The following is a 51438-nucleotide window of genomic DNA, read 5'->3' as shown; positions in this document are numbered from 1 at the left end:
CCCCCCCCCCCCCCCCCCCCCCCCCCCCCCCCCCCCCCCCCCCCCCCCCCCCCCCCCCCCCCCCCCCCCCCCCCCCCCCCCCCCACCGTGGTGGTCCTCCGGGCGTCAGGGACGCCCGGTGTCGCGGGTCAGCGCTGCGGGCCGATGCCGTTCGCGTTGAGCCCCTCGATGATCCGCGAGGACTCGTCGAACCCGATGACCGCGATGGCGTCGGGGTTGAAGTCGACCATCTGCTGCACCTCGGAGTCGAAGTTGGCAGCCTGCGGGTCGTAGATGATCGTCTGGATGTCGCCCTCGGCGAGACCGGCGGCCACCAGGTTGTTCTTCACGTTCTCCGCGAGCCCGGTCCCGTAGGGGTCGTTGAGCGCGAGGATCCCGACGGTGTTGTTGCCGTCCTCGATGATGAGGTCGGCCAGCGCCTCGGCCTGCAGGGTGTCCGGCGGCGCGGTGCGGAAGTACAGCCCGTTGTCGTTGTACGTCGTGAACTGGTCCGACGTGTTCGCCGGGGAGAACTGCAGGACGCCGGCACCGGTGATGGTGTCGATGACCGTCAGGCTCACACCGGAGGACGCCGCACCGATGATCGCGTTGGCGCCCGCCTGCAGGAGGGCGTCGACCGACTGGGTGGCGATGTCGGTGGTGGTGTCACCGGAGTCGCGCTGGATGAGCTGCACCTGCTGGCCGAGGACACCGCCGGCGGCGTTGATGTCGTTGACGGCCAGCTGCGCGGCGGCGATCTCGGGCGGGCCGAGGAAGGCCAGGTTGCCGGTCTCGGGCAGCAGGGTGCCGATGATCAGCGGCTCCGGGCTGGTGGTGCCGGCCGGCGCCGGGGCCGGGCTCTCCGCGGTGCTGGCGTTGGCCTCGTCGCCGGGGATGACGTACCGGGTCGCGCTGTCGTCGATCCGGTTGTCGTCACCGAACTGCTGGATGCCGATGCTCGCCTGGGCCGGCTCGCCGGCGTCGGTGAAGCTCAGCGGCCCGGACTGGCCGTCGTAGTCGACGTCGCCACCGTTGTTGACGATCTCCAGGCACGAGGTGAAGTCCTCGCACTTGTCGCCGCCGGCGGTGACCCCGTTGACGAAGTTCTTGAAGACGTTGGCGTCGTTGGTGCCGGCCAGCTGCGCGGCCAGCGCCGTGATCACCACGGCGTCGTAGGTCTCACCGGCGTAGTTGAAGTCGACCAGGTTGGGGTCGACGCCCAGCAGCCGGTCCCGGAAGTCGCCGGACAGCTCGGTGAGGGGCAGGGTGCCCTTCATGCCGGCGAGCGCGCCCTGCTCGGTGAAGTCCTCACCGAGGGCGTTGCCCATGTTGCCGTCGGACCCGTAGACGTTGACCTGCTTCTCGCCGCTGTCGCCGCCGCCGCCGCTCGCGCTGCCGCCCTCGTCGTCCCCGCCGCCACAGGCGGTCAGGACGAGCAGGGCTGCAGCGGACACGGCCGCGCTCCGGGCGAGGATGCCAGTGCGCATCAAGCCACTCCCACTGTGCTGTCGGTGGTGCACTCGGTCAGCCCGGCCCGGGCTGACCCCATCAGTGGGGGGAAGGTAACCGCTGCCCAGAGGCCCCGACGGAGGGTCGCCCGGACCGTGATGAGGTCGTGACCTCCCGGATCCGGCCCCGACACACAGCGGCGCGGCGCGCCTACGAGCGGAGACGCAGCTCACTCGGCCGACGGGGCCTCGGCCTCCTGCGGGTCGAGGATCCGCTGCGCGAGCGCCTTCATCGAGGTGCGCTCGTTCATCGCCGTCCGCTGGATCCAGCGGAACGCCTCGGCCTCGGTCATGCCCTGCTCGGCCATCAGCTTGCCCTTGGCCTTCTCGACGACCTTGCGGGCCTCCAGGCGGTCCTCCAGCGTCCGGACCTCGCCGTCCAGGGCCGAGATCTCGGCGAACCGGGCCCGGGCCACCTCGATCGCCGGCACCAGGTCGTTCTTGGAGAACGGCTTCACCAGGTAGGCCATGGCCCCGGCGTCGCGTGCCCGCTCGACCAGCTCGCGCTGGCTGAAGGCGGTGAGCACGATGACCGGCGCGACGCGGGCCGTGGCTATCTGCTCGGCCGCCGAGAGGCCGTCGAGGACCGGCATCTGGATGTCGAGGATGACCAGGTCGGGCCGCAGTTCGGTGGCGCGGTCCACGGCCTGCTGCCCGTCGCCCACCTCCGCGACGACGCTGTACCCCTCCTCCTCCAGCATCTCCTTCAGGTCGAGGCGGATGAGCGCCTCGTCCTCGGCGATGAGGACCCGGATTGTCTCGCTGCTCACGCGCGGGAGCCTATCGATGCCGCTGTGTCCGTGACGCCCAAGTAGGCTGCTCGGGCAACCCGGGACTGACCGTCCCGGCACGCCCCCGTACCCCAATCGGCAGAGGGAGCGGATTCAAAACCCGCGCAGTGTGCGTTCGAGTCGCACCGGGGGCACTGTGACATCGTCGGCCTACCGGCCGACACCGCGGCCAGGTGCCGTTCCCCACCCACGTGGAGCGCCAGACTCCCGTCCCTGCTCGGGGGAGCCTCCGGCCCCCCACTCCCAGGGACCGACACCGCGGCCAGGTGCCGTTCCCCACCCACGTGGAGCACCGGACACCCGTCCCCGCTCGGGGGAGCCTCCGGCCCCCCGCTCCCAGGGACCGCACCGCCTCACGTGCCGTTCCCGGCTCACGTGGAGCACCAGACACCCGTCCCCGCTCGGGGGAGCCTCCGGCCCCCGCTCCCAGGGACCGCACGGGGCGCCTGACACGAGCGGGCGGCGGCCGCCATACGGTGGCACCGTGAGCGAGCCGACGCCCCCGCACATGACCCCCGAGCAGTTCCGCCGGCACGGGCACGAGGTCGTCGACTGGATCGCCGACTACTGGACCCGGATCGGCTCGTTCCCGGTCCGCTCCCCCGTCGGGCCGGGCGACGTCCGCGAGTCCCTGCCCGCGTCGCCGCCGGAGCAGGGCGAGCCGTTCTCCGCCGTCCTGGCCGACCTCGACCGCGTCGTCCTGCCCGGGGTCACGCACTGGCAGCACCCCGGCTTCTTCGGCTACTTCCCGGCCAACACCTCCGGCCCGTCGGTGCTGGGTGACCTCGTCTCCGCGGGCCTCGGCGTCCAGGGCATGTCCTGGGTGACCAGCCCGGCGGCCACCGAGCTGGAGCAGCACGTCCTCGACTGGTTCGCCGAACTGCTCGGCGTGCCGGAGAGCTTCCGCTCGACCGGCACCGGCGGCGGCGTCGTCCAGGACTCCAGCTCCGGCGCCAACCTGGTCGCGCTGCTCGCCGCCCTCCACCGGGCCAGCGGCGGGGAGACCGTGCGCGGCGGCGTCCGCCCCGACGAGTACACCGTCTACGTCTCGGCCGAGACGCACTCGTCGATGGAGAAGGCCGTGCGCATCGCCGGCCTCGGCAGCGACGCCGTCCGCGTCGTCGAGGTGGACGGCGACCTCGCGATGCGCCCCTCGGCGCTCGCGGCCCGCCTCGAGCGCGACACCGCCCGCGGCTTCCGGCCGGTGCTGGTCTGCGCCACGGTCGGGACGACCTCCACCACCGCCGTCGACCCGCTCGCCGAGCTCGGCCCCATCTGCCGCGACCACGGCGTCTGGCTGCACGTGGACGCCGCCTACGCGGGCGTGAGCGCCGTGGCACCGGAGCTGCGCTCCCTCCAGGCCGGGGTGGAGTGGGCCGACAGCTACACCACCGACGCGCACAAGTGGCTGCTCACCGGCTTCGACGCGACCCTGTTCTGGGTCGCCGACCGGGCGGCCCTGACCGGCGCGCTGGCCATCCTGCCGGAGTACCTGCGCAACGCCGCGACCGACGCCGGCGCCGTCGTCGACTACCGCGACTGGCAGATCGAGCTCGGCCGCCGGTTCCGCGCCCTCAAGCTGTGGTTCGTGCTGCGCTGGTACGGCGCGGAGGGGCTGCGGGCCCACGTCCGCTCGGGGGTGGCGCTCGCGCAGGAGCTCGCCGCCTGGGCCGAGGCCGACGACCGGTTCGACGTGGTGACCAGGCACCCGCTGTCGCTGGTGTGCCTGCGGCCCCGCTGGGCCGAGGACGTCGACGCCGACGTCGCCACCATGACGCTGCTGGAGCGGCTCAACGACGGCGGCGAGGTGTTCCTGACCCACACCACGGTGCGCGGGCAGGCGGTGCTGCGCGTGGCGATCGGCGCCCCGTCGACCACCCGGGCCCACGTGGCGCGCGCCTGGGAGCTGCTCTGCGAGGGCCACGACTGGTTGGCCGCCGACTTCGCCGAGTCGGCCGCCGAACGGGCTCGCGCGGAGGCCGAGCGTCGGGCCGCGGCGCCGGAGGTCCCGGCCGCCCAGGACGAGACCACGACGCAGGCGGCGGCGCAGGAGGGCCTGGCGGACGGCCGGCAGCCGGCTCCGGCGGACGAGGTGCCCGACGAGCCAGCTGCCGCCGCCGACACCCCGTCGTCGCCGGAGCAGGCCGCCGCGGCCGTCCCGGGGGACGGCGGGGGCACCGGCTCCTGAGTCAGCGCTGCACGGGCCGCAGCAGGCCCTCCTGGGCGGTCGTGGCCACGTGCGTGCCGTCGGCCGCCCAGATGCGGCCGAAGCACAGCGCACGGCCGCCGCTGGCCGCCGGGCTGTCGGTCTCGTAGAGGAACCAGTCGTCGGCCCGCACCGGCGCGTGGAACCACACCGCGTGGTCCAGGCTGGCGCCGGCGTAGCGGTTCTGCCATCCGCCGACGCGGGCTAGACCGGCGCCCAGCAGCGTCAGGTCACTGACGAAGGTCAGCGCCGCCGCGTGCACCGCGGGCCGGTCGGGCAGCCGGCCGGCGACCCGCATCCAGACCCGGGTCGAGGTGTCCGGTGGCTGCTTGGCGACGCCGGCGAAGGGGTCCTCGAGCAGCCGCTGCTCGACCGCCCGGCTGATCTCCAGGGCGCCCGAGGACTCCTGGCCGTGCGCGGCGGCGACGTCGGCCAGCGAGGGCAGCTCCTCCGGCCGGGGGACGTCGGGCATCGGCAGCGAGTGCTCGACCACCGGCGGCTCCCCCGCGGTGAAGTCCGCCGTGAGCGCGAAGATCGCCACGTCCTGGCCCTTGCGCCACTGGCACCCGATGACCCGGCGGGTGGTGAACGACCGGCCGTCGCGGATGCGGTCGACGCTGTAGCGGATCTCCTCGTGCGGGTCGCCCGGCCGCAGGAAGTAGGCGTGCAGGGAGTGCACCCCGCGCTCGGCCGGCACGGTCAGCCCGGCCGCCATCAGCGCCTGCCCGGCCACCTGGCCGCCGAAGATCCGCTGCAGCCGGGTGGTCGGCGTCCGGCCGACGAAGACGTCGGGCTCGCGCTCCTCGAGGTCGAGCACGTGCAGCAGCGAGGCGGCCTGACTGTCGCCGTCCCCCGCCGGGCCGGTCACGAGTCGGTCCCCACCTCGTGCACGCGGATGAGGTTGGTCGATCCCGGGGTGTTGGGCGGGCTGCCGGCCACGACGACCACCCGGTCGCCCTCCTTGAGCCGGCCGATGGCCAGCAGCGAGAAGTCGACCTGCCGGACCATGTCGTCGGTGTGCTGCACCTCGGGGACGAGGAAGGTCTCCACGCCCCACGAGAGCGCCAGCTGGCTGCGCACGCGGGGGTCGACGGTGAAGGCCAGCAGCGGCTGGCGGGGGTGCAGCGCGGCCAGCCGGCGGGCGCTGTCCCCGGTCTGCGTGAAGGTGGCCAGTGCGTTGACCTGCAGGCTCTCGCTCACGTCGCGGGCCGCGCGGACGATCGCGCCCGACCGCGACCGGGAGCGGCGGACGAGCTCCGGGGCGGCGACGCTGTCGCTCTCGACCGCGTCGATGATCCGCTCCATCGTGCGGACGGCGGCGATCGGGTAGCGGCCGACCGAGGTCTCCCCCGACAGCATGACCGCGTCGGCCCCGTCGAGGACGGCGTTGGCGACGTCGGAGGCCTCGGCGCGGGTGGGCCGCGACGAGCTGATCATGGACTCGAGCATCTGGGTGGCGACGATGACCGGCTTGTTGCGCTCCCGGGCGGCCTGCACGGCGCGCTTCTGCACCAGCGGGACCCTCTCCAGCGGCAGCTCCACGCCGAGGTCGCCGCGGGCCACCATGATCCCGTCGAAGGCCTCGACGATCGCCTCGAGGTTCTCCACCGCCTCGGGCTTCTCGAGCTTGGCGATGACCGGGACGAAGACGTCCTCCTGCCGCATGATGTCGCGCACCAGCTCGACGTCGGCCGGGGACCGGACGAACGACAGCGCCACGAAGTCCACCGACAGGTGCAGCGCGAAGCGCAGGTCCTCGGCGTCCTTCTCCGACAGCGCGGGCACGCTCACCGCCACGCCGGGCAACGACAGGCCCTTGTTGTTGGACACCTCGCCGCCCTCGACGACCAGGCACCACACGTCGGGGCCCTCCACGGCGACCACCGAGAGCGCCAGCTTGCCGTCGTCCACCAGGAGGCGGTCGCCGACCCGGGCGTCGGCCGCCAGGCCCTTGTACGTCGTCGACACCCGCTCGGCGGTGCCCTCGACGTCGTCGACGGTGATGCACACGCGGCTGCCGGTCTGCCACTGGACCGGGCCGTCGGCGAAGGTGCCGAGGCGGATCTTGGGGCCCTGCAGGTCGGCGAGGACGGCGACGGCGTGGCCGGTGCGGTCCGACGCCTCGCGGACCAGCTTGTAGGCGCGCTCGTGGTCGGCGTGCGCCCCGTGGCTGAAGTTCAGCCGGGCGACGTCCATCCCGGACTCGACGAGGGCGGTGACCTGCTCCTGCGAGGAGGTCGCCGGCCCCAGCGTGCAGACGATCTTGGCGCGACGCGACATGGCTCAAACGCTATCGGCCCCGCCCCGCTCCCGTGCAGTGGACCCGTGTGAGCGCTCACACCAGCCCCAGCAAGCACGAGGGCCGGGCCCCGCGTGGAGCGGGACCCGGCCCGGAGCCGGTGTTGTGCGGGTGCGCTACCGCAGTGCCACCGCGGTGGGGGTGATCGGCCGCGGCAGCATCGAGGCCCCGGTCAGCCAGCTGTCGACGGCGCCGGCGGCGGCGCGCCCCTCGGCGATCGCCCACACGATCAGCGACTGGCCGCGGCCCATGTCACCGGCGACGAACACGCCTGGGACGGTGGACATGAACTCGCCGTCGCGGGCGACGTTGCCGCGCCCGTCGATCTCCACGCCCAGGGCGTCGAGCAGGCCCTCGCGCTGCGCGCCGGTGAAGCCCATGGCGAGGAACACCAGGTCGGCCGGGAGCTCCCGCTCGGTGCCCTCGACCTTCTGGAACCGCCCGTCGACCCGCTCCACCTCGTGGATCAGCAGCGCGCGCAGGTTGCCCTCGTCGTCGCCGACGAAGCGCTCGGTGTTGACGCTGTAGAGCCGCTCCCCGCCCTCCTCGTGGGCGCTGGAGACCCGCATGACCATCGGGTAGGTCGGCCACGGGTTGCCCGCCGCCCGCCGGTCCGGCGGCGCCGGCATGATCTCCAGCTGGGTCACCGAGAGCGCGCCCTGCCGGTGCGCGGTGCCCAGGCAGTCCGCGCCGGTGTCGCCACCGCCGATGATCACGACGTGCTTGCCGTGGGCGTTGATCGGCGGCTCGTCGAGCTCGCCGAGCGCCTGCCGGTTGCCGAAGGGCAGGTACTCCATCGCCAGGTGGATGCCGCGCAGCTCGCGGCCCGGCGCCGGCAGGTCGCGGCCGATGGTGGCGCCACCGGAGAGGACGACGGCGTCGTACTCGGCCCGCAGCTGGTCGGCCGACAGGTCGTTCTCCCCGCTGCCGCCGACCTCGACCCCGGTGACGAACCGGGTGCCCTCGGCGCGCATCTGGTCCAGCCGCCGGTCGAGGACGGCCTTCTCCATCTTGAACTCGGGGATGCCGTAGCGGAGCAGCCCGCCGACGCGGTCGGCCCGCTCGTAGACGGTCACCTCGTGCCCGGCGCGGGTCAGCTGCTGGGCGGCGGCCAGCCCGGCCGGCCCCGAGCCGATCACGGCGACCTTCTTGCCGGTCTGCTCCTGCGGCGGGACGGGCTTGACCAGGTCGCGCTGGAACGCCTGGTCGATGATCTCCCACTCGATCTGCTTGATCGTGACCGGGGACTCCTGCAGGTTGAGGACGCAGGAGCCCTCGCACGGCGCCGGGCACAGCTTCCCGGTGAACTCCGGGAAGTTGTTGGTGGCGTGCAGCCGCTCGATCGCCTCGGTCCAGTCGTCGCGGCGGGCGAGGTCGTTCCACTCCGGGATCAGGTTGCCCAGCGGGCAGCCGTGGTGGCAGAACGGGATGCCGCAGTCCATGCACCGGGCGGCCTGCTGGCGCACCGCGGCCACGGGGAAGACGGCGTCCTCACCGCTGGTCCGGGAGAGGTAGACGTCCTTCCAGTCCAGGATCCGGACGTCGACCGGACGGCGCGGCGGCAGCGCCCGGTCGTGCTTGAGGAAACCGGTCGAGTCAGCCACGTGCGGCCTCCATCAGTGCCTTGTCCACATCCGTGCCGGCGGCCTCCGCGGCCCGCCGGGCCTCGAGCGCGCGACGGTAGTCGCGCGGCATGATCACGCTGAACCGCTCCGACCAGCGGCCCCAGTCGGCCAGCAGCGCGACGGCGACCGGCGACTCGGTGTCCGCGGCGTAGCGGACCAGGACGTCGCGCAGCCACTGCGCGGACTCGCCGTCCAGCGGCTCGACGTCGACCATCTCGCTGTTGACCCGGTGGCGGGCCAGGTCGAGGACGTACGCGATGCCCCCGGACATGCCGGCCGCGATGTTGCGGCCGGTCGAACCGAGGATCACCGCGCGCCCGCCGGTCATGTACTCCAGCGCGTGGTCGCCGACGCCCTCGACGACGGCCAGCGCGCCCGAGTTGCGCACGCAGAACCGCTCGCCGACCCGCCCGCGCAGGAAGATCTCCCCCGCGGTCGCGCCGTAGGCGATGACGTTGCCGGCGATGACGTTGTCCTCGGCGGCGAAGGTCGCCTCGCGGCCCGGCCGGACGACGACCCGCCCGCCGGAGAGGCCCTTGCCGACGTAGTCGTTGGCGTCACCGAACAGCCGCATGGTGATGCCGCGCGGCAGGAACGCGCCGAACGACTGGCCGGCCGACCCGGTGAAGGTCAGGTCGATCGTGCCGTCGGGCAGGCCCTCGCCGCCGAAGCGCCGGGTGACCATCGACCCGAGCATCGTGCCGACGGTGCGGTTCACGTTGCGCACCGGCAGCTCGAGGCTGACCGGCCGCGCGTCGAGCAGCGCGCCCTCGCACAGCTGGATGAGGGTCTGGTCCAGCGCGACGTCCAGGCCGTGGTCCTGCTCCCGGACCCGGTGCAGCGGCGCGCCCTCGGGCAGCTCGGGCACGGCCAGCACCGGGGTGAGGTCGAGGCCCGCGGCCTTCCAGTGGTCGACCGCCTTGCGGGTGTCGAGCAGCTCGGCGTGCCCGATCGCCTCGTCGAGGGAGCGGAAGCCCAGCTCGGCGAGGTACTGGCGCACCTGCTCGGCGAGGAACTCGAAGAAGGTGACCACGAACTCCGGCCGCCCGGTGAACCGCTTGCGCAGCTCCGGGTTCTGGGTGGCGACGCCGACCGGGCAGGTGTCGAGGTGGCAGACGCGCATCATCACGCAGCCGGAGACGACCAGCGGAGCGGTGGCGAAGCCGTACTCCTCGGCGCCCAGCAGCGCGGCGATGACCACGTCGCGGCCGGTCTTCATCTGCCCGTCGCACTGCACGACGATGCGGTCGCGCAGGCCGTTGGCCAGCAGCGTCTGCTGCGTCTCGGCCAGGCCCAGCTCCCACGGGGAGCCGGCGTGCTTGAGCGAGGTCAGCGGCGCCGCGCCCGTCCCGCCGTCGTGCCCGGAGATCAGGACGACGTCGGCGTGCGCCTTGCTCACGCCGGCCGCGACCGTCCCGACGCCGACCTCGCTGACCAGCTTGACGTGGACCCTTGCTGCGTTGTTCGCGTTCTTCAGGTCGTGGATGAGCTGCTTGAGGTCCTCGATCGAGTAGATGTCGTGGTGCGGCGGCGGGCTGATCAGGCCGACGCCCGGCGTGGAGTGCCGGGTGCGGGCCACCCACGGGTAGACCTTCTGGCCGGGCAGCTGGCCGCCCTCGCCGGGCTTGGCGCCCTGCGCCATCTTGATCTGGATGTCGTCGGCGTTGACCAGGTACTCGCTGGTGACGCCGAACCGGCCGCTGGCCACCTGCTTGATCGCCGATCGGCGCAGGTCGCCGTTCGGGTCGGGCTGGAAGCGGTCGGGGTCCTCGCCGCCCTCACCGGTGTTGGACTTGCCGCCCAGCCGGTTCATGGCGATCGCGAGGGTCTCGTGGGCCTCCTGCGAGATGGAGCCGTAGCTCATCGCGCCGGTGGAGAACCGCTTGACGATCTCGCTGACCGGCTCCACCTCCTCCAGCGGCACGGGCGGACGCGCACCGGTGCGGAGGGTGAAGAGCCCGCGCAGCGTCGCGGCCTCCTCGGAGAGCTTGTCGACGGTGTCGGTGTAGCGCTGGAACACCTCGTACTGCCGCGAGCGGGTGGCGTGCTGGAGCAGGAACACCGTCTCGGGGTTGAACAGGTGCACCTCGCCCTCGCGGCGCCACTGGTACTCGCCCCCGGTCTCCAGCCGGCGGTGCGCCCGCTCGGTCGGGTTCTCCGGGTAGGCGCGGCGGTGGCGCATGGCCACCTCCTCGGCGAGGACGTCGATGCCGACACCGCCCAGCGGGCAGGAGGTGCCGGTGAAGTACTCGTCGACGACCTCCTGGGACAGGCCGACGGCCTCGAAGATCTGCGCCATCGTGTACGAGCCGACGGTGCTGATGCCCATCTTGCTCATGACCTTCAGGACGCCCTTGCCCAGCGCCTTGACGACGTTGCGGTTGGCCTGGGCGGCCTCGATGCCGGTGAGGTCCCCGGCCCGGATGAGGTCCTCGATGGACTCGAAGGCCAGGTACGGGTTGACCGCGGCGGCGCCGTAGCCGAGCAGCAGCGCGACGTGGTGCACCTCGCGGCAGTCGCCGGACTCGACGACCAGCCCGACCTCCATGCGGGTCTTCTGCCGCACGAGGTGGTGGTGGACGGCCGCGGTCATCAGCAGCGACGGGATCGGCGCGCGCTTCTCGTCGCAGTCCCGGTCGGAGAGCACGATGACGCGGGCGCCGGCGGCGATCGCCTTGCTGACCTTGGTGCGCAGCTGCTCGACCGCCTCGGCCAGGCCCTTGCCGCCGCCGTTGACGTCGAAGTGGCCGGTGATCCGGACGGCGGCGTAGCCGGGCAGGTCGCCGTCGTCGTCGATGTGCAGGATCTTGGCCAGCTCGTCGTTGTCGATGACCGGGTAGGGCAGGAAGACCTGGCGGCAGGACGCCGGGGTGGCGTGCAGCAGGTTCTGCTCCGGGCCGAAGGTGCGACCCAGGCTGGTCACCAGCTCCTCGCGGATGGCGTCCAGCGGCGGGTTGGTCACCTGGGCGAACAGCTGCCCGAAGTAGTCGTAGAGCAGCCGCGAGCGGTCCGACAGCGCCGCGACCGGCGTGTCGGTGCCCATGGAGCCGATCGGCTCGGCGCCGGAGGAGGCCATCGGGGTCAGCAGGACCCGGAGGTCCTCCTCGGTGTAGCCGAACAGCTGCTGCCGGCGGACGACCGACTCGTGGCTGGGCCGGGCACGGCGGCGCTCGGGCAGCTGCGGCAGGTGCACCAGGCCGGCGTGCAGCCAGTCCTCGTACGGATGCTCGGCCGCCAGCGCGCCCTTGACCTCCTCGTCGGAGACGATCTTCGCCGCCGCGGTGTCGACCAGGAACATCCGGCCCGGCTGCAGCCGGCCCTTGGCCACGACCTCGGCGTCGGGAACCTCGAGGACGCCGACCTCGCTGGCGAGCACGACCAGGTCGTCCTTGGTGTGCCACCAGCGGCCCGGGCGCAGCCCGTTGCGGTCGAGGACGGCGCCGATGAGCGTGCCGTCGGTGAAGGCGACCGCGGCCGGCCCGTCCCACGGCTCCATGATCGAGGAGTGGAACCGGTAGAAGGCCCGGCGGGCCGGGTCCATCTCGTCGTGGTTCTCCCACGCCTCCGGGATCATCATCAGCACCGCGTGCGGCAGCGACCGGCCGGACAGGTGCAGCAGCTCCAGCACCTCGTCGAAGGTGGCCGAGTCGCTGAAGTCGCTGGCGGTGACCGGGAAGATCCGGTCCAGCCCCAGCTCGGACGCCGGGCCGGCGGGGCCGTCGAACAGCGTCGTCTCGAGCTTGGCCTCGCGGGCCCGCATCCGGTTGCGGTTGCCCTTGATCGTGTTGATCTCGCCGTTGTGCGCGATCACGCGGAACGGGTGGGCCAGCGGCCAGCTCGGGAAGGTGTTGGTGGAGAACCGGCTGTGCACCAGCGCGATCGCCGACTCGTAGCGCTCGTCGCGCAGGTCGGGGAAGAACGCGGGCAGCTGGTCGGTGGTCAGCATGCCCTTGTACGTGATCGTCCGGGACGACAGCGAGGCGATGTAGAGCGAGCTGCCCGCCTCGGTCGCGGCGCGCTCGGCCCGCTTGCGCAGCACGAAGGCGCGCCGCTCCAGCCGGGTGACGCCGTTGGGCGCGGCGTTGCCGCCGAACGCGGCGGCGTCGGCGCGGGCGCCCATGGTCTCGGCCACGAACAGCTGGGCGAAGTGCGGCATGACCGCGCGGGCGGTCGGGCCGACGTCGGCGCCGTCCGGGTCGACCGGGAGCTCGCGCCAGCCGAGGACGGCCAGGCCCTCCTCGGCGGCGAGCCGGGCGACGTCCTCGACCCGCGCGGCCCGCTCGGCCTCGTCGACGGGGAGGAAGGCGATGCCCACGGCGTACTCGCCGAGCGGGGGCAGGTCGAAGTCGACCTCGGCGCGCAGCAGCGCGTCGGGGACCTGGGTGAGGATCCCGGCGCCGTCGCCGGAGTTGGGCTCGGAGCCGGCGGCGCCCCGGTGGTCGAGGTTGTGCAGCGCGGTGAGACCGGCGGCGACGATCTTCCGGGAGCGGCGTCCCTGCACGTCGGCGACGAAGGCGACGCCACAGGCGTCCTTGTCGTTGGCCGGGTCGTACAGGCCCGCGGCGGCCGGGACGGCCGAGAACGGGACGGCGGTCCCGCGGGGAGCGGGGGTCACCGTGCCGGAGGCGGGAGAACCGGTGGCGGGGGCGGAGTTCTCGGGCATGTCACTCCCGTCGTCGGCGCGCCGTCCGGGCTCCGTCGGCGGTGACGGGACGGACGGGGGGCTGAGGGCCCGGGGCCGGTGGTCAGAGGGCGGAGGGGCACTGCGGGAGAGCCGGGAGCGGTGGTGATCCGTGGATCGACCGGTCCAGCTCAGGCTCGCGAGCCTCGGGGGTGGTGCCCTCGGGGCTGTCGTCCGCGGGGCGGCACTGGCCCGGTTCCGACGCAGATGACCCCGCCAGGATCTCTGGGAGGTCAGGTTGGAGGGTACACAGCGGTAACACCAGCCTCACTCGGGCAAACCCCCGCAACGGCGCGTCTTCCTCAGGATCGTTCGTGTCGCAGCGGGCCGTCCCCACCTGCTCCTTCGCCGTCCGTGCCGTCGCCGCTGCCCGGCGCGGCCGCCGGGGCCGCGCCGGCCGCACTCCCCGGGGCCGCCGCGGTGTCGGACATCTCACGTCCGCGGGTGATCACCTCGCGGGGACGGCCGCGCTGCCACACCAGGTAGGCCACCGCGAGCAGGCCGACGACCACCGCGGTGAAGACGTTGAGCCGGATGCCGAAGAAGTGCTCGGCGGGGTCGCTGCGCAGCAGCTCGACCCACAGCCGCCCGGCGCAGTAGCTGGCCACGTACAGGGCGAACGCGCGGCCGTGGCCCAGCCGGAAGCGCCGGTCGGCCCAGATGACCAGCCCGGCCGCGGCGAGGTTCCACAGCAGCTCGTAGAGGAACGTCGGGTGGAAGGTGCCCAGCACGACCGGCTGCCCGTCGGGGCCGACGACGGCCCCGGTGCCGTCCCACTCGTAGATGGTCAGCGCCCACGGCAGGTCGGTCGGCCCGCCGTAGAGCTCGTTGTTGAACCAGTTGCCGAGCCGGCCGATCGCCTGGGCGACCAGCAGCCCGGGGGCGAGGGCGTCGGCGAAGGCCGGGAGCGGGATGCCCTTGCGCCGGCAGGCGATCCACGCGCCGACCCCGCCGAGGGCGATGGCGCCCCAGATGCCCAGGCCGCCCTCCCAGATCGCGAAGGCCCGGACCGGGTCGCCACCCTCGCCGAAGTAGGCCCGCGGACTGGTGATGACGTGGTAGAGCCGGCCGCCGACGATGCCGAAGGGCACCGCCCAGACGGCGATGTCGAGGACGTCGCCCTCCGCTCCCCCGCGGGCCCGCCACCGCCGGTCGGTCAGCCAGACCGCGGCGACGATGCCGGCGATGATGCACAGCGCGTAGGCCCGGATGGGTAGCGGGCCGAGCTCCCAGACGCCCTGCGTGGGGCTCGGGATGGCCGCCAGGGCGGTCATGCACGCCCCCGTCGGCGGACGCCGTCGGACAGCTCGGCGGCCAGCGCGCGGACGCCGTCCGGACCGTGGCCGTCGAGCAGCGTGCGGACGAACGCCGACCCGACGATGACCCCGTCGGCGAAGGCGGCGACCTCGGCGGCCTGGTCGGCGTTCGAGACGCCGAGGCCCACGCACACCGCGAGGTCGGGCGCCGCGGCCCGGGTGCGGGCGACCAGTTGCTCCGCGGCGTCGCTGACCGTGGCGCGGGTGCCGGTCACCCCCATGGTGGAGGCGGCGTAGACGAAGCCGCGGCAGGCGGTGGTGGTCATGGCCAGCCGGGCGTCGGTGGACGACGGCGCGACCAGGAAGACCCGGTCGAGGTCGGCTGCCTCGGCGGCGGCGATCCACTCGGCCGCCTCGTCGGGGATGAGGTCGGGGGTGATCGCGCCCGCTCCCCCGGCCGCGGCCAGGTCGGTGGCGAACCGCTCGACGCCGTAGCGCTCGATCGGGTTCCAGTAGCTCATCACCACCGGTACCGCGCCCGCCGCGGCGACCGCCTCGACCGCGCGCAGCACGTCGCGCATCCCCACGCCGGCGCGCACGGCCGGGTCGACGGCCCGCTGGATCACCGGTCCGTCCATGCCGGGGTCGCTGTAGGGGACGCCGACCTCGACGACGTCGGCGCCGCCCTCGACGGCGGCGACCATGGCCGCGATCGACGCGTCCACGCTCGGGTAGCCGACCGGCAGGTAGGCGACCAGCGCCGATCTCCCCTCGGCCGTGGCCTTGCCGATCACGTCGGCCAGCTGTGAGGTCACGCCGTCTCCCCTGCTTCCTGGCCGGGGACGGCCTCGCCGGACGTCACGGCTCCCTCGGTGGGCTGCTGGTCGGTGTCCAGGCCCGGTCCCGGGTCGACGTCCTCGCGGTCGCCGAGACCGAACCAGCGCGACGCCGTCTCGACGTCCTTGTCGCCGCGGCCGGAGAGGTTGACCAGCAGCAGCGCGTCCCGCCCCAGCTCCTGGCCCAGCTGCAGCGCCCCGGCCAGCGCGTGCGCCGACTCGATCGCCGGGATGATCCCCTCGGTGCGGCACAGCAGCGCGAAGGCCTCCATGGCCTCGGCGTCGGTGACCGCCCGGTACTCGGCGCGGCCGATGTCGTGCAGGTGGGAGTGCTCGGGCCCGACGCCGGGGTAGTCCAGCCCGGCGCTGATCGAGTGCGACTCGATGGTCTGACCGTTCTCGTCCTGCAGCAGGTAGGAGCGGGCGCCGTGCAGCACCCCCGGCGTCCCGCCGGTGATCGTGGCCGCGTGCCGCCCGGTGTCGACGCCGTCCCCGCCGGCCTCCAGGCCGATCAGCCGCACGCCCTCGTCGGGGACGAAGGCGGTGAAGATGCCGATCGCGTTGGAGCCGCCGCCCACGCAGGCCAGGACGGCGTCGGGCAGCCGGCCCTCCCGCTCGAGCACCTGGGCGCGCGCCTCGTCGCCGATGACCCGCTGGAAGTCGCGGACCATCTCCGGGAACGGGTGCGGCCCGGCGACGGTGCCGAACACGTAGTTGGTGGTCTCGACGTTGGTGACCCAGTCGCGGAAGGCCTCGTTGATCGCGTCCTTGAGCGTCCGGGAGCCGGTGGTGACCGGGATGACCTCGGCGCCGAGCAGCCGCATCCGGGCGACGTTGAGCGCCTGGCGGCGGGTGTCCTCCTCGCCCATGTAGACGGTGCACGACAGGCCCATCAGCGCCGCGGCGGTCGCGGTGGCCACCCCGTGCTGCCCGGCGCCGGTCTCGGCGATGACCCGGGTCTTGCCGATGCGCTTGGTGAGCAGCGCCTGGCCCAGCACGTTGTTGATCTTGTGTGACCCGGTGTGGTTGAGGTCCTCGCGCTTGAGCAGCACCCGGGCGCCGCCGGCGTGCTCGGCGAACTTCGGCACCTCGGTGATCGGGCTGGGCCGGCCGGTGTAGTCGCGCTGGAGCCGGGCGAACTCCTCCTGAAAGGCCGGGTCCACCCGCATGGCGGCGTAGGCCTCGGTGAGCTCGTCGAGCGCAGCGATCAGCGCCTCGGGCACGAAGCGGCCGCCGAAGACCCCGAAGTGGCCGGTGGCGTCGGGCCAGCCCGGGCGCGCCGGCAGGAGCTCTTCTCCGGGCTGCGGTGGGCTGGTCGTCGTCATGCCCCTAGTCTCCCGCGCCGAGAGCCCCTGACGGGACAGGGGGTCGGCGTCGGGGTGGCGGGCGTGGGAGCCCGGCTCAGCGGCTGGTGCGCGGGGTCGCGGGGTGCGATCCGGCGGTGACCAGGTCGGCCACCGCCTGGCGGGCGTCGCCGGCGGTGACCAGGCCCTCGCCGACCAGCACGGCGTCGGCGCCGGCCGCGGCGTAGGAGATGAGGTCGTGCGGCCCGCGGACGCCGGACTCGGCGACCTTGACCACCTCCGACGGCAGCCCGGGGGCGATCCGCTCGAAGGTCGACCGGTCGACCGACAGAGTCGTGAGGTCGCGGGCGTTGACGCCGATGACGGCGGCGCCGGCGGCCAGCGCCCGGTCGGCCTCGGCCTCGGTGTGCACCTCGACCAGGGCGGTCATCCCGAGCGACTCCACCCGCTCGAGCAGCCCCACCAGCACGTTCTGCTCGAGCGCGGCGACGATCAGCAGGACGACGTCGGCACCGTGGGCGCGGGCCTCGTGCACCTGGTAGCTGGTGACCACGAAGTCCTTGCACAGGATCGGCACGTCGACGGCGGCGCGGACGGCGGCGAGGTCGGCGTGCGAGCCCCCGAACCGGCGGCGCTCGGTGAGCACGCTGATCACCCGGGCGCCGCCGTCGGCGTACTGCCGGGCCAGGACGGCCGGGTCGGGGATGTCGGCGAGCGCGCCCTTGGACGGGCTCTGCCGCTTCACCTCGGCGATGACGCCGACGCCGGGGGCGCGCAGTGCGGCCAGGGCGTCGAGGGCCGGCCGGGTGTCCCCCGCGATGGCCTTGACCTCGGCCAGCGGCATGACCGCCTCGCGCGCGGCCAGGTCCTCGCGGACCCCGGCGACGATCTCGTCGAGCACGGACACGCGTCCTCCCCGCTGGGAATCATCGGCTCGCCGTTCGCGGCCCGGTCGTGGAACCACTCTAGAGGCGACCGCGGTCCCGGCCTCCCGCGGGGCTGCGGCGCGCGGTTCGCCCGTCGGAGGCCGGGTAGTCAGCGCGGTTCGGCCTCGCCGGGTGCCAGCTCGGTGGGGTCCTCGCCGCGGTCGAGGGCCCGCCAGGCGTCCAGGGCGCGGTCCTCGTCGGTCCGCCGGGCCCCGGACCGAGCCGTCGCGGCGCCGACCGGCCGCTCGTAGCGGCGGCCCATGCCCGGCCAGCCGCGCCCGCGCAGGACCGTGAGCAGCCCCGCCGCGACCGCGAGCACCCCGGCGACGACCGCCAGCACCGGCCAGGCCGGGTGCACCTCGACGGTGGGCCCGCCGGCGCTCCCGGCCCCGACCGCACCGGCCACGGCCGACTCGACCCCCCCGACGAGCGGCCGCAGCCCGGACCAGCCCAGGACACCGCCGGCGACGGCGACGAGCAGCCCCACGACGACCCGCCCGCCGGCGCGGACGGCGAGCACGGCGACCGCCGCGGCCAGCAGCAGCAGCCCGGCGGCCGGCACGAGCGGCGCCAGCGCCGACCCGGTGACCTCCTCGGTGGCCGGGGGCAGCGGCGCCGGCCGCTGCAGCGTCGCGGTCACCCAGGTCTGCCCCCCGGCGGACAGCGCCAGCCCGCCGGCCAGCGCCGCGCCGACGACGGCGGCGCCCAGCTCCCGCCGGGCGGTCACGGGGCCGACGGCAGGGCCGCTCACGGCAGCTCCCGCATCCCCTCGGCGGTCGCGATCGCCGACAGCACCGCCCGGGCCTTGTGCCGGGTCTCGGCCTCCTCGGTGGCGGCGTCGCTGTCGGCGACGACGCCCGCGCCGGCCTGCACGTAGGCCCGGCCCTGGTGCAGCACCGCCGTCCGGATGGCGATGGCCATGTCGAGGTCGCCGCTGGCGTCGACGTAGCCCACGGTGCCGGCGTACAGCGCCCGGCGGGTCGGCTCCAGCGACTCGATGATCTCCATCGCCCGCGGCTTGGGGGCGCCGGACACCGTGCCGGCGGGGAACGTGGCGTCGAAGACGTCCAGCGCGTCCCACTCCGGCGCCACCTCGCCGGCGACGGTGGAGACCAGGTGCATGACGTGGCTGTAGTGCTCGATCCGCATGAAGTCGGGCACCTCGACCGTGCCGGGCACGCAGACCCGGCCCAGGTCGTTGCGCGCCAGGTCGACGAGCATGACGTGCTCGGCGCGCTCCTTGGGGTCGGCGAGCAGCCCCTCGGCCAGCCGCACGTCCTCGTCGGGCGTGGTGCCACGGGGCCGGGTGCCGGCCGGGGGGTGGACGACGGCCGAGCTGCCGGTCACCGTCACCAGCGCCTCCGGCGAGGAGCCGACGACGTCGAACGGCGTCTCCCGCCCCGCGAAGCGCAGCAGGTACATGTAGGGCGAGGGGTTGGTCGCGCGCAGCACCCGGTAGAGGTCCAGCGCGTCGACCTCGGTCGGCACCGCGAAGCGCTGCGACAGCACCACCTGGAAGGCGTCACCGGCGCGGATGTGCTCGCGGACCCGCTCGACGCCGTCCTCGAAGACGCCCGGCGCCATGTTGCTGACCACCGGCGGCGGCTCGGCGGTCGCGAACGTGGCGACCCCGGGCGGCACCGCCTTGGTGAGGTCGGCGGCCATCGCGTCGAGCCGCGCCACGGCGTCGTCCCAGCCGGTGCCGGGCTCCCCCGCTCCGCGCACGGCGTTGGCGATGAGCAGCACCGACCCGTCGGTGTGGTCGAGCACGGCGAGGTCGGTGACCAGCATGAGCGACAGCTCGGGCATGCCGAGGTCGTCGACGCTGGTGACCGGCAGCCGCTCCAGCCGACGCACCACGTCGTAGCCGAGGTAGCCGACCAGGCCACCGGTCAGCCGCGGCAGCCCGGGGGTGCGCGGCGACCGCAGCCGCCGGGCGAGGGTGCGGACGGCGTCCAGCGGGTCGGTCGGCAGGTCGTCGGTCAGGCCCGGCAGCTCCTCCCCCAGCCACTGGGTGACGCCGTCGCGCTCGGTGAGCACGCCCGCGCTGCGGACGCCGACGAAGCTGTACCGGCTCCACTGCTTGCCCTGCTCGGCGGACTCCAGCAGCACCGTGCCGGGCCGGTTGCCGGCGAGCTTGCGGTAGATGCCGACGGCGGTCTCGGCGTCGGCGAGCAGCCGCCGGGTCACCGGCACCAACGCCTGGTCGAGGGCGGCGAACTCCTCCCGCGACGGGGACGTCTCACCGAGCCGCACGGGACACCTCCAGCTCCCGGTGGAAGCAGCTGCGCTCGCCGGTGTGGCAGGCCGGCCCCTCCTGGTCGACGAGCACCAGCAGGGCGTCGCCGTCGCAGTCCAGCCGGACGTCGCGCACCCACTGCCGGTGACCGGAGGTCTCGCCCTTCACCCAGTACTCCTGCCGGCTGCGCGACCAGTAGGTGGCCCGGCCGGTGGTGAGGGTGCGGCGCAGCGCCTCGTCGTCCATCCAGGCGACCATGAGCACCTCGCCGGTGTCGTGCTGCTGGACGACGGCGGCGACCAGACCCGCGGCGTCACGGCGCAGCAGCGCGGCGACGGCGGGGTCCAGGGCGGACTCGGCGGCGGGGACGGCGGACATGCGCCCGATCGTCCCATCCGGCGGCGGCCGCCAGGCTCACCGGTCGGGCGCCGTCCCCTCCCGCGAGGCGAACCACTCCCGCGCCGGGCGGCTGCTGACCAGGCCCAGCGCCACGGCCGGACCGGCGGCGAAGCAGGCGACCCCGAACAGCACCACCGCCGACGGGTCGGGCCCGACCGCCTCGGACAGGCCGTCGAGCCGCGCCCACCAGTACGCGGCGAGGGCGAGCTGCACGGCCAGCGCCGCCACGAGCGCCCAGCGCGCCACCGCACCCCGCCGGTTGAGCGCGACGATCCCGGTGACGACGAGGGCGACGACCGACCCGATCTGCACGGCGGCGACGGCGGTGGCCTCGGTCGCCAGCGCGTCGGCGTCGGCGGGGAAGCCGGGCTCCCCCTCGGCCAGGCTGAACACCGAGGCCAGGAGGAAGACGTAGGCCGACGCGAAGGCCACCACGCCGGCCTGGACGAAGGCGAGCACGGCGGCGGCGATCACCTGACCGGGCCGGCGCGGCCCGCGTGATAGCACCGGCCACGGCGCGCCGTAGGCCACGGGCCAGCCGTAGGCGGGGGCGCCGTACCCCGGCGGCACCCAGGCGGGGGCGGTCGGCGGCGGGCCGGCGTACGGCGCGCCCGGCTCGGTCTCCGTGGCCGGGTCCGACCACGGGTCCCTGGGAGTCGTCACAGCATCCCCCGTTCGACTCCGCACTCCGTCCGCTCCTCGGTCGCTGGCGCTCCCTGCGATGCTCCCTCGCGCGTCGTCTTCACAGCTCGGCCGCCAGGGCCCGGCCGGCCACCCGCCCGGAGAACAGGCAGCCGCCCAGGAAGGTCCCCTCCAGCGACCGGTAGCCGTGCATGCCGCCTCCGCCGAACCCGGCGACCTCCCCCGCCGCGTACAGGCCGGGGAAGACCTCTCCGCCGGGGCGCAGCACGCGGCCGGACAGGTCGGTCTCCAGGCCGCCGAGCGTCTTGCGGGTCAGGATGTTGAGCCGCACGGCGATGAGCGGCCCGGCCTCGGGGTCGAGCAGCCGGTGCGGCGGGGCAACCCGGATGAGCTTGTCGCCGAGGTAGCTGCGGGCGCCGCGGATCGCGGTGATCTGCAGGTCCTTGGTGAACGGGTGGCCGACCTCGCGGTCCCGGGCGACGATCTCGGCCTGCACGGTGGCGAGGTCCAGCTCCGGCGTCCCCCCGGTGACCCGGTTCATGCCGGCGACCAGCTCCGGCAGGGTGCGGGCGACGACGAAGTCCTCGCCGCGGTCGAGGAAGGCCTGCACCGGCCCGGCCACCCCGGCCTTCACCCGGTTGAGCAGGAGCTTGACGTCCTTGCCGGTCAGGTCGGGGTTCTGCTCGGAGCCCGACAGCGCGAACTCCTTCTCGACGATCTTCTTCGTGGCGACGAACCAGGTGTGCTCGTACCCGGTCTGCCCGATGTGGGCCAGCGTGCCCAGGGTGTCGAAGCCGGGGAACAGCGGCACCGGCAGCCGCCGGCCGGTGGCGTCCAGCCACAGGGACGACGGGCCGGGGAGGATCCGGATGCCGTGCCGCGCCCACACCGGCGAGTGGTTGGCGATGCCCTCGGTGTAGTGCCACATCCGGTCGCGGTTGACCAGGTGCGCGCCGGCGGCCTCGGTGGCCTGCAGCATCCGGCCGTCGACGTGCGCGGGGACGCCGGAGAGCAGCCGCTGCGGCGCCGGGCCCAGCCGCGCCGGCCAGTTCGCGCGGACCAGGTCGGGGTTGCCCCCGATGCCGCCGGAGGTGACGACGACGGCCTGCGCGGCGATCTCGAACGGCGCCACCTCGGTGCGGGAGCTGGCCTCGCCGCGTGCGGCGTCGCTGGCCTCGAGGACGGCACCGCGCACCCCGGTGACCGCCCCGCCGCTGACGACGAGCTCGTCGACCCGGTGCCGGAAGCGCAGGTCCACCAGTCCGCGCTCGGCGGCGGCGCGGACCCGGCGGGCGAACGGCTCGACCAGGCCGGGCCCGGTCCCCCAGACGATGTGGAAGCGCGGCACCGAGTTGCCGTGCCCGGTGGCGGTGTAGCCGCCCCGCTCGGCCCACCCGACGACGGGGAAGAACCGCACTCCCTGCGCGCGCAGCCAGGCGCGCTTCTCCCCCGCGGCGAACTGCAGGTAGGCCTCGGCCCAGCGGCGGGGCCAGTGGTCCTCCGCGCGGTCGAAGCCGGCGGTGCCGAACCAGTCCTGGCGGGCCAGCTCGAGGGAGTCGTGGACGCGCAGCCGGCGCTGCTCCGGGGAGTCGACGAGGAACAGCCCGCCGAAGGACCACCAGGCCTGCCCGCCGAAGGACGCCTCCGGCTCCTGCTCGAGGAGCACCACCCGCTTGCCGGCGTCGGCCAGCTCCGCGGCGGCGACCAGCCCGGCCAGCCCCGCACCCACCACCACGACGTCCGTCTGCGTCACCATGTCCTCGGCTCGCTCCTGCGGGACGCTCCGCTCCTCGCTCGTTCCTCGCTGCCGGGCTTCCGCCCCTGTCCGCTCACGGCTCGCACGCTAGCGGGGGCGGACCGCCCGTCGGTGCTGGTCGGGCGGGTGCGTCGCCCGGCCGGGTCGGGTCCACTCCCGGATCGGGCGGCGCAGGGTCAGTGCCAGGCAGCCGATCGGGCCGACCAGGAGCAGCACCGCCCACCACATCGCCTGCCCGCCGCCGAGGACGCCGAAGAGGACCACCAGCCCCACCATCGCCAGCAGCGGCACCACCGCCGCCGCGGCCAGGACCAGCCAGCCGCGCCCGCGGCCGAGCCACACCATCGCCGCCCCGGCGACCGCCCAGACCGCCAGCGCGACCGGCACGAGCACGTACCAGTGCCAGCCGCGGTCGGGTTCCCACAGCAGGTAGGCCAGGTAGATGTCCTCGGCGGCCACCAGCACCCCGAACACCGCGGCGAACGGCGCGAGCAGCGGGCGCACGGCCGGCCCCGCGGTCCGGGCTGCCGGCAGGCGGGGCGCCGGACGGGGCGAGCGCCGCGTCGCCGCCCGGCTGCGCGAGGAGGACGACGGCATGGGGCGAGGGTAGGACCGGGAGCTGGGGCTCAGCGGGCGGCCGCGGCCGCCCGCCGGGGCCGCCCGGCGGTCCACCGGCGCACCCGCGGCGTCAGCGCCAGCGCCGCCGCGAGCAGGGGCAGGACCACGAGCACCAGCGGCCAGGCCGGGCTCCCGGCGTCCTCCCGCGTGGCGACGACGACCACCGCCCCGGTCAGCACGGCCACCGGCACGACCGAGAGCACCAGCGGCAGCCAGCCCCGGCGCAGCAGCAGCAAGACGGCGCCGGCCAGCTGGACGACCGGGGCGAGCAGCAGCAGGTAGGTCCACGGGTCGGGGCCGGTGTCGGCGTTCAGCCCGCCCAGCATCACGGCGAGGACGGCGACGAACAGCGGCGGCACCGCGCCGAGGATGCCGAGCGCGCCGGCGGCCAGGGCCAGACCGGGCATCCGCGGGTCCGCGGGCGGGACGGCGTCCGCCGGGTGGGCGGAGGAGGAGGACACCTCCGCAGGCTAGGCCGCCGCGGCCGATCCCGGTCCCGGACGACGACCCGCCGCAGCCACAGTCGCCCGGTCACGGAGCGTATTGACACGCACCAGTGTCGTTCCGGAACAGGTTGACACGTTATTGGGCGCCGAGAACCCTTGCCCGCCTCGAAGGGGGCAACCCCCCGTTTCCACCGCCGAGGAGGCGTGATGAGGACGCAGCGAGGTAGGGGCGGACGCCTGCCCTCGGCCGGCCCTCGGCAGCTCCGTCCGCCCGCACGGCTCCGTTCCTCCCGCACAGCAGCTGCGGGCTCGGGACGACGGCCTCCCGTGTGACACGACCGCGAGCCCGACGGCTTCGCACCCACCAGAACCCGACGACCACGGCACACCCATCACGTGAACACGGCTCCGCACCAGAGCCGGTGGCTCACGACCACGAGGACGACGAACCGAGCGACAACCACCCCGAGACAAGGGACCAGGACGATGACCGTCACCTCCACGCGCCCGACCGGCTCCGCTCCTCCCCCGGTACGCCTCCCGGAGCCGATGGACCGGCTCGCCGGCTCCGTCGCCGACATCTCCGCGCTCGCCGAGGAGGAACCGCACGTCCGCGGCGAGCTGCCCGGACCGCGGTCGGCCGAGCTGCTCGACCGCCAGGACCGGCGCGAGTCGCGCGCTCGCACCTACCCCCGGCACCTGCCCATCGCCATCGCGGAGGCGGCCGGCAGCCGCGTCCGCGACCTCGACGGCAACGTGTTCATCGACTTCCTCACCGGCGCAGGCGTGCTCTCGCTGGGGCACAACCACCCGGACCTGGTCCGGGTCGTCGCCCAGCAGCTCACCCGGCACACCCACGGGCTGGACTTCCCCACGCCGGCGAAGGACGCCTTCACCGACGCCCAGCTGGCGATGCTGCCGGAGGGGATGCGCGACCGGATGCGCGTCCACTTCTGCGGTCCCACCGGGGCCAACGCCGTCGACGCGGCCCTCAAGCTGTGCAAGACCGCCACCGGGCGGGGCGACGTCCTCTCCTTCCAGGGCGGGTTCCACGGAAGCAGCCACGCGGCGATGGCGGTCACCGGCCTGGTCGAGCAGAAGAGCCCGATCCGCAACGGCGTCCCGGGGATCCACTTCTTCCCCTTCTCCTACTGCGGCCGCTGCCCCGTGCAGCTCACCCCCGACACCTGCACCACCAACTGCGTCGGCTACCTGGAGTCCTCGCTGACCGACAGCAACGGGGGGATCCCCCTCCCGGCCGCCGTGATCCTCGAGCTGGTCCAGGGCGAGGGCGGTGTCATCCCGGCGACGGTGCAGTTCGCCCGGCGCGTCCGGGAGCTGACCCGCAGCCTCGGCATCCCCCTCGTCGTCGACGAGGTGCAGACCGGGTGCGGCCGGACCGGCACCTGGTACGCCTTCGAGCAGTACGGCATCGAGCCCGACGTGATCGTGACGTCCAAGGCGCTGAGCGGGATCGGGCAGCCGGTCGCGCTCATCATCTACGACGAGTGGCTGGACACGTGGGCCCCCGGCGCACACACCGGCACCTTCCGCGGCAACCAACTGGCCTTCGCCGCCGGCGCCGAGGCCGTGCGGATCGTGCGCCGGGACGGGCTGTTGGACAACGTCCGCGCGCGGGGTCACCAGATCGACCGGCGCCTGGCCCCGCTGCAGGACCTCCCGTGGGTGCGGGAGGTCCGCGGGATGGGCCTGATGTGGGGGGTGGAGCTCGCCGACCCCGGAACCGGTCGCCCCGCGGGGCAGCTCGCCCGCGACGTCCAGCACCGCGCGCTGCGGCGGGGGCTCATCCTCGAGTGCGGCGGCCGGGACGACTGCGTGGTGCGCCTGCTCCCGCCGCTGAACGTCACGGCGGAGACCGTCGACCTGGCCTGCCACATCCTCGTGGCGAGCATCCACGACGCGGTCGCCGGTCTGCCGGTCGCCGACCTGCCAGGTGCGCCTCCCGCGGGTGGTCGTGCGTCCGGCGCCGGCGTAGCACTCCCTTCCCCCCGGACGCAGCCCTCGGTCCGGTGACGGTCCGGCCGGCCCACGGACCGGGGAGGCACGGAGTCCCGGCCGTGGAGACGGATCCGACCGCGTCCGGCGTGCCGCTCACGGTGCGCAGCGTCAGCCCGGGGGTGGCCGACGGTCGGGCGGAGCCGCCTGCCCTCGTCGCCCCCGGGGATCCCGGGCCGAGCCCATCCACCGGCGAGGAGTTCCTGCGGTGAACACGGTCAACACCTGGACGACCACGGAGATCCCGGTCAGGCCCCTGCCCACCGAGGACCCGCCTGCACAGCCCACGGCGCTGCCGTCGTCGGTCCGGACTCTGGGGCGGGTGTTCGAGCACACGTGCGACCGGACACCGGGGCGTGCCGCCGTCGTCGTGGGCGCGTCGACGCTGACCTACCTGCAGCTCGACAGGCGCGCCAACCAGTTGGCCCACCTGCTGATCGAGCGCGGGGTGGGCGAGGGGACGACCGTCGGGATCCTCCTCGAGCGATCCGAGGCCACGTACGTCACCCTGCTCGCGGTGCTCAAGGCCGGCGCCGCCTACGTGCCCTTGGACGCGTCGTTCCCAGCGGACCGGGTCGCCTACATCGCAGAGGACGCCGGGCTGTGCGACCTCGTCACGACGTCGGGCACGCGCGAGGTCACGCGGGGGCTGCCCTGCGCCGTCCTCGAGCTCGACGAGGCGGCGTCCGACCTGGCCGCCGCGCCCAGCACCCGTCCGGGGCGCGACGTCGACCCCGCATCACTGAGCTACGTCATCTACACGTCGGGCTCCACCGGCAAGCCCAAGGGCGTGGCGATCTCGCACGCCAGCATCGTCAACTTCCTCCGGGTGGCCACCCCCGTGTACGGGGTGACCAGCGAGGACCGCGTCTACCAGGGCATGTCGATCAGCTTCGACTTCCACCTGGAGGAGATGTGGCCGGCCTGGGTGGCCGGGGCCACCCTGGTCGCGGGGCCGACGGACTCCCGTCGCTTCGGTGAGGGGCTCGTCCAGTTCCTCGTCGAGAACCGGGTGACGGTCTTCTGCAGCGTGCCCACCCTGCTGACGACCATCGAGGACGATCCCGAGACGGTGCGCTGCCTCCTGGTGAGCGGCGAGGCGATGCCCGAGGACCTCGTCCGCCGCTGGTGGCGTCCGGACCGACGCATCCTCAACTGCTACGGGCCGACCGAGACCACGGTCTCCTCCAGCTGCGCCGAGCTGGTGCCGGACCGACCGGTGACCCTCGGGAGCCCCTTCCCCTCCTACAGGTTCTACGTGCTGGACGAGGACCTCCGGCCGGTGCCACCCGGGGACGTCGGCGAGATCTGCATCGGCGGCCCCGGAACCGCGGTCGGGTACCTCAACCGACCCGAGCTCACCGCGGAACGGTTCATCGACAACCCCATCGAGGCCGATCGGGGTGCGGTCCCCCGCGTGTACCGCACCGGGGACCTCGGCCGGGTGACCCCCGTCGGGGAGTACGAGTACCTGGGTCGCATCGACACGCAGGTGAAGATCCGGGGCTACCGCGTCGAACTGGGTGAGATCGAGCAGGCCATCCGGGCCGACGGCGCCGTCGAGAACGCTGTGGTCGCGACCCTGGAACGTGACGGCGTCGCCCAGGACCTGGTCGGCTACGTCACCGTCCACGAGCGAACGGGGCCGGACGGCGAGGCCCAGCTGCGTGAGCGCCTGCACGCGGCGCTGCGACGGCGGCTGCCGTCGTACATGGTCCCGTCCTACATCGAGGTGCTGGACGCGTTCCCCCTCCTCGCGGCCGACAAGGTCAACCGGTCTGCTCTTCCTCCGCCGACGTCCCCGCCGCTGGGGTCGCGCTCCGGCGAGCACGTCGCTCCGGGCACCGCGCTCGAGCAGGAGCTGGCCACCGCCTTCCAGGAGGCCCTGGGAGTCCCCCGGGTCTCGGTCGAGGACGACTTCTTCTGCGACCTCGGTGGACACTCCCTCAGTGCTGCGCGTCTGATCTCGCAGCTGCGCCAGCAGCCGAGGATGGCGGGCCTCGCCATGGGAGACCTCTACGCCCATCCCACCGTCCGCGACCTGGCGGTCTTCGTCGAGGAGGAGTTGTCCGCGCTGACGCTCACCGGTGACGTGGCGTCCGACCACCGCCGCCCGCCACTGCGGCACTCCAGCCGGCGGGTCTGGGCCTGCGGCGCCGCACAGGTGACGCTGGACCTCGTCTGGCTCCTCGCGTGGGCCGCGCCCGGTCTGGCGCTCGTGTACGCCGTCGTCCTGTTCGAGTGGCACCTGCAGGTCCCCGTCGTCGGGCTGCCCCCGGCCGTCCGGTCCCTCCTGTCCGACCCCTCCCCCGGGGAGACAGCGGTCATCGTTGTCATCTGGGTCCTGTGGGTGCTGGCGACCCTGTTCCTCGTCCCGGTGGTCGTGAGCCGGCTGGTCATGCGCGGCGTACGCCCCGGCTGGTATCCGATGTGGGGGGTCACCTACCTCCGGTTCTGGTTCTACGGCCGGGTCACCGCGCTCGCTCCCCTCGCCGTGCTCAGCGGCACCCCCTTCGAGGCGCCGTACCTGCGCCTGCTGGGCGCCCGAGTCGGTCGACGGTGCCAGCTCGCCTCCTCGACGATCGGCCTGCCGATGTTCGTGGAGCTCGGTGACGGCGTCAGCATCAACCAGGGGGCGAGCGTGCAGCCCTACGTCCTGGAGGCGGGCTGGCTGCGCCTGGCGCCGGTCCGGATGGGAGCCGACAGCTACCTCGGCGTCGGTAGCACGGTGCTCGCCGGAGCCGAGATCGGTCACCGCGCCTGCATCGGCGACAAGGCACTGGTGCACGCCGACGCGCGGATCCCGGCGGGCGAGCACTGGACCGGGTCGCCGATCCGGAAGGTCCCCACGGTCTCCCCGCTGCTGGAGGCGATGGCCGAACGCGCGGACCAGCGCCGCTGGACCATCCCGGTGCTGCTGGGCTACCTGGTCGGGATGGTGGGGCTGGCCCTGCTGCCCACGGTCGCGCTGGCGCCCAGTGCGGTGCTCATCGCCTACGTCACCGTCCGGAACGGCCTGGCGTGGGGGATCGCCAGCACGCTCGCCGCCGCCCCGCTCTCTGTGCTGTTCACCTGCACCCTGCTGATCATCGTCAAACGCACGGTGGCCCCCCGGATGCAGCCGGGGATCCACCCGGCGCGCGGTTGGTTCGGGGTCCGCGAGTGGTTCGCCAAGAACCTCGCCGGCGAGAGCGTCGCTCTCGTGCACACCTTGTACTGCACCCTGTACGTGATCCCGTTCCTGAGGGGCTTCGGGCTCCGGTTCGGCCGGTGGTGCGAGATCGCCGTGCCCGCCTACATCAACCCGGACACGACCGTCACCGGGGACCAGACCTTCCTGGCCGGCGGCATCACGATCTCACCGGCGGTCCACCACCGAGGCTGCCTGGCGCTCAACCAGGCCGAGATGGGCAGACGCAGCTTCCTCGGCAACGTCGCGCTCCTGCCGGGCACGTCGCGGATGGGAGACAACAGCCTGGTCGGGGTGCACTCGGTCGCGCCCGCTCGGGTCGACCCCGAGACGACCTGGCTGGGGTCGCCGGCGCTGTTCCTGCCGCGCCGGCAGGAGAGCCAGGCCTTCCCCGACAAGCTCACCTACAACCCGACGCCGGCGATGGTCGCCGGCCGCCTGGCGCTCGAGGTGTTCCGGGTGACCCTGCCGGCCATCGTCCTCCTCACCACCGCGCTGGCCGGCATCTACGCCACCGTCCGACTCATCACGGTCCTCCCGCCACTGGTCCTGCTGGCGGTCCTGCCGGGGTTGGGATTGGCGTTCGTCGCGGCCGAGACGCTCTGCGTGGTGCTGGTCAAGTGGCTGGTCGTCGGCCGCTACCGGCCGCGGGTGGAGCCGTACTGGGGCACCTGGGTCCGCGGCACCGAACTGGTCACGGGGCTGTTCGAGACCCTCGCCCGGCCGCTGGTGGTGCTCACCGCCGGCACACCCCTGCTGCCCGTCGCCCTGCGGTTCCTGGGTGTGCACGTGGGGCGCCGGGTGTACATCACCACCAGCGGCGGGACCGAGTTCGACCTGATCTCGATCGGGGACGACGCGGTGATCTCCGAGGGCGCCATCACGCAGACCCACCTCTTCGAGGACCGGGTCATGAAGATGTCGCGGGTGGAGGTCCGCGCCGGAGCCACGGTGGGCTCCGGCTCGGTGGTCCTCTACGACGCGGCCGTCGGCGCCGGCGCCTACCTGGACGGCATGTCACTGGTCATGAAGGGCGAGGCGCTCCCGCCGCACACCCGCTGGCGGGGCATCCCGGCCCGCCCGCTGTGAGGCGACCCCTGCCACCCGGATCCACCCCAACCGTCAGCGAGGGAGACATGGACCTGCCGGACCTCCACGGTCACACCTTTGCCATGGAGTACGACGAGCTCCGGCGTCGCGGGACACCAGGGATCGACGTGCCCGGTGTCGACGTCGAGCGGCTGACCTTCTCGATCATGCACGGCAACGGCAACGTCATCCTCGTCGTCGACGAGGCGTTCAGCAGCCTGCCACCCGCTGCCGTCTGCAGTGATCTCGCCCGGGGGCTGTGCGGCTCCTTCCGCTCCGTCCGGGTGGACGGCGTCGCGTTCGTCCGCACCACGGGCGACCGGGTGCGCATGACCTACTTCGAGCGCGACGGCACCCACTCCCAGATGTGCGGCAACGCGCTGCGGTGCGTCACCCGGTACGGCGCCGACCGGGGCTACCTGCGCGCCGACTCCGACGTCGTCGACACCGACGACGGGCCGAAGTGGGTGTCGGCAGCACAGGGCAGGATCCGGGTCGCGCTCGGCCACGGCCGCGAGTTCCAGCAGGTCGCCGAGGACCGGTACTTCGTGTTCAGCGGCCTGCCGCACCTGGTCCTGCTGCTCGACGAGTCCGACGACCTCGACGCCGTCGACGTCCGGACGACCGGCGCCGCGCTGAGGTACGACGAGGAGCTGTGCCGGGACCTGGGGCACCCCGAGGGGCTGCACGTGGACTTCATGGCACGGGACGGGGACGGGATCCGGATACGGACGTACGAGGTCGGGGTGGAGGACGAGACGCTGGCCTGCGGCACCGGCGTCGGGGCGTCGGCCTACGTCGCCCACCGGGTGTGGGCCCTGCCGTATCCGCTCCGGGTCGGTGTCCCGGGGGGCGAGATGCGGGTCGAGGAATCCGAGCACGGGCTGCTGATCAGCGGCACGACCGGATCGCTGTTCACCTCCGCGCCGGCGCTGACCGACGCCTGACCGCATGGCTGTCCAGGCGGCCACCGACAGGGCGCGCCTGACCGGAGTGGACGTCGCCCGGGGACTGGCGTTGGTCGGGATGATGGCCACGCACGTCTTCGACACCTTCGCCGAGGACGGCACCCCCACCGTGGCGACGGTCGTGGCCTCCGGCCGGTCCGCCGCCACCTTCGCACTGCTGGCGGGGGTGGGCCTGGCGTTCCTGTCGGGAGGACGCAGCGCGGTACGCGGACGCGAACGCGCTGCCGCCTCCGCCGCCCTGACCGCCCGGGCCCTGCTGATCGGGCTGATCGGTCTCCTGCTGGGCTTCACCCGGTCGGAGCTCGACGTGATCCTGGCCTTCTACGCCCTCATGTTCCTGCTCGCCGTCCCCCTGCTGGGACTGCGACCGAGGGTCCTCGCCGCCGTCTCCGTCGCGCTCATCGCGCTGGGCCCGGCGCTGCTGGTCATCACAGCCCGCACGGGGATCAGCGGCCACGGCGGCGAGCCGACGCTGGTCACGCTCGTCACCGACCCGGTCGGGGTGCTGGTGCTGCTGCTCCTCAGTGGCTTCTACCCCGTCGTGGTCTACCTGGCCTACGTGTGCGCCGGGCTCGCCATCGGGCGGCTCGATCTCGGTTCCCGCCGCTGCGCGTGGCTCCTGCTGGGGGGTGGGCTCGGGCTTGCGGTCACGGCGCAGGCGGTGTCGTGGGTCCTGCTCCACCCGTTGGGCGGCCTGGCTCGGCTGCTCCCCCAACCGGGGCTCCCCGGTGCTCCGGTGCCTGCGGACCAGGTGCTGCTCTGGTCACCGGAACAAGGGACGTCGTGGTGGTACCTCGCGCTGGCCTCACCACACGCCCACACGCCGCTCGACCTGACCCACGCCCTCGGGTCGGCCATGGCGGTGCTGGGCGCGTCGCTCCTCCTGACCCGGATCGCGGCGATCGGGCGTCTGCTGCGGCCCCTCGCGGCGGCGGGCGCGATGACGTTGACGCTCTACAGCGCGCACATCCTCGTCCTGGCTGCCGGGCTGACCGGCGACTCCCAGACGGCGACCTACGTCCTCCTCGTGGGCGCGTCGTTCGTGTTCGCCGTCGCCTGGGGCAGGCAGGGGCCGCTGGAGCTCATCGTGACGGTGGCATCAGGCCGCGCTCGTCGAGCCGTCCTGGGGGCTGGTGCTCGCGTGCCCAGCGGAGGAGCCTGCGCACCGTCGGCCATGCCTCGTCCCGCCACTCCCCGTTGGCGGCGAGCAGCACCCCGGTCTCGGTCACCGGGTCGAAGAACATGGTGGCGCTGACACCGGGGTCGTCGCCGACGTGCCCCCACAGCGTCCGCTTGCCGAGACGCTCGGCGTACCAGATCAGTCCTTGACAGGGGTCGAGAGGGGTCTGGCTCCGGAGCATCAGCGCGACGGTGGTCGGCTCCAGGATCCTGCTGCCGCCGTAACTGCCTCCCTGCATGACGGCGATCAAGAACTTCGCCAGGTTCGACGGCGAACTGCGCAGCGTCCCGTCGGGGAAGGTCGGGAAGCCTTGCAGCGGCCCCTTGCCGCCCGGCAGGGCGATCATCGATCGATCGAGGTCGGCCAGGCGGAACGACGTGTTCCTCATGCCGAGGGGACCGAACACGTGACGGGCGACGTACTCCTCGAACGGGGCCCCGCTCAGGACCGCCACGAGGTGGCCGATCAGCCCCGCACCGATGTTCGTGTACTCCACGACCGTTCCGGGGCAGCGGGACCGGAAGTTCTTCTTCGGGTCGAAGTACTCCCCGCCCTGCGAGAGGTAGCTCCGGAGGAACGTGCCGAGCGGGACCGGCGAGTCACCCTCGACGTACGACCTCCCGTAGAGCTTGCTGTCCCGGATGCCCGACGTGTGGCACAGCAGTTGACGGAACGTCACCGGCGACTCCGGGCAGGACGGGATCCGAACCTCGAAGTCGAGGTGCGCACCGACGTCGTCGTCGAGATCGAACCGGCCCTGCTCGTACAGCTGCAGCAGGGCCGTGGCGGTGACCGTCTTCGACACGGAGGCCCAGGTGAAGACGGTCTCGGTCGTGACCCGCCGCTTCCTGACCGTGTCCGCCCACCCGGCCACCGGGGTGCACAGGACCTGGCCGCTCCTGACGACGGCAGCAGAGAGGCCCGGGACCCCCAGCTCCTTGCGTTCGCGCTTCAGGTCCATCCGCGATCCCGGTTCTGGGCGGTGGCCGGACCGATCGCTCCCGGAGCCGATCCGGGCGGCCCTCCCCAGGAGGGTAACGGCGCTCCGCACCGCGGCCGCCGGATCGTCGCGCGACCGGCACCGGGGGCCCGCCGCGCTCAGCCGGCCGGCTGCGGCTCCCCGGTCGACGAGCGCCGCCAGGAGGCGTGCAGCCGGGCGTAGGGCCCGTCGGCGTCGACCAGCTCGGCGTGCGTGCCGCGCTGCACCACCCGGCCGGCGTCGACGACCAGCACCTCGTCGGCCCGCTCGGCGGTGGACAGCCGGTGGGCGATGGTCAGCGTCGTCCGCCCCTCGGTGAGCGTGTCGAGCGCGTGGGTGAGCCGCCGCTCGGTCGCCGGGTCGACGGCGCTGGTGGCCTCGTCGAGGACCAGCAGGTCGGGGTCGGCGACGTAGGCGCGGGCGACGGCGACCAGCTGCCGCTCGCCGGCCGAGAGCGACTCTCCGCGCTGCCCCACGGGGGTGGTCACGCCGCCGGGCAGGCCGGCCACCCACTCCCCCAGGCCGAGCTCGGTGAAGGCGGCGAGGACGTCCTCGTCGGTGAGCCCCGGGCGGCCGTAGCGGACGTTCTCGGCGACGGTCGCGTCGAACAGGAACCCGTCCTGCGGCACCATGACCACCCGCTGCCGCAGCGAGGAGAAGGAGACCTCGGCCAGGGGGACGCCGCCGAGCAGCACCCGGCCCTCGGTCGGGTCCATCAGCCGGGTGACCAGCTTGGCGAACGTGGTCTTCCCCGAGCCGGTCTCGCCGACGATCGCGACCCGGCGGCGCGGGGCGATCTCCAGGTCGACGTCCTCGAGGGCGGGGCGCGCCCCCGGCGCGTACCGGAAGGTGACGTGCTCGAACCGCACGCCCAGCGGCGTGTGCGGCAGCTGCCGGGCGGTCGTCGGGTCGACGACCGCGGGGTCCCGGACGTCGGGCTCGGTCTCCAGCACGTCGAGGACGCGGCGGAACCCGGCGATGGCGTTCTGCGCCTCGTTGAGCACCTCGCTGGCGGTCTGCACCGGCGCGACGAAGAGCGTGACCAGGAACAGGAACGCCACCAGGGTGCCGGCGGTCAGGTGCCCGCCCAGGCCGAGCAGGACGCCGACGACGACCACCGCGGCGTTGGCCACCGCGGCGACGAACTCGCCGCTGACGAAGACCGCGGCGGTGGTCTGCTGCGCCCGCACCTGCGCCCGGTAGTGCCGGTCGATGGCGCGGTCGATGCGGGCGGCGGTGCGCTCCCGGATGCCGTAGGCCCGCACGGTGGGCGCCCCGACGACCGACTCGGAGACCGCGGCGAGCACGTCGCCGACCCGCTCCCGCACGACCCCGTACACGACCGCCAGGCGCGCGGCGAACCAGCGGACCGCGATCGCCAGCGGCACGAAGCAGACCAGCACCAGCAGGGTCAGCTGCCAGGAGTAGACGGCCATGACCACGGTGGCGATCAGCAGCTGGCCCAGGCTGACCACGCCGAGCACGCCGCCCCACTGCATGAACGTGGACAGCTGGTCGACGTCGCTGGTGACCCGGGAGACCAGCGACCCGCGCCGCTGCCCCTGCTGGTGCAGCACCGAGAGGTCGTGGACGTGCCGGAAGGCCCGCGACCGCAGCCCGGCCAGCGCGGTCTCCGTCGTCCGGAACAGGCGGACGTTCATCCGGTAGACCGCGACCGCGGTGAGCGCGACGACCACGGCGCACACCAGGACCAGGTTCCGGACCAGGTCCAGGTCGGGGCCGCCGGAGCCGGACAGGCCGCGGTCGATCACCTGCTGGACGGCGATCGGCACGACCACCCGCCCGGCGGTGGCGACCAGCGCGAGGGCGAAGGTGGCCGGCAGCCCGCGGCGGAACTCCGGCATCATCCGCAGGCCCCGGCGCAGCGTGGCCAGGGCACCCTCGTCCCGGTGCTCGGCGAGGACGGCGCTCATGCGGCCACCTCCGTCTGGGCGTAGGCGCGCACCAGCGCGGCGTAGCCGGGAACCGACGCCAGCAGCTCCTCGTGGCTGCCGCGGGCGAGCACCCGGCCGTTCTCCAGCCACACCACCTCGTCGGCCAGCGCGATCGTGGCCTGCCGGTAGGCGACCACGACGACGGTGGAGGGCCGGTCGGCGGCGCGCAGCGCGTCGAGGATGCGGGCCTCCACGGCCGGGTCGACCGCGCTCGTGGCGTCGTCGAGGACCAGCAGGCGGGGACGGCGGACCACGGCGCGGGCCAGCGCGATCCGCTGCCGCTGCCCGCCGGACAGCGTGGCGCCCCGCTCGCCGACGCGGGTGTCGAGGCCGTCGGGCAGCCGCTGGACGAAGTCCTCGGCGGCGGCCACCCGCAGCGCGGCGCGGACCTCGTCGTCGGACACGTCGGCGCCCAGGGTCACGTTGCCGCGGACGGTGTCGTCGAAGAGGAACGTGCCCTGCGGCACGAACGCCGCCTGCGCGCTGACCTCGCCCTCGCGCAGGGCGCGCAGGTCCACCCCGTCGAGGAGCACCGCGCCGCTGCCGGGGTCGACCAGCCGCACCAGCAGGCCGGCCAGGGTCGACTTGCCCGACCCCGTGGGGCCGACGACGGCGACCGTGCTGCCGGCCGCGACGTCGAAGGTGATCCCGGAGAGGGTGGGCCGCTCCGCGCCGTCGAAGCCGAAGCCGACGTCCCGCAGCGCCAGGGCCGCGCCGCCGGTGCCGCTCGGGGCGCGGTCGTCGCCGTGCGGGATCTCCCCGGTGGCGTCGAGGACCGGGGTCACCCGGTCGAAGCCGGCCAGCGCGCGGGGCAGGTCGGCCAGCACCCAGCCGATCGCGCGGATCGGCAGCGCGAGCAGGGTGAACAGGTAGGCGATGGACACCAGGTCGCCGGCGTCGGCGGCGCCGTCGGCCACCCGCCCGGCCCCGATGAGCAGCACCGCGAGGGTGCCCAGGCTGGGCAGCGCCTCCATGAGCGGGTCGAACAGGCCGCGCACCCTGCCCACGGCGACCAGCCCGTCGCGCAGTTCCTCGGCGCGGGCGGTGAACCGGGCGGTCTCCACGTCCTCCCGGCCGAGGGTCTTCACCACCAGAGCGGCGTCGAAGCTCTCGTGCGCGATCTCGCTGACCTCGGCCCGCAACTGCTGGGCCCGCGCCATCCGCGGGCTCATCACCTGCGAGTACACGGCGTTGACCAGGAAGACCAGCGGGAAGACGACCAGGCCGACCAGCGCCAGCCACGGGTCGGTGGCCACCAGCGCGACCACGGTGATCGCGATCATCACCACCGCGCCGCAGGCGAAGGGCAGCGGCGCGACGAAGTACCAGGACGCCTCGACGTCGGAGTTGGCGTTGGACAGCAGCTGCCCGGTCGGGTGCCGCTGGTGCCACGACAGCGGCAGCCGCAGGTACTGGCCGGTGACCCGGCGGCGGTAGTCGGCCTGCAGCCGGTAGCCCATGATCCCGGCGAACAGCCGCCGGCCGAGGATGCCGAGGATCTTCAGGACGGCGACGGCGAGGATGGCGACGGCGGCCAGCGTGAGCGCGGCCCCGGTGGTCGCCCCCTCGGCGAACGCCGGGAGGACCACCCGCTGGGTGACCTCGCCGATGACGTAGGCGCTGGCCACGGTCATCCCGCCGTAGAGGCTGCTGGCGAGGAAGGCCAGCGTGAACATGCCGGGCTGCTCGGCGATCGCGCGCCCGACGTGGCGCATCCCTCGCCGGACCACGGCGTCTCGGCGGCGGGGCACAGTTCTCCTCGGTGCTCGTGCGGGCGGTGCCCACGACTGTACTTAGGAGAGCTAAGGGACGCTCCCCGTTTCCCGGGCCCGCCTCGTCGGTAACCGGGCAGGGTGACCGCCTCTTCCCGTCCGCTGGCCGCCCGCGAGCGCGCCGCCCTCGCCGACCTGCTCGACGAGCTCGGCCCCGGCGCGCCGACCTGCTGCGCGGGGTGGACGACGGCCCACCTGGCGGCGCACGTCGTCGTCCGGGACCGCCGTCCCGACGCCCTCCCGGGCTTCGGTGTCGAGCAGCTGGGCGTGGCCCGGCCGCTGTCGGCCTGGTCCCACCGGCTGGAGGACCGGCTGCGCGCCTCGACGCCCTACGCCGAGCTGGTGGCGCGGGTCCGGTCCGGCGCGCCCGCGTGGGCGCCGATGGGGTGGCCCGTCGTCGGCGACGCGGTCAACACCGCGGAGTTCGCCATCCACCACGAGGACGTCCGCCGGGCGCAGCAGGGCTGGGCGCCGCGGGTGCTCGACCGGGCCGACCAGGACCGGCTGTGGGGCGCCGTGCGGTTCTTCGCCCGGCGGACGCCGGGCGGGGTCGTGCTCCGGCGCACCGACACCGGGGCGGAGCACCGGGTGGGTGCCGGGGGGACGACGGTGGCCGGCCAGCCGCTGGAGCTGCTGCTGTGGACCGCCGGCCGCCGCGACGTCGCCCGCGTCGATTGAGTCCTGAGCGGAGTGCGGCAGTGCAGGTTCCCTGCGCCCCCGCACTCCGCTACGCGGCCACGGGCAGGCGCGGGCGGAACGGCCGCTCCTCCACCGTCCGGCCCACGACCAGCGCGGTGGCCACCGGCACCTCCCGCCACACCCCCGGCAGGTCCACCAGCGGCTCGGAGACGACCGCCCGGGCGTTGTCCGGGAAGTGGGCGAACCGCTCCCGCTCCGGGTACAGCGCACGCAGCGACTCGACGTCCTCGCTGACGTACAGGGAGTTGACCACCGGGCCGCTGGCGTACCGGGCGGCGTAGAGGGTGCTGCCGTCGGTCAGCCCGACGGTCATCTGCAGCGGCTCGGGGATGCCCGCGGCGCCGGCGGCGGCCTCGACGAAGCCGGCCATCGCCTCCAGCCCACCGATCGGGTCCTCGGTCAGCCCGAACGTCAGCGCCAGGTGGAACAGCAGCTCGGAGTCGGTGGTCCCCGCGATGTTGCCGAACAGGTCGGGACGGACGGCCATCAGCAGCTCCCGCCGCAGCCGCGGGTACTCGTTGATGAACCCGTTGTGCACGAACAGCCAGTTGCCGCACCGGAACGGGTGGCAGTTGGTCTGCTGCACCGGCGCGCCGGTCCCGGCCCGCACGTGCGCCAGGAACATCCGCGAGGAGATCTCGGTCGCCAGCTCCAGCAGGTTCTCGTCGCCCCAGGCGGGCGCGGTGGTGCGGAACAGCGCCGGGGTCTCCCGGCGCCCGTACCAGCCCAGGCCCGACCCGTCACCGTTGGGCAGCGGCATGTCCGGCGCGTGCCGGCGGCTCTGCTCGATCAGCGACCGGTCGGGGTCGTACAACAGCTCCCGCGGGGTGATCGGGTCCCCGACGTAGCCGAGCCATCGACACACGGCGCCTCCCCGGGACCAGGTGCTCCCGAGGGTGCCACCGCCGCGCCGCCGGGTCGACGGTCTCCGGTCACCGCAGCGGGGAGTCGGCCTCCCGCCGCACCGGCACGCCGGCGCCGTCCAGCGCGGCCTTGACCTCGCCGATCCGCAGCTTGCCGAAGTGGAAGACGCTCGCGGCCAGGACGGCGTCGGCCCCCGCCTCGACCGCGGGCGGGAAGTGCTCCGGCTCCCCCGCTCCCCCGCTGGCGATCAGCGGCACGGTGACCTCGCGGCGCACCGCCCGAATCAGCTCGAGGTCGAACCCGGCCTGGGTGCCGTCGGCGTCCATCGAGTTGAGCAGCACCTCGCCGACCCCGAGCTCGGCGGCCTGCACCACCCACTCGACGGCGTCCCGGCCGGTGCCGCGCCGCCCGCCGTGGGTGGTGATCTCGAAGCCGGAGTCGGTGCTCGCGCCGTCCCGGCAGCGCCGGGCGTCGAGGGAGAGCACCAGCACCTGGTTGCCGAACCGGTCGGTGATCTCGCTGATCACCTCGGGGCGGGCCACGGCGGCGGTGTTGACCGCCACCTTGTCCGCGCCGGCCCGCAGCAGCCGGTCGACGTCGTCCACGCTGCGCACCCCGCCACCCACGGTGAGCGGGATGAACACGCTCTCGGCGGTCCGGCGGACGACGTCGTAGGTGGTCTCCCGGTTGCCGGAGCTGGCAGTGATGTCGAGGAAGGTCAGCTCGTCGGCGCCCTCGGCGTCGTAGACCCGGGCCATCTCGACCGGGTCGCCGGCGTCGCGCAGGTCGACGAAGTTGACGCCCTTGACCACCCGGCCGGCGTCGACGTCCAGGCACGGGATGACCCGCACGGCCAGGCTCATGCCCCGGCCCTCCGGACCGCGTCGGCCTCGATCTCCACCAGCATCTCCGGGTCGATCAGGGCGGCCACCTGCACCATCGACGTCGCCGGCCGGACGTCGCCGAACACCTCGCCGTGCGCCCGGCCGACCTCCTCCCAGCGGGAGATGTCGGTGACGTACATGCGGGTGCGGACGACGTCGGCCACGGTGAACCCGGCCCGTTCCAGCGCGGCGGCGATGGTGGCCAGCGCCTGGCGGGTCTGCGCGGCGGCGTCCCCGGGGTGCACGACCTCGCCGTCGACGATCGCGGTCGTACCGCTCACCCAGGCCATGTCGCCGTGCACCAGCACGCGGCTGTACCCGACGACCGCCTCCCAGGGCGCGTCGGAGCCGAACCGGACGACACTCACGCCGCCTCCTCGGTGACCCGCAGGGCCTCGGGCAGCGTGAACGCGCCGGCGTACAGCGCCTTCCCGACGATCGCGCCCTCGACCCCGACCGCGGTCAGGCCGGCCAGCGCGCGGATGTCCTCCAGCGAGCTGACCCCGCCGGAGGCGACCACCGGGCGGGGCGTCGCGGCGCACACCTCGCGCAGCAGCTCCAGGTTCGGGCCGCGCAGCGTGCCGTCCTTGGTGATGTCGGTGACCACGTAGCGGGCGCAGCCCTCGGCGTCCAGCCGCGCCAGGGTCTCGTAGAGCTCGCCGCCCTCGCGGGTCCAGCCACGGGCGGCCAGCCGGGTGCCGCGCACGTCCAGGCCGACGGCGATCCGGTCGCCGTGCTCGGCGATCGCGCGGGCGCACCACTCGGGCGACTCCAGCGCCGCGGTGCCGAGGTTGACCCGCCGGCAGCCGGTGGACAGGGCCGCGGCGAGCGACCCGTCGTCCCGGATGCCGCCGGAGAGCTCGACGTCGACGTCGAGTGCGCCGACGACCCGGGCGAGCAGCTCGCGGTTGCTGCCGCGGCCGAAGGCGGCGTCCAGGTCGACCAGGTGCACCCACTCCGCGCCGTCGCGCTGCCACTGCAGCGCGGCCTCCAGCGGGTCGCCGTAGCCGGTCTCGCTGCCGGCCTCCCCCTGCACGAGACGGACGGCCTGACCGTCGGCGACGTCGACGGCGGGGAGCAGCTGCAGCTTGGGCACGCTCCCAGGTTAGTGAGGGGTCATCTGTAGCCCGCGTCACCGGCGGGTCGGCCGGCGTCCTGCACCTCGACGACGTAGCGCCAGGCGTCGGGCTGCGTGCCGTCGACGTCGGGGAAGCCGTAGACGCGGGCCAGCTCGCCGCTGGAGGTGGACCGGCCCGACCAGCGGACACGGTCGGGGTCCGCGGCCAGCGCGGCGACCGCCCGGCCGACGAACGCCGGGCTCTCGGAGATGCAGAAGTGCGGCTCGACCGCCGTCCCGTCCCGCCAGTTCTCCTCGGTCACGCCGTAGTGCTCGAGCATCATCTCCGAGCGCAACCAGCCCGGGGTGAGCGCGACCGCGGTGCCGGCCACCGCGCGCAGCTCCGCGGCCTGGGAGAAGGCCAGCCGGGTCACGGCGACCTTGACCAGGTCGTAGAAGACCGACAGCCGGACGTGGGTGGCGTTGTAGGCGGCCGTGCCGTCGGTCATCTCGACGACCAGCCCACCGGGGCGGCGGGTGAGCAGGCGCAGCGCGTGGGCACTGGTGACCAGGTGGGTCTCCAGCCCGAGGCGGACCAGCCGCAGGCCGCGGTCGAGGTCGGAGGCCCAGATCGGGACGTCCGCCTCGTAGAGGGTCTCGCCGCCCCAGATGTCGTTGACCAGGACGTCGAGCCGGCCGGACTCGGCGTCGATGCGCGCCACCAGCGCGGCCACCTGCGCCGGGTCGAGGTGGTCGCAGACGACCGGGACGCCGCGGCCGCCGGCGGCGGTCACCAGCTCGGCGGTCTCCTCGACCGTCTCGGGGCGGTCGTACTCGGAGCGGTGCCCCGCGGTGCTGCGGCCGGTGCACCACACGGTGGCCCCGGCCGCGCCGAGGGCGACGGCGGTCCCCCGGCCGGCGCCGCGGGTGGCGCCGGCGACGAGCGCGACGGTGGCGGACAGGTCCGGCGGCGTGTACTCCACGCGGGCAGCGTGCACTCGCCCACCGACAGTGCCGTGTCCGCTGTGGCGGCCCCGGTGCCGGGGCCGGTGGGATCGGCTCCGGCCGACCGCGTCACGCCGTCCCGATGCCGACGTTGACGACGTTCGTCAGGACGGCGCGCCCGTCGGTCCCGGCGCGCTCCCGGACCGCGCCGTCGAGGAGCCGGCGCAGCCGCGCCCGCTCGCTCTCGGCGAGGTCGGCGACGAGCGCCCCGGGGATCGGGTTGCCGTAGAGCACCCAGTCCCACATCTCCCGGCCCGAGGCGAACGCCGGTCGCTCGGCCGTCCGCTCGACGCGGACGTCGGTCAGCCCCGCGTCGGTCATCCGTCGGCACAGCACCTCCGGGTCGGCGACCTGGAACTCCAGCGGCGCCGGGTCGTCGGGGAGGCCCGCGAACGTGGGGTCGACCGCCTCCAGGGCACGGATGAAGACCTGGAGGAACTCGAGTTCGGCGGGCGGGCCGTACGCGACCACGAGCACGCGGCCGCCGGGCTTCGTCACGCGGACCATCTCACGCAGCGCGCGCGGCTGGTCCGGCACGAGCATGACCCCGAACTGCGATCCCGTGACGTCGAAGCGGTCGTCCGGCAGGTCGAGGGCGTGACAGTCCATCACGCGCCCCGCTGCGTCGCGCAGGCCCTCGCCCCGTGCACGAGCCACGAAGCGCTCGATCATCGCGGGCGACCAGTCGGTGGCGAGCACCTGCGCACCCAGCCGTGCGGCAGGCAGGGCGAGACCGCCCGTTCCGGCGGCGACGTCGAGGAAGTGCTGCCCCGCCTGCAGCCCGACGAGGTCGAGTGCCTCGTTCGCGAGATCCACCTCCTGGGCAGCTACGTACCGGTCGTAGCCCTCTGCGATGGCGTCCCAGGCCTCGGGTGGCGCCACGTGCTGGTCCGTCCTGGTCCCCTCGCCCTGACTCGTCGTCATCGCGTGTGCCTCCGTCCCCTCCCCGAGCCGCCACCTGGTGCCGTGGCCGACCGTAGGAGGGCAGGCAGCGCCCGGGCATCGGGCCGATGACCCATTCGCGACGACCCGGCATGGGTGTTCCTGCGTAGTGAGCTCAGCGGACGAGGCCGTGCCGGTAGGCGTGCGCGGTGGCCCCGGACCGGGAGGAGAGCCCGAGTTTCGTGAAGATGTTGCTGACGTGCCGCGCGACTGTCTTCTCACTGATGAAGAGCTCGGTCGCGATCGCTCGGTTCGTCTTGCCCGCTGCGACGAGCGCGAGCACCTCACTCTCGCGCCGGCTCAGCCCTCCCGGCGCCGACCCCTCCAGCCGCGCGAGGCGCTCGAGGTCCGGGCGGGCACCCAGTTCGCCGAGCGCGCCGCGCGCCGCCGCGAAGTCCAGCTCGGCGCTCGCGCGGTCACCCAGCTCGCGGCAGGCGACCGCGATGAGCAGACGGACGCGCGCCGCCCGGTAGGGCGCATCGAGGTCGCACCACGAGCGATGCGCCCGCCGCAAGGTCGGCAGCGCCGTCCGGGGATCCCCGCCACGCAGCAGGACGGCACCGCATGCCTCGGCGGCGAGCGCGTCCAGGTACTCGGTGTCGAACTGTGCGGCGATCGCACCGAGTTCGTCGGCCGCGGCCCGCGCGCTGCCGAGGTCGTCGGCCTCCAACAGGACCTCGATGCAAGCGGGGAGCAGCCGGGCGCGAACGAGCGGGCCCTGCGCCTCGTCGAGCGCGCGACGGATGGCCGGGATCGCGACGTCGACCCGGCCTTGCGCCAGGCGCAGGAGGGACATCCCCGGCTCGGCGTCCCGTCCCGCTCGGCCGGCCCGGCGATAGGCCTCCTCTGCCTCCGCCAGCTCGCCGCGGAGCCGATGGATCTCGGCCACCTCGTAGTACGCCGACCCGAGCGCGTCCCACGCCGGTGGACCGGCCAGCGACCCGCACGCCCTGCGGGCGGATTCGAGGGCGTCGGTCCAGGCCCCGCGCAACCGGAGGATCTCGCAGCGGTGGACCAGGCAGTGGCCACGGAACGGGACGACGTCGGGCTGGGCGGCGCACCAGCGGGTGAGCGCCTCGGTCCACTCGCTCGAGCGGCGGAGATCGAACACCTCGTGGCACAGGGCGATCACCTGGCAGTACGCGATGCCGGCGAGCATCGGCCCGACTTCGTCGGCGGTCACCGAGACCATGACCTCGTCGAGCAGCGCCGTGCCCTCGGCGACTCGTCTCCGCTGGATCAGCGCGTACGCCAGGCAGAGCCGCGCGAACACCGTCGCGTCGGCGTCGGCGCAGCGCTCGGCGATCGCCCCCGCCTCGACCAAGCGCGGGTACACGTCCGCGGCACCCTCGAACAGGAGCGGCAACGCGGTGAGCATCCGCAGCCACGCCTGCTCGACGCAGGCGTGCGGCCCCGCCTCCAGGAGCCGTCCGCCGCGGGCGACCCAGCCCGTCGCAGGTGCCAGGTCGCCGCGGAAGAACAGCCCCAGCGCCTGCCAGAACGCGCAGCGTGCGGCCCGCTCCGGTCGGCCCCGCTCCAGCCACGCGTGGTGAGCGGCGATCCAGGCGCGCTCGCACACGTCGTCCTCGCCGACCATGTAGGCGGCGACCGCCAGCCGCTCGAGATCCGCGGCGTCCAGCTGCCCCGCGCGGTGGACCGCCGCCAGCTGGGCGAACGCGTCCCCCCACTGGCGACGTCCGAACGAGCCGCGGGCTCGCTCCACCGGGTCGGCGGCGCCCACGCGAGACACGGTATGCCCGGCGGTGAGCCGCGTCAGGGCCTCGCGACGCGCGGCTGCACCCCGTGGTCGACGGCGCCGTCAGGAACGGCTCGGCTGCCCGTGCTCGACCCAGGGCGCGAGCACGGGCAGCCGGCGGACGGGACCGGCGCCGGCGTCAGGAGAGCGCGGCCTCCGCCGCCGGCTCGGGGTGGCGGAGCGGGAACGGGCTCATGCCGCCCCCGTCGATCGGGATCGCCTGCGCGGTGATGTAGCCGGCCTCGGGTGAGGCGAGGAAGGCGACCGCCGCGGCGACGTCCTCGGGCAGCCCGACCCGGCCCACCGGGATCGCCCGGCCGCGCGAGGCGAGCAGGGCGGCCTCGTCGACGTCGGGACCCGAGCTCAGGAACGCCCGGCTGGTGCCCACCAGGCCCGGGCACAGCGCGTTGACCGTGATCCCCCACGGGCCGAGGTCCATCGCCAGCGCCCGGGTCAGGCCGATGACGCCGGCCTTGGACGCCGAGTACGGGCCGCTGAACGGCGCCGCGGTGAGCCCGGCCATCGACGAGATGTTGACGATCCGGCCGGAGCGCTGGGCCCGCATCACCGGGACGGCGGCGCGGCTCATCAGCCACGGGCCGCGCAGGTTGACCGCGACCACCCGGTCGAAGACCTCGATCGGGACGTCGGCGACGTCGGCGCGGTCCGGGCCCTGGGGTGCCGCGGCGTTGTTGACCAGCACGTCCAGGCGGTCGAATCGCTCGACCGCCTCGGCCACCATGCGCTCGGCGTCGCCCTCGACCGCGACGTCGCCCAGGGAGGCCGCCGCCGTCCCGCCGGACGCGGTGATGTCGGCGACCAGCGCCTCCACCCCGCCCCAGCCGGCCGACCGGCCCTCCTGCTGCCGGTTGGGGACGCCGGTGGCCTGCAGGTCGGTGACGACGACGGCCAGGCCCTGGGCCGCCAGCCGGCGGGCGATCGCCTGGCCCATCCCGTCGGGCTTGCCGCAGCCGGTGACCAGCGCGACCCGCTGTGCGGTCACGTGGCGTCCCCGGCGGGTTTCGGCGGCTTGGGGCTGCTCGGGCCGCCGTCCACCGACAGGATCTGGCCGGAGATCCACCGCGCCCGGTCGCTGGAGAGGAACAGCACCGCCTGGGCGATGTCCCAGGGGCTGCCCTCGGTGCCCAGCCCGGACCAGCCCCGGCGGATCGCCCGCATCTCCGGGGACATGTTCGCCGCGGCGAACGCCCCCCAGATGGCGCCGACCTGCACGCAGTTCACCCGGATGCCGCGGTCGCCGAGGGTGTTGGCCGCGCCGACGGTCATGTTCTCCAGCCCGGCCTTGGCCAGGTTGTAGACCATGCCCGGACCGCGCGCCCGGACGCCGACCGAGCTGATGTTGACGATCGCCGAGCCGCTGGGCAGCACCTCCACCGCGTGGCGGGTCATCTGCCAGGCGGTGGTGAGGTTGAGGTCCATCAGCTGGTGGAAGCGCTCGGGGGTCACCTCGAAGATGCCCGCGCGGTCGCCGACGGCGACGTTGTTGACCAGCGTGTCGAAGCCGCCGAACTGGCCGACGGTCTCGGCCACCGCGCCCTTGCAGGCGTCGTCGTCGAGCAGGTCGGCGACGACGGCGACCGCCTTGCCGCCGTCGGCCTCGATCGCGTCGACGGTGCGCTGCGCCGCGGCCCGGTCCCGGTCGAGGACGGCGACCCGCGCGCCGTGGGCGGCGAACACCCGGCTGATGGCGTAGCCGACGCCGGGCTCGTTCTGGCTCTGCTGCCCGCCGCCGGTGACCAGCGCGGTGCGGCCGGTCATCCAGGGCTCGCCGGCCTCGCCGAAGGGGTCGGTGAGGGACTCGCTGAACTCGGTCACTGCTGGCCTCCTGAGGGGGTGGTGCGGCCGACGACGGGCACCGAGCTGGCCGACCAGCCCGAGAAGACCCGCACGACCATCGAGATGCCGGCGTTGCGGGCGCCGGCGACGAGGATGGGCAGCGCCTCGGGGCCGTCGGTGGCGAACAGCCGGTCGAACACCTCGGGGTCGGTGCCGCTGTCGGCGAAGCGGACGCCGTTGTCGCCGACGCCGTCCTTGCCGACCCGGGCCAGGTCGGCCTTGCTCTTCCCGCAGCGCTCGACCAGCCAGGCGCGGACGTCGGCCTTGCTCATCCCGGCCTTCGCCAGCATCTGCGCGTGCTCGGGGCAGAAGACGATCCCGGCCGGGTGGTGCCGGAAGATCGACGCGCCGCTGCGGGAGATCGTGTCGGCGAAGTCGGCGAGCAGCTGCTCGGGGTCGGCGGTGTGCCGGTTGTCGACGTACTCGACGGTGCGGGTGAGCATCCCGGAGACCGCGGAGGTGCCGGCGGGCACGCCGCCCTCGACCGACAGCGGCTCCCAGGGGTTCTCCTCCTCGTTCTCCGCGAGGCACACCTGCCAGCGGCCGGGCAGGCCCTGGGTGGCCTGCTCGAACCCGTGCGGGACGACGCCGAAGGCGTTGCGCACCATCAGGCCGATCGTCCGGGCGATCGTCATGTTGGGCCGGAAGCCCGGGCCGAACGCGCCGCCGGCGGTGTTGAAGCCCAGCTCCTGCCGGACCGGGCCGTTGACCACGAGCAGGGGCGAGGGGCCACTGGTCGACTGCCAGCCGCCGCCGGTGGCCGAGCGGTCGCGCTGCACGGCCTCCCAGGCGGCGAGCACCACGGGGAAGTACTCGGGGCGGCAGCCGGCCATGGCGGCGTTGATCGCGGCCAGCTCCACGGTGACGCTGCGGTCCAGGTGCGGCAGCGTGCCGATGACCTCGTCGGGCTGCCGGTCGACGGTGTCGAGGAACCGGTCGACCAGGGAGCGGGTCGCGGGCACCAGCGGCAGGCCGTCGGACCAGCCCTGGGCGTAGCAGTGCTCGATCGCCGCCTGGGCGGCCTCGGGGTCGGCGTCCGGGACGACGACGGGGGCGTCGGCCTGGAGTGTCACGACGCCACCTCCTGCGCGGCCGCGTCGGTCACCGTCGCCACGACCTGGGGCAGCAGCTGGCGGGCCCGCTCGCGGACGGCGTCCGCGTCGAGGATCGCCACCGGGTGGGCGGTGGTCAGGTAGCGGTAGTCGGGCGCCCCCTGGACCTCGGCCATCCCGCTGGCGGTGGCGGTGAAGGCGTCGGAGCAGATGACCGCGGCCGGTACGCCGGCCCGCTCGAGCGCGATCCCGTCGGCGACCGCCGAGGCGCTGCACGAGCCGCAGTCACCGACGCCGGTGAGGACGACGTCGCACGCGCCGACCAGCTCGGCCAGCGTCTCCTCCGGCAGCGGCAGCGCGAACGCGGTCTTGGTGCGACGCAGCACGGTGGTCGAGGCCCCGTGCTCGCTCTGCAGCAGCGCGGCGAGCTCGTCGAGCAGCAGGGCCGCGTTGTGCTTGGTGTTCTCCAGCAGCCCCAGCCGGACGCCGGTCAGGTCGGTGCGCCGGGGTGCCCGGGCGGTGGCGCCGATGCGGGTCGTCGTCCGGCCGGTGGGGTCGAGGATGTCGGCGAGGGTGGCCATCAGGCGGTTCCTCCCGGGGCGGGGGTCGGGATCGGGTGCACGCTGCCTCGTGTCCTCTCGGCGGGATGGGGCCGCCGTCGGGGCCTCCCAGGGCCCGTCCGGCGCGCGGCTCACGGTGAGCGGACGGGCGTCCGCGACGCCGGCGTCCCCGCTCCGGGGGCACCGGGCGCACCGCCCGTCTCCGCCCGTCCATGGTGTCCGGGGCCACACCGGTGCAGCGACGGACCTTCCCCCGGGTGGAAGGCCGCCGCCGCGGCGCACCCGTCGGAGGACGTGCTTGACACCACACGAGGGGCCTGCGCAGAGTGACGCGGGCCACGATGGGTGCACAGCTCAACTCGATGGCGTGTGAAACGAAAGGGCGTTGATGGGAGCCACGACACTGACCGCAGCCGTTCCCGAGAACCAGCCGAGCCGCCTCCCCGGCGGAGGGGCCGCCACGGCCGCCGGCCGGGTCCTCGCCGTCCTGTCCGCCTTCGGGCCGAGCCACCCGTCCCTGACCCTCAGCGAGATCAGCCGGCGGTCCGGGCTGACGCTGACCACCACCCACCGGCTGGTCGGCGAGCTGCGGCAGTGGGGCGGTCTGGAGCGCGGCCCCGACGGCCGCTACGCGATCGGCCTGCGGCTGCTCGAGCTCGGCGCGCTGGCCCCGCACGGGCTGCAGCTGCGCGAGCTGGCCCTCCCCTACCTCGACGACCTGCACCAGGCCACCCGCGCCAACGTGCACCTCGCCGTCCGGGACGGCGCGGACGGCGTCTACGTCGAGGCGCTGCGGGCCCGCGGCGCGGTGCAGGTGCTCAGCCGGCTGGGCGGCCGCTGGCCGCTGCACGCCACCGGCACCGGCCAGGTGCTGCTGGCCTTCGCCGAGCGGGAGGTCCAGGACGAGCTGCTGCAGGCGCCGCTCAAGCGGTTCACCCCCGACACGATCACCAACATCGGCGAGCTGCGCCGGGTGCTGGCCGAGGTGCGCCGCACCGGGATCGCCATCGCCGACAACCAGCTGACGCCCGACGCGCTCGCCGTCGCCGTCCCGGTGCGCGGCCGGCGCGACGAGGTGGTCGCCGCCCTGGGCGTCACCGTGCAGCGGGGCACCGTGCCGAGCCACGCGCTCGTCCCCGCCCTGGCGGCCACCGCCCGCGGCATCTCGCGGGCCCTCGGCTCGCCGTCGGCCACCCCCGAGGCCGGGGGCGCGATCCGCGCGTCCCGCACCGGGGGCGCGATGACGCCCCGCACCCGCTGACGCCCCGCACCCGCTGACGCCGCCGGTCCCCCTCGGGGCCGGCGGCGTCGTCGTGTCCGCGGCCGGTGGACCCGGCGCACGCCAGAGGCCGCCGGCACCGTGCAGTGCCGGCGGCCCCGGTGGCGGCCCCGTCCAGAGGACGGGGTCCTCTCAGTCGTGCAGGATCACGCCGCGGATGTTCTTGCCGTCGGCGAGGTCCTGGTAGGCCTCGTTGACCTCGTCCAGCGCGTACGTGCGGGTCACCAGCTCGTCGAGCTTGAGCTGACCGTCCTGGTACAGGCGGAGCAGCCGGGGCACGTCGTAGAGCGGGTTGCAGTCGCCGAACAGGGCGCCGCGGACCTGCCGCTGGTAGCCGATGAGCGCGCCGGCGTGGAAGTGCGCGGCCTTCTCGGTCAGCTTGCCGACGCCGGTGATGGTGACCTTGCCGCCCTTTCCGGTCATCTGGATGGCGGCGTTGACCATCTCCTCGGTCACCACACCGGGGGTGAGGATCGCGTGGTCGGCCAGCTGGCCCCAGGTGGTCTCGACGACGAAGTCGTGCGCCTCCTTCGCCGAGGCGAAGGCGTGGGTGGCGCCGAAGACCGAGGTGGCCATGTCGCGCTTGAACTCGACCGGGTCGACCACGACGACGTTCTTCGCGCCGGCGTACCGGGCGCCCTGGACGGCGTTGCTGCCGACCCCGCCCGACCCGAAGACGACGACGGTGTCCCCGGCGCGGACGCCGGCCGCGTTCACGGCCGACCCCCACCCGGTGGGGACGCCGCAGCCGACCAGGCAGGCGACCTCCCACGGGATGCCGTCGGCCAGCGGGATGGCCGCCCACTCCGAGATCACCGCGTACTGCGAGAACGAGCCCACGGTGCAGAAGCCGCCGAGGTCCTCGTCGCCGAGGTGGAACCGGAAGGTGCCGTCGAGGAACATGCCGGTGCCGGCGTTGAGCCCCTTCACGCACATGTTCTGGTGCCCGGTGGAGCAGGGACGGCAGGCGCCGCAGGCCGGGATGTAGGAGCAGACGATCCGGTCACCGGGCCTGACCCGGGTGACGTTCGGGCCGACCGACTCGACGATGCCGGCGCCCTCGTGGCCACCGACCACGGGCATGCGCACCGGCGCGTCGCCCTGGGTGATGTGGTCGTCGGAGTGGCACAGGCCCGAGGCGGCGAACTTGACCCGGACCTCGTGCTCCTTGGGGTCGTCGAGCTGGAGGTCGACCAGCTCCCAGCCCTTGTGCGCCTCGCGGGCGATGGCCGCGCGCGTGGTGATGCTGCTCATGCGATCCCTCTCAGTTCCCGGTGCCACGGAGGGACACGGTCTTGACCTGGGTGTAGTCGAGGACCGCGTCGGCCCCCATCGACCGGCCGAAGCCGCTGCGCTTGTAACCGCCGAACGGACCGCCGATGACCCCGGCGCCCAGGGCGGCGTTCACCGCGACCTGGCCGGCCTGCAGGCCACGGGCGAACTTCACGGCCTTGCCGACGTCCCGGGTCCAGACCGAGGCGACCAGGCCGTAGTCGGTGCCGTTGGCGACCTCGAGGGCCTGCTCGTCGTCGTCCACCGGGGTGACCCCGAGGACCGGCCCGAAGATCTCCTCCTGGTGGATGCGCATCGCCGGGTCGACGTTGTCGAACAGGGTCGGCTCGACGAAGTAGCCGCGCTCGAACTTCTCCCCGGACGGGCGACCGCCGCCGAGGACGAGGTCGGCGCCCTCCTCCTGGCCCAGCTGCATGTACTTGAGCACGCGCTCCTGCTGCTTGGCGTTGATGAGCGGGCCCATGTTCACCTGCTCGTACCAGGGGCCGACCTCGACCTGCGACATGTGCTCGGCCAGGCGCTGGACGACCTCGGCGTGGATCGAGCGCGCGACGACGACCCGCGAGCCGGCGGCGCAGATCTGTCCGGTGTTGAGCGTGATGCCTCGGGCGATCGCCGGGACGGCGGCGTCGAGGTCGGCGTCGGCGAGGATGACCTGCGGCGACTTGCCGCCCAGCTCGAGGTGCAGCGGGGTGAGGTTCTTCGCGCAGGCGGCCATGATCAGCTCGCCGGTCTGCGGGGAGCCGGTGAAGCTGATCCGGCGGATCCGCGGGTGCGCCGGGATGGCCGCGCCCGCCTCGTGCCCGTAGCCGGTGACCACGTTGACCACGCCCGGCGGGATGCCGGCCTCGAGGGCCAGCTTGGCCAGGGCCAGCGCGGTCAGCGGCGCGTCCTCGGCCGGCTTGATCACGATGGTGTTGCCCGCGGCGATCGCCGGGCCGACGTCGGTGACGAACATCGGGCCGGGGGCGTTCCACGGGATGACCGCGCCGACGACGCCATAGGGCTCGCGGAGGGTCAGCCCGAGGGCGTCGGGGGTGTAGGTGGGCAGGGACAGGCCCTGCACCTTGTCCGCCTGGCCGGCCGTGAAGCGGAGCTGACCGGACATCGGCGGCGGGCCCCAGTGCGGGCGGCCGACCTCCTGGGACTCCAGGGCGTCGAGCTCGGCGATGTTCTCGTCGATCAGCGCGGCCCAGCGGAACAGCAGGGCGGCGCGGGCGGTGGCGTTGGTGTCCCGCCAGGCCGGGAAGGCGGCCTCGGCGGCCGTCACCGCGGCGTCGACGTCCGCGGCGGTGCCGCGCGGCACGCGCGCGAGCACCTCACCGGTCGCGGGGTTGACGACGTCGATCGTGTCGCCGCCGGAGGCCGGGACCCAGTCCCCGCCGATCAGCTGGGCGTTGTCGATGATCAGGGCGTTCCCGGTCGTGGGGCCGGGAGGAGCGATCGTCATGTGTCTCGTCCTCGGTTCCTGTGTCTGCTCGTGGCTCAGTGCTCGTGGACGATGACGCCGCGGATGTTCTTGCCGTCGAG

General features: G+C 74.2%; 40 protein-coding genes, 1 tRNA gene and 1 pseudogene (1 of these 42 cut by a window edge). 8 read left to right on the top strand and 34 right to left on the bottom strand.

What is annotated here, in order from left to right:
- Window positions 1-128: 128 nt before the first annotated feature.
- Both ACI789_RS14395 and ACI789_RS14390 read right to left on the bottom strand, forming a co-directional pair.
- Window positions 129-1433, bottom strand: coding sequence for an ABC transporter substrate-binding protein (locus tag ACI789_RS14395; RefSeq protein WP_457010078.1), 1305 nt, complete (start codon window positions 1431-1433; stop codon window positions 129-131).
- 224 nt (window positions 1434-1657) lie between these two features.
- On the bottom strand, window positions 1658-2257 hold the full coding sequence (locus ACI789_RS14390; RefSeq protein WP_457010077.1) for an ANTAR domain-containing response regulator: 600 nt from the start codon (window positions 2255-2257) through the stop codon (window positions 1658-1660).
- Between the two features lie 81 nt (window positions 2258-2338).
- Here ACI789_RS14390 and ACI789_RS14385 point away from each other — a divergent pair.
- Window positions 2339-2412: transfer RNA gene (locus tag ACI789_RS14385), tRNA-Leu, on the top strand.
- Between the two features lie 350 nt (window positions 2413-2762).
- A complete protein-coding gene (locus ACI789_RS14380) occupies window positions 2763-4466 on the top strand; it encodes a pyridoxal-dependent decarboxylase (protein ID WP_457010076.1) in 1704 nt (567 codons plus the stop codon).
- Between the two features lies 1 nt (window position 4467).
- On the opposite strand, the gene ACI789_RS14375 is transcribed toward ACI789_RS14380, so the two are convergent.
- The 15 genes from ACI789_RS14375 to ACI789_RS14305 form a co-directional block, all read right to left on the bottom strand.
- A complete protein-coding gene (locus tag ACI789_RS14375) occupies window positions 4468-5352 on the bottom strand; it encodes an acyl-CoA thioesterase (protein WP_457010075.1) in 885 nt (294 codons plus the stop codon).
- The gene (gene pyk / locus ACI789_RS14370) at window positions 5349-6764 is read right to left on the bottom strand and encodes a pyruvate kinase (protein WP_457010074.1); all 1416 of its coding nucleotides are present in this window, start codon (window positions 6762-6764) and stop codon (window positions 5349-5351) included. The genes ACI789_RS14375 and pyk overlap by 4 nt, the downstream gene beginning before the upstream one ends.
- 135 nt (window positions 6765-6899) lie before the next feature.
- A complete protein-coding gene (locus tag ACI789_RS14365) occupies window positions 6900-8387 on the bottom strand; it encodes a glutamate synthase subunit beta (protein ID WP_457010073.1) in 1488 nt (495 codons plus the stop codon).
- Complete coding sequence (gltB, locus tag ACI789_RS14360; RefSeq protein WP_457010072.1) at window positions 8380-13071, bottom strand: glutamate synthase large subunit; 4692 nt, start codon at window positions 13069-13071, stop codon at window positions 8380-8382. Before gltB ends, ACI789_RS14365 begins: the two co-directional genes overlap by 8 nt.
- Window positions 13072-13391: 320 nt before the next feature.
- Window positions 13392-14363, bottom strand: coding sequence for a prolipoprotein diacylglyceryl transferase (gene lgt / locus ACI789_RS14355; RefSeq protein WP_457010071.1), 972 nt, complete (start codon window positions 14361-14363; stop codon window positions 13392-13394).
- Window positions 14360-15160, bottom strand: a complete 801-nt coding sequence (gene trpA, locus ACI789_RS14350) for a tryptophan synthase subunit alpha (protein WP_457010070.1) — start codon at window positions 15158-15160, stop codon at window positions 14360-14362. Before trpA ends, lgt begins: the two co-directional genes overlap by 4 nt.
- Window positions 15157-16506 (bottom strand): tryptophan synthase subunit beta, encoded by a 1350-nt coding sequence (gene trpB / locus ACI789_RS14345; RefSeq protein ID WP_457010069.1) that lies wholly within the window; start codon window positions 16504-16506, stop codon window positions 15157-15159. Before trpB ends, trpA begins: the two co-directional genes overlap by 4 nt.
- Before the next feature lie 76 nt (window positions 16507-16582).
- Window positions 16583-17392, bottom strand: coding sequence for an indole-3-glycerol phosphate synthase TrpC (trpC, locus tag ACI789_RS14340; protein WP_457010068.1), 810 nt, complete (start codon window positions 17390-17392; stop codon window positions 16583-16585).
- Between the two features lie 128 nt (window positions 17393-17520).
- Window positions 17521-18162, bottom strand: a complete 642-nt coding sequence (locus ACI789_RS14335) for a Trp biosynthesis-associated membrane protein (protein WP_457010067.1) — start codon at window positions 18160-18162, stop codon at window positions 17521-17523.
- Window positions 18159-19667, bottom strand: a complete 1509-nt coding sequence (locus tag ACI789_RS14330) for an anthranilate synthase component I (protein WP_457010065.1) — start codon at window positions 19665-19667, stop codon at window positions 18159-18161. The genes ACI789_RS14335 and ACI789_RS14330 overlap by 4 nt, the downstream gene beginning before the upstream one ends.
- Window positions 19654-20028 (bottom strand): phosphoribosyl-AMP cyclohydrolase, encoded by a 375-nt coding sequence (hisI, locus tag ACI789_RS14325; protein ID WP_456920587.1) that lies wholly within the window; start codon window positions 20026-20028, stop codon window positions 19654-19656. Before hisI ends, ACI789_RS14330 begins: the two co-directional genes overlap by 14 nt.
- Window positions 20029-20064: 36 nt before the next feature.
- Window positions 20065-20712: a hypothetical protein gene (locus tag ACI789_RS14320; protein WP_457010062.1), complete on the bottom strand. Its 648-nt coding sequence runs from the start codon at window positions 20710-20712 to the stop codon at window positions 20065-20067.
- Between the two features lie 79 nt (window positions 20713-20791).
- Window positions 20792-22447: an FAD-binding dehydrogenase gene (locus ACI789_RS14315; RefSeq protein ID WP_457010060.1), complete on the bottom strand. Its 1656-nt coding sequence runs from the start codon at window positions 22445-22447 to the stop codon at window positions 20792-20794.
- Between the two features lie 87 nt (window positions 22448-22534).
- Window positions 22535-23044 (bottom strand): hypothetical protein, encoded by a 510-nt coding sequence (locus tag ACI789_RS14310; RefSeq protein ID WP_457010058.1) that lies wholly within the window; start codon window positions 23042-23044, stop codon window positions 22535-22537.
- Window positions 23045-23073: 29 nt separating this feature from the next.
- Window positions 23074-23526, bottom strand: a complete 453-nt coding sequence (locus ACI789_RS14305) for a hypothetical protein (RefSeq protein ID WP_457010056.1) — start codon at window positions 23524-23526, stop codon at window positions 23074-23076.
- A 471-nt stretch (window positions 23527-23997) separates the two neighbouring features.
- Here ACI789_RS14305 and ACI789_RS14300 point away from each other — a divergent pair, with 471 nt between their 5' ends.
- The 4 genes and pseudogenes from ACI789_RS14300 to ACI789_RS14285 all read left to right on the top strand — a co-directional run.
- On the top strand, window positions 23998-25545 hold the full coding sequence (locus tag ACI789_RS14300; RefSeq protein WP_457010054.1) for an aspartate aminotransferase family protein: 1548 nt from the start codon (window positions 23998-24000) through the stop codon (window positions 25543-25545).
- A gap of 190 nt (window positions 25546-25735) precedes the next feature.
- Complete coding sequence (locus tag ACI789_RS14295) at window positions 25736-29806, top strand: Pls/PosA family non-ribosomal peptide synthetase (protein ID WP_457010052.1); 4071 nt, start codon at window positions 25736-25738, stop codon at window positions 29804-29806.
- Window positions 29807-29853: 47 nt separating this feature from the next.
- Window positions 29854-30753 (top strand): diaminopimelate epimerase, encoded by a 900-nt coding sequence (dapF, locus tag ACI789_RS14290; RefSeq protein WP_457010050.1) that lies wholly within the window; start codon window positions 29854-29856, stop codon window positions 30751-30753.
- Window positions 30754-30757: 4 nt separating this feature from the next.
- Window positions 30758-31354, top strand: a pseudogene (locus tag ACI789_RS14285) (heparan-alpha-glucosaminide N-acetyltransferase domain-containing protein); the annotation flags it as partial.
- A 502-nt stretch (window positions 31355-31856) separates the two neighbouring features.
- Here the strand turns inward: ACI789_RS14285 and ACI789_RS14280 are convergent.
- From ACI789_RS14280 to ACI789_RS14270, 3 genes are all read right to left on the bottom strand, one after another.
- Window positions 31857-32915 carry a serine hydrolase domain-containing protein gene (locus ACI789_RS14280; RefSeq protein WP_457010048.1) on the bottom strand — a complete coding sequence of 353 codons (1059 nt, stop codon included), beginning with the start codon at window positions 32913-32915 and terminating at the stop codon, window positions 31857-31859.
- A gap of 137 nt (window positions 32916-33052) precedes the next feature.
- A complete protein-coding gene (locus ACI789_RS14275; RefSeq protein WP_457010046.1) occupies window positions 33053-34867 on the bottom strand; it encodes an ABC transporter ATP-binding protein in 1815 nt (604 codons plus the stop codon).
- Window positions 34864-36639 (bottom strand): ABC transporter ATP-binding protein, encoded by a 1776-nt coding sequence (locus ACI789_RS14270; protein ID WP_457010044.1) that lies wholly within the window; start codon window positions 36637-36639, stop codon window positions 34864-34866. The genes ACI789_RS14275 and ACI789_RS14270 overlap by 4 nt, the downstream gene beginning before the upstream one ends.
- Window positions 36640-36741: 102 nt before the next feature.
- Between ACI789_RS14270 and ACI789_RS14265 the strand changes: the two genes are divergently transcribed.
- A complete protein-coding gene (locus ACI789_RS14265) occupies window positions 36742-37338 on the top strand; it encodes a TIGR03085 family metal-binding protein (RefSeq protein WP_457010042.1) in 597 nt (198 codons plus the stop codon).
- 49 nt (window positions 37339-37387) lie between these two features.
- On the opposite strand, the gene ACI789_RS14260 is transcribed toward ACI789_RS14265, so the two are convergent.
- The 11 genes from ACI789_RS14260 to ACI789_RS14210 all read right to left on the bottom strand — a co-directional run bounded on the left by ACI789_RS14260 (window position 37388) and on the right by ACI789_RS14210 (window position 47357).
- Window positions 37388-38224 (bottom strand): class II glutamine amidotransferase, encoded by an 837-nt coding sequence (locus ACI789_RS14260; RefSeq protein WP_457010040.1) that lies wholly within the window; start codon window positions 38222-38224, stop codon window positions 37388-37390.
- 67 nt (window positions 38225-38291) lie between these two features.
- Window positions 38292-39086: an imidazole glycerol phosphate synthase subunit HisF gene (hisF, locus tag ACI789_RS14255; RefSeq protein ID WP_457010038.1), complete on the bottom strand. Its 795-nt coding sequence runs from the start codon at window positions 39084-39086 to the stop codon at window positions 38292-38294.
- Window positions 39083-39475 (bottom strand): RidA family protein, encoded by a 393-nt coding sequence (locus ACI789_RS14250; protein WP_456920577.1) that lies wholly within the window; start codon window positions 39473-39475, stop codon window positions 39083-39085. Before ACI789_RS14250 ends, hisF begins: the two co-directional genes overlap by 4 nt.
- The gene (gene priA / locus ACI789_RS14245; RefSeq protein ID WP_457010036.1) at window positions 39472-40203 is read right to left on the bottom strand and encodes a bifunctional 1-(5-phosphoribosyl)-5-((5-phosphoribosylamino)methylideneamino)imidazole-4-carboxamide isomerase/phosphoribosylanthranilate isomerase PriA; all 732 of its coding nucleotides are present in this window, start codon (window positions 40201-40203) and stop codon (window positions 39472-39474) included. The genes ACI789_RS14250 and priA overlap by 4 nt, the downstream gene beginning before the upstream one ends.
- Window positions 40204-40223: 20 nt before the next feature.
- A complete protein-coding gene (locus ACI789_RS14240) occupies window positions 40224-41147 on the bottom strand; it encodes an SDR family oxidoreductase (RefSeq protein ID WP_457010034.1) in 924 nt (307 codons plus the stop codon).
- 91 nt (window positions 41148-41238) lie between these two features.
- Window positions 41239-42051 (bottom strand): class I SAM-dependent methyltransferase, encoded by an 813-nt coding sequence (locus ACI789_RS14235; RefSeq protein WP_457010032.1) that lies wholly within the window; start codon window positions 42049-42051, stop codon window positions 41239-41241.
- 175 nt (window positions 42052-42226) lie between these two features.
- A complete protein-coding gene (locus ACI789_RS14230; protein WP_457010030.1) occupies window positions 42227-43852 on the bottom strand; it encodes a LuxR C-terminal-related transcriptional regulator in 1626 nt (541 codons plus the stop codon).
- 154 nt (window positions 43853-44006) lie between these two features.
- Window positions 44007-44870: an SDR family NAD(P)-dependent oxidoreductase gene (locus ACI789_RS14225; protein ID WP_457010028.1), complete on the bottom strand. Its 864-nt coding sequence runs from the start codon at window positions 44868-44870 to the stop codon at window positions 44007-44009.
- A complete protein-coding gene (locus ACI789_RS14220) occupies window positions 44867-45703 on the bottom strand; it encodes an SDR family NAD(P)-dependent oxidoreductase (protein ID WP_457010026.1) in 837 nt (278 codons plus the stop codon). The genes ACI789_RS14225 and ACI789_RS14220 overlap by 4 nt, the downstream gene beginning before the upstream one ends.
- Entirely contained in the window at window positions 45700-46797 is a 1098-nt protein-coding gene (locus ACI789_RS14215; protein ID WP_457010024.1) for a hypothetical protein, read from the bottom strand. The genes ACI789_RS14220 and ACI789_RS14215 overlap by 4 nt, the downstream gene beginning before the upstream one ends.
- Window positions 46794-47357, bottom strand: coding sequence for a UGSC family (seleno)protein (locus ACI789_RS14210; RefSeq protein ID WP_457010022.1), 564 nt, complete (start codon window positions 47355-47357; stop codon window positions 46794-46796). Before ACI789_RS14210 ends, ACI789_RS14215 begins: the two co-directional genes overlap by 4 nt.
- Window positions 47358-47724: 367 nt before the next feature.
- On the opposite strand from ACI789_RS14210, the gene ACI789_RS14205 reads away from it, so the two are divergent.
- Window positions 47725-48597 carry an IclR family transcriptional regulator gene (locus ACI789_RS14205; protein ID WP_457010020.1) on the top strand — a complete coding sequence of 291 codons (873 nt, stop codon included), beginning with the start codon at window positions 47725-47727 and terminating at the stop codon, window positions 48595-48597.
- Between the two features lie 150 nt (window positions 48598-48747).
- Here ACI789_RS14205 and ACI789_RS14200 read toward each other — a convergent pair whose 3' ends face one another.
- The 3 genes in view from ACI789_RS14200 to ACI789_RS14190 are tightly spaced (at most 35 nt apart) and all read right to left on the bottom strand, a layout consistent with a single transcriptional unit that may run on beyond the window.
- On the bottom strand, window positions 48748-49869 hold the full coding sequence (locus tag ACI789_RS14200; RefSeq protein WP_457010018.1) for an NDMA-dependent alcohol dehydrogenase: 1122 nt from the start codon (window positions 49867-49869) through the stop codon (window positions 48748-48750).
- A 10-nt stretch (window positions 49870-49879) separates the two neighbouring features.
- Window positions 49880-51358, bottom strand: a complete 1479-nt coding sequence (locus tag ACI789_RS14195; protein WP_457010016.1) for an aldehyde dehydrogenase family protein — start codon at window positions 51356-51358, stop codon at window positions 49880-49882.
- 35 nt (window positions 51359-51393) lie between these two features.
- A protein-coding gene (locus ACI789_RS14190) for an NDMA-dependent alcohol dehydrogenase (RefSeq protein ID WP_457010014.1) crosses the window boundary here: on the bottom strand, window positions 51394-51438 show its 3' end. The gene runs 1059 nt beyond the window's last position; only the last 45 of its 1104 coding nucleotides appear in the window; the start codon falls outside the window, past its right edge — the gene reads right to left on this strand; its stop codon occupies window positions 51394-51396.

Source organism: Geodermatophilus sp. SYSU D00965 (assembly GCF_054050075.1).
The sequence above is the reverse complement of the archived record's forward strand: the minus strand, read 5'-3'. Positions and strand labels throughout refer to the sequence as shown.

Bases quoted from the DNA above. Each gene is read 5' to 3' on its own strand.
- pyk (WP_457010074.1), bottom strand. From the start codon at position 6,764: ATGTCGCGTCGCGCCAAGATCGTCTGCACGCTGGGGCCGGCGACCTCC.
- gltB (WP_457010072.1), bottom strand. From the start codon at position 13,071: ATGCCCGAGAACTCCGCCCCCGCCACCGGTTCTCCCGCCTCCGGCACG.
- lgt (WP_457010071.1), bottom strand. From the start codon at position 14,363: ATGACCGCCCTGGCGGCCATCCCGAGCCCCACGCAGGGCGTCTGGGAG.
- trpB (WP_457010069.1), bottom strand. From the start codon at position 16,506: ATGACGACGACCAGCCCACCGCAGCCCGGAGAAGAGCTCCTGCCGGCG.
- hisI (WP_456920587.1), bottom strand. From the start codon at position 20,028: ATGTCCGCCGTCCCCGCCGCCGAGTCCGCCCTGGACCCCGCCGTCGCC.
- ACI789_RS14315 (WP_457010060.1), bottom strand. From the start codon at position 22,447: ATGGTGACGCAGACGGACGTCGTGGTGGTGGGTGCGGGGCTGGCCGGG.
- ACI789_RS14310 (WP_457010058.1), bottom strand. From the start codon at position 23,044: ATGCCGTCGTCCTCCTCGCGCAGCCGGGCGGCGACGCGGCGCTCGCCC.
- ACI789_RS14300 (WP_457010054.1), top strand. From the start codon at position 23,998: ATGACCGTCACCTCCACGCGCCCGACCGGCTCCGCTCCTCCCCCGGTA.
- dapF (WP_457010050.1), top strand. From the start codon at position 29,854: ATGGACCTGCCGGACCTCCACGGTCACACCTTTGCCATGGAGTACGAC.
- ACI789_RS14280 (WP_457010048.1), bottom strand. From the start codon at position 32,915: ATGGACCTGAAGCGCGAACGCAAGGAGCTGGGGGTCCCGGGCCTCTCT.
- ACI789_RS14275 (WP_457010046.1), bottom strand. From the start codon at position 34,867: ATGAGCGCCGTCCTCGCCGAGCACCGGGACGAGGGTGCCCTGGCCACG.
- hisF (WP_457010038.1), bottom strand. From the start codon at position 39,086: ATGAGCCTGGCCGTGCGGGTCATCCCGTGCCTGGACGTCGACGCCGGC.
- ACI789_RS14210 (WP_457010022.1), bottom strand. From the start codon at position 47,357: ATGGCCACCCTCGCCGACATCCTCGACCCCACCGGCCGGACGACGACC.
- ACI789_RS14205 (WP_457010020.1), top strand. From the start codon at position 47,725: ATGGGAGCCACGACACTGACCGCAGCCGTTCCCGAGAACCAGCCGAGC.
- ACI789_RS14200 (WP_457010018.1), bottom strand. From the start codon at position 49,869: ATGAGCAGCATCACCACGCGCGCGGCCATCGCCCGCGAGGCGCACAAG.
- ACI789_RS14195 (WP_457010016.1), bottom strand. From the start codon at position 51,358: ATGACGATCGCTCCTCCCGGCCCCACGACCGGGAACGCCCTGATCATC.